The sequence below is a fragment of the Desulfurispirillum alkaliphilum genome (assembly GCF_055378285.1).
On sequence record NZ_AP042405.1, the window covers coordinates 1683187 to 1740857 of the forward strand.

General features: G+C 58.0%; 47 protein-coding genes (2 of these 47 only partly in view). 33 read left to right on the forward strand and 14 right to left on the reverse strand.

Going from position 1 to position 57671, the window contains the following annotated elements; all coding sequences use genetic code 11:
- From ACZ46I_RS07560 to dmeF, 32 genes are all read left to right on the forward strand, one after another.
- Positions 1-482, forward strand: partial view of a recombination mediator RecR gene (locus tag ACZ46I_RS07560; protein ID WP_464280413.1) — the 3' portion only. 145 nt of this gene lie to the left of the window's left edge; only the last 482 of its 627 coding nucleotides appear in the window; its start codon lies beyond the left edge, outside the window; its stop codon occupies positions 480-482.
- Between the two features lie 119 nt (positions 483-601).
- Positions 602-1582 carry a 2-oxoacid:acceptor oxidoreductase family protein gene (locus ACZ46I_RS07565; RefSeq protein WP_464280414.1) on the forward strand — a complete coding sequence of 327 codons (981 nt, stop codon included), beginning with the start codon at positions 602-604 and terminating at the stop codon, positions 1580-1582.
- A 26-nt stretch (positions 1583-1608) separates the two neighbouring features.
- Positions 1609-3819 (forward strand): thiamine pyrophosphate-dependent enzyme, encoded by a 2211-nt coding sequence (locus ACZ46I_RS07570; protein ID WP_013506543.1) that lies wholly within the window; start codon positions 1609-1611, stop codon positions 3817-3819.
- A gap of 177 nt (positions 3820-3996) precedes the next feature.
- Positions 3997-4443, forward strand: coding sequence for an Hsp20/alpha crystallin family protein (locus ACZ46I_RS07575; protein WP_013506542.1), 447 nt, complete (start codon positions 3997-3999; stop codon positions 4441-4443).
- Positions 4444-4452: 9 nt separating this feature from the next.
- Complete coding sequence (locus tag ACZ46I_RS07580; protein WP_013506541.1) at positions 4453-4875, forward strand: Hsp20/alpha crystallin family protein; 423 nt, start codon at positions 4453-4455, stop codon at positions 4873-4875.
- Positions 4876-6208: 1333 nt separating this feature from the next.
- Positions 6209-7579 carry a group II intron reverse transcriptase/maturase gene (ltrA, locus tag ACZ46I_RS07585; protein WP_464280415.1) on the forward strand — a complete coding sequence of 457 codons (1371 nt, stop codon included), beginning with the start codon at positions 6209-6211 and terminating at the stop codon, positions 7577-7579.
- A 349-nt stretch (positions 7580-7928) separates the two neighbouring features.
- On the forward strand, positions 7929-8357 hold the full coding sequence (gene umuD, locus ACZ46I_RS07590) for a translesion error-prone DNA polymerase V autoproteolytic subunit (RefSeq protein ID WP_041726036.1): 429 nt from the start codon (positions 7929-7931) through the stop codon (positions 8355-8357).
- Positions 8354-9634, forward strand: coding sequence for a Y-family DNA polymerase (locus ACZ46I_RS07595; RefSeq protein WP_464280416.1), 1281 nt, complete (start codon positions 8354-8356; stop codon positions 9632-9634). Before umuD ends, ACZ46I_RS07595 begins: the two co-directional genes overlap by 4 nt.
- Positions 9635-9782: 148 nt before the next feature.
- Positions 9783-9974 carry a Com family DNA-binding transcriptional regulator gene (locus tag ACZ46I_RS07600; protein WP_226507837.1) on the forward strand — a complete coding sequence of 64 codons (192 nt, stop codon included), beginning with the start codon at positions 9783-9785 and terminating at the stop codon, positions 9972-9974.
- A gap of 202 nt (positions 9975-10176) precedes the next feature.
- Entirely contained in the window at positions 10177-10920 is a 744-nt protein-coding gene (locus ACZ46I_RS07605; protein ID WP_226507836.1) for a DUF3450 domain-containing protein, read from the forward strand.
- Positions 10917-12284 carry a MotA/TolQ/ExbB proton channel family protein gene (locus tag ACZ46I_RS07610; protein WP_464280417.1) on the forward strand — a complete coding sequence of 456 codons (1368 nt, stop codon included), beginning with the start codon at positions 10917-10919 and terminating at the stop codon, positions 12282-12284. Before ACZ46I_RS07605 ends, ACZ46I_RS07610 begins: the two co-directional genes overlap by 4 nt.
- Entirely contained in the window at positions 12277-12903 is a 627-nt protein-coding gene (locus ACZ46I_RS07615; protein WP_013506535.1) for a MotA/TolQ/ExbB proton channel family protein, read from the forward strand. The genes ACZ46I_RS07610 and ACZ46I_RS07615 overlap by 8 nt, the downstream gene beginning before the upstream one ends.
- Positions 12900-13307 (forward strand): ExbD/TolR family protein, encoded by a 408-nt coding sequence (locus tag ACZ46I_RS07620; protein WP_013506534.1) that lies wholly within the window; start codon positions 12900-12902, stop codon positions 13305-13307. Before ACZ46I_RS07615 ends, ACZ46I_RS07620 begins: the two co-directional genes overlap by 4 nt.
- Complete coding sequence (locus tag ACZ46I_RS07625) at positions 13304-13960, forward strand: energy transducer TonB (RefSeq protein ID WP_013506533.1); 657 nt, start codon at positions 13304-13306, stop codon at positions 13958-13960. The genes ACZ46I_RS07620 and ACZ46I_RS07625 overlap by 4 nt, the downstream gene beginning before the upstream one ends.
- Positions 13961-13970: 10 nt before the next feature.
- Complete coding sequence (locus tag ACZ46I_RS07630) at positions 13971-15173, forward strand: tetratricopeptide repeat protein (protein ID WP_464280418.1); 1203 nt, start codon at positions 13971-13973, stop codon at positions 15171-15173.
- Positions 15174-15400: 227 nt separating this feature from the next.
- Entirely contained in the window at positions 15401-17740 is a 2340-nt protein-coding gene (locus ACZ46I_RS07635; RefSeq protein ID WP_464280419.1) for a TonB-dependent receptor domain-containing protein, read from the forward strand.
- Between the two features lie 64 nt (positions 17741-17804).
- Positions 17805-18443, forward strand: coding sequence for a hypothetical protein (locus ACZ46I_RS07640; protein ID WP_464280420.1), 639 nt, complete (start codon positions 17805-17807; stop codon positions 18441-18443).
- An 88-nt stretch (positions 18444-18531) separates the two neighbouring features.
- Positions 18532-20280: a PepSY-associated TM helix domain-containing protein gene (locus tag ACZ46I_RS07645; RefSeq protein WP_464280421.1), complete on the forward strand. Its 1749-nt coding sequence runs from the start codon at positions 18532-18534 to the stop codon at positions 20278-20280.
- Between the two features lie 63 nt (positions 20281-20343).
- Entirely contained in the window at positions 20344-21690 is a 1347-nt protein-coding gene (locus ACZ46I_RS07650) for an efflux RND transporter periplasmic adaptor subunit (RefSeq protein WP_013506527.1), read from the forward strand.
- Complete coding sequence (locus tag ACZ46I_RS07655) at positions 21690-23627, forward strand: MacB family efflux pump subunit (protein WP_464280422.1); 1938 nt, start codon at positions 21690-21692, stop codon at positions 23625-23627. The genes ACZ46I_RS07650 and ACZ46I_RS07655 overlap by 1 nt, the downstream gene beginning before the upstream one ends.
- A gap of 279 nt (positions 23628-23906) precedes the next feature.
- Entirely contained in the window at positions 23907-25313 is a 1407-nt protein-coding gene (locus tag ACZ46I_RS07660; RefSeq protein ID WP_464280423.1) for an efflux transporter outer membrane subunit, read from the forward strand.
- Positions 25314-25921: 608 nt separating this feature from the next.
- Positions 25922-28003: a TonB-dependent siderophore receptor gene (locus ACZ46I_RS07665; RefSeq protein WP_464280424.1), complete on the forward strand. Its 2082-nt coding sequence runs from the start codon at positions 25922-25924 to the stop codon at positions 28001-28003.
- A gap of 13 nt (positions 28004-28016) precedes the next feature.
- Complete coding sequence (locus tag ACZ46I_RS07670) at positions 28017-28781, forward strand: DUF4198 domain-containing protein (RefSeq protein WP_464280425.1); 765 nt, start codon at positions 28017-28019, stop codon at positions 28779-28781.
- A gap of 325 nt (positions 28782-29106) precedes the next feature.
- Complete coding sequence (locus ACZ46I_RS07675) at positions 29107-30108, forward strand: helix-turn-helix transcriptional regulator (RefSeq protein ID WP_013506522.1); 1002 nt, start codon at positions 29107-29109, stop codon at positions 30106-30108.
- 284 nt (positions 30109-30392) lie between these two features.
- Positions 30393-32570 (forward strand): TonB-dependent receptor, encoded by a 2178-nt coding sequence (locus ACZ46I_RS07680; protein ID WP_464280426.1) that lies wholly within the window; start codon positions 30393-30395, stop codon positions 32568-32570.
- Between the two features lie 214 nt (positions 32571-32784).
- Positions 32785-33672, forward strand: coding sequence for an ABC transporter ATP-binding protein (locus tag ACZ46I_RS07685; RefSeq protein ID WP_464280427.1), 888 nt, complete (start codon positions 32785-32787; stop codon positions 33670-33672).
- Complete coding sequence (locus ACZ46I_RS07690) at positions 33669-37049, forward strand: ABC transporter permease (protein ID WP_464280428.1); 3381 nt, start codon at positions 33669-33671, stop codon at positions 37047-37049. Before ACZ46I_RS07685 ends, ACZ46I_RS07690 begins: the two co-directional genes overlap by 4 nt.
- A 25-nt stretch (positions 37050-37074) precedes the next feature.
- On the forward strand, positions 37075-38775 hold the full coding sequence (locus ACZ46I_RS07695) for an ABC transporter ATP-binding protein (protein WP_464280429.1): 1701 nt from the start codon (positions 37075-37077) through the stop codon (positions 38773-38775).
- On the forward strand, positions 38762-40573 hold the full coding sequence (locus tag ACZ46I_RS07700) for an ABC transporter ATP-binding protein (RefSeq protein ID WP_013506517.1): 1812 nt from the start codon (positions 38762-38764) through the stop codon (positions 40571-40573). Before ACZ46I_RS07695 ends, ACZ46I_RS07700 begins: the two co-directional genes overlap by 14 nt.
- Positions 40566-41741, forward strand: coding sequence for an MFS transporter (locus ACZ46I_RS07705; protein ID WP_464280430.1), 1176 nt, complete (start codon positions 40566-40568; stop codon positions 41739-41741). Before ACZ46I_RS07700 ends, ACZ46I_RS07705 begins: the two co-directional genes overlap by 8 nt.
- Positions 41742-41777: 36 nt before the next feature.
- Entirely contained in the window at positions 41778-42419 is a 642-nt protein-coding gene (locus tag ACZ46I_RS07710; protein ID WP_464280431.1) for a DUF6796 family protein, read from the forward strand.
- A 143-nt stretch (positions 42420-42562) separates the two neighbouring features.
- Positions 42563-43582: a CDF family Co(II)/Ni(II) efflux transporter DmeF gene (gene dmeF, locus ACZ46I_RS07715; RefSeq protein ID WP_464280432.1), complete on the forward strand. Its 1020-nt coding sequence runs from the start codon at positions 42563-42565 to the stop codon at positions 43580-43582.
- Here the strand turns inward: dmeF and ACZ46I_RS07720 are convergent.
- Positions 43558-44307, reverse strand: a complete 750-nt coding sequence (locus tag ACZ46I_RS07720; RefSeq protein ID WP_464280433.1) for a YdcF family protein — start codon at positions 44305-44307, stop codon at positions 43558-43560. The two genes, dmeF and ACZ46I_RS07720, sit on opposite strands and share 25 nt — an antisense overlap.
- Positions 44301-45572, reverse strand: coding sequence for a ribosome rescue GTPase HflX (gene hflX / locus ACZ46I_RS07725; protein ID WP_464280434.1), 1272 nt, complete (start codon positions 45570-45572; stop codon positions 44301-44303). Before hflX ends, ACZ46I_RS07720 begins: the two co-directional genes overlap by 7 nt.
- A 132-nt stretch (positions 45573-45704) precedes the next feature.
- On the opposite strand from hflX, the gene ACZ46I_RS07730 reads away from it, so the two are divergent.
- Entirely contained in the window at positions 45705-46757 is a 1053-nt protein-coding gene (locus tag ACZ46I_RS07730) for a L,D-transpeptidase (protein ID WP_013506511.1), read from the forward strand.
- Positions 46758-46965: 208 nt separating this feature from the next.
- Here ACZ46I_RS07730 and ACZ46I_RS07735 read toward each other — a convergent pair whose 3' ends face one another.
- The 12 genes from ACZ46I_RS07735 to rapZ form a co-directional block, all read right to left on the reverse strand.
- On the reverse strand, positions 46966-49032 hold the full coding sequence (locus ACZ46I_RS07735) for a sodium-translocating pyrophosphatase (RefSeq protein WP_464280435.1): 2067 nt from the start codon (positions 49030-49032) through the stop codon (positions 46966-46968).
- 34 nt (positions 49033-49066) lie between these two features.
- Positions 49067-49618, reverse strand: a complete 552-nt coding sequence (gene amrA / locus ACZ46I_RS07740) for an AmmeMemoRadiSam system protein A (RefSeq protein ID WP_226507821.1) — start codon at positions 49616-49618, stop codon at positions 49067-49069.
- Between the two features lies 1 nt (position 49619).
- Positions 49620-50843, reverse strand: coding sequence for an argininosuccinate synthase (locus ACZ46I_RS07745; protein WP_013506508.1), 1224 nt, complete (start codon positions 50841-50843; stop codon positions 49620-49622).
- Positions 50844-50923: 80 nt separating this feature from the next.
- Positions 50924-51844 (reverse strand): ornithine carbamoyltransferase, encoded by a 921-nt coding sequence (gene argF, locus ACZ46I_RS07750; protein WP_013506507.1) that lies wholly within the window; start codon positions 51842-51844, stop codon positions 50924-50926.
- Positions 51841-53004, reverse strand: coding sequence for an aspartate aminotransferase family protein (locus ACZ46I_RS07755; protein WP_013506506.1), 1164 nt, complete (start codon positions 53002-53004; stop codon positions 51841-51843). The genes argF and ACZ46I_RS07755 overlap by 4 nt, the downstream gene beginning before the upstream one ends.
- The gene (gene ptsP, locus ACZ46I_RS07760) at positions 52998-54767 is read right to left on the reverse strand and encodes a phosphoenolpyruvate--protein phosphotransferase (protein WP_464280436.1); all 1770 of its coding nucleotides are present in this window, start codon (positions 54765-54767) and stop codon (positions 52998-53000) included. The genes ACZ46I_RS07755 and ptsP overlap by 7 nt, the downstream gene beginning before the upstream one ends.
- Before the next feature lie 3 nt (positions 54768-54770).
- Complete coding sequence (locus tag ACZ46I_RS07765) at positions 54771-55046, reverse strand: HPr family phosphocarrier protein (protein ID WP_013506504.1); 276 nt, start codon at positions 55044-55046, stop codon at positions 54771-54773.
- Complete coding sequence (locus tag ACZ46I_RS07770) at positions 55043-55762, reverse strand: PTS system mannose/fructose/sorbose family transporter subunit IID (protein WP_013506503.1); 720 nt, start codon at positions 55760-55762, stop codon at positions 55043-55045. The genes ACZ46I_RS07765 and ACZ46I_RS07770 overlap by 4 nt, the downstream gene beginning before the upstream one ends.
- On the reverse strand, positions 55759-56457 hold the full coding sequence (locus tag ACZ46I_RS07775) for a PTS sugar transporter subunit IIC (protein WP_083806000.1): 699 nt from the start codon (positions 56455-56457) through the stop codon (positions 55759-55761). The genes ACZ46I_RS07770 and ACZ46I_RS07775 overlap by 4 nt, the downstream gene beginning before the upstream one ends.
- Positions 56445-56894 carry a PTS sugar transporter subunit IIB gene (locus tag ACZ46I_RS07780; protein WP_013506501.1) on the reverse strand — a complete coding sequence of 150 codons (450 nt, stop codon included), beginning with the start codon at positions 56892-56894 and terminating at the stop codon, positions 56445-56447. The genes ACZ46I_RS07775 and ACZ46I_RS07780 overlap by 13 nt, the downstream gene beginning before the upstream one ends.
- A complete protein-coding gene (locus ACZ46I_RS07785) occupies positions 56881-57297 on the reverse strand; it encodes a PTS sugar transporter subunit IIA (protein ID WP_013506500.1) in 417 nt (138 codons plus the stop codon). Before ACZ46I_RS07785 ends, ACZ46I_RS07780 begins: the two co-directional genes overlap by 14 nt.
- Positions 57298-57323: 26 nt before the next feature.
- A protein-coding gene (gene rapZ / locus ACZ46I_RS07790; RefSeq protein ID WP_464280437.1) for an RNase adapter RapZ crosses the window boundary here: on the reverse strand, positions 57324-57671 show its end. Its footprint extends 504 nt past the window's final position; the window shows 348 of its 852 coding nt (coding positions 505-852); its start codon lies beyond the right edge, outside the window; the stop codon is at positions 57324-57326.

The following is a 57671-nucleotide window of genomic DNA, read 5'->3' on the forward strand; positions in this document are numbered from 1 at the left end:
AACTGGAAAACCGTCTGATGGCATGTGATGAGTGTCATACCCTGGCCGAGAGCTCGCCCTGCCCGCTCTGTCGGAACACTTCCCGCAACCGACGGCAGCTGTGTGTGGTGGAGACCTTCCACGATCTCGTGGCCATTGAGAATGCCGGCGTCTATGAAGGCCTCTACCACGTCCTGGGTGGCAAAGTGTCCCCCGTAGCCCACTGCTCTCCCCAGGACCTTTTTCTGCAGACACTTCCGCAGCGCATTCAGGAGCTGGGTGTCGCGGAAGTGATTATTGCCGCCTCCCACACCCCGGAGTCTCGCATCACCATGGAGCTTGTGAAAAGAAGTGTGCTGAGTGCAAAAACAAACACGCAGGTCACTTTTTTCTCCTCACTGTTGCCGGTAGGCGCTCCACTGAGCATTTGTGCAGTTGATATCCTGAAAAAAGCGTTTCATGCCAGAAAAAATGCCATTGACGATCAGTTGAATGCCATGTAAAAAAGGAGAGTTTTTCCGTTCAGGGGGGAAAAACGACTTGTGAAAGGGAATCCGTTTCAAAACACAATTTCTTCGTATACGATGGCATTGTGAATTTACAAAGTTAAGGAGGGCTGACCATGAGCCAAGACTTCACACTCCCTTATTCCGACGAATTGGGTTTTTGTAACATCAAGATGTCGGCAGTTGGGGGCGATGGCGCCAATATGGCCGGAAAAATGCTGTTTAAAATCGCCCTTGAGTACATGGGGCTGGACGGCGCTTTTGACGCCAAATACGGCTCCGAGAAAAAAGGAACACCCACGGATGTCAGCGTCAAGCTGTGTGAGCGTGGTGTTCCCATCCGTCAAACCGGACCAACGGACAGTCCTCACGTTCTGGTAATATTCCGTGAAGACCTCATCGGTCCTCTGAACCTGATACAGGGTGTGCAGGAAAATGCCATCGTGATCGTCAACACGGAGCGCACCCCCGCCCAGATCCGTGAAGAGCTCAAGCTGCACAGCGGAACCATCATCTGTGTCGACGCGCTGGACATCGCGTCCAAAACCCGCTCACGCCTGAACATGCCACTGCTCTCCGCACTGGTATACGCCCTGAAGCTGCCTGAAGATATTTTCGAGAAAACCATCAAGGAAACCTGGCCCAAGCCTGAGGTTCAGAAGTCCAACATCGAAGCGTTCGAGCAGACTCTGGGCAACAAGCAGGAGGCGCACTTCCCCGCTGACGGCAAATTCCCGCTGGTTCCTGGCAAGTGGACCTATGAGACCCCCATTGGCTGGCGCAACCAGAACAAGGGTGGCTACATGGAAACCCGCCTGTTCTCCCTGCACGGCAAAGACATGAAGATCACCCGTCAGGGCCTGATTCCCCTCTTCAACGCCGAGGCCTGTATCCACTGCGCCAAGTGCTTCTACACCTGTGCCGACCCCGGATCTATCATCTTTAAGGACAGCAAGATGGTTGGTTACAACTATGCTCACTGCAAAGGCTGCCTGCGCTGCGTTGAGGTATGTCCTACCCATAAGAAGGGCAAAGCCCTCAGTAAGGGTATGGAAGCTGAGCACCATGATCTCGTTACCAAGCACACCTGGTTCTGAGCGGAAATTAAGGAGGAAATGACAGCATGATAGAACAAATCTCCAAGGTAATTAACGGCAACGAAGCCGTCGCCGAAGCCATTATTCATATCGGATACGAATTCGAAGGCTACTATCCCATCACTCCTTCATCTGACGCCGGACAGGAAGTCAATACGCGCCTGGCCAATGGTGAAGCGGATCTTTCCTTTGTTGTCGGCACCTCAGAGCTTGCCGCCATCGGCATCTGCTACGGCGCGGCCCTGGCTGGCGCCCGCACCGTTGATGTCACTTCGGCCAATGGTCTTCTGCTGAAGCTTGAGCAGATTCCCGTTATCTCCGGTACGCGTACTCCCATGGTTCTGAACCTGTCCACTCGTTGTGTATCCGGCCCGCTGAACATCAAGAACGACCACACTGACCTGGCCACCATGCTGGGCATGGGCTGGCTGATCCTGATGGCCAAGAACGTTCAGGAAGTCTATGACATGAACATCATAGCCCTGAAACTGGCTGAAAAAGTCAACCTGCCTGTGTGCGTTGCCTATGACGGCTTTCACACTTCCCACGGCAACCGTCGCGTGCTGATTGCCAAGGACAAAAAGGATGTCACCAGCTTCATCGGTCCCAAGCCCAAGCGCCCCACCTGTCTGGACGTGGAAGAGCCCCGCACCTTCGGCCCTTACATGAACGACGACATCATCAACAACAAATACCAGCTGCACCTGGCCATGCAGGAAGCCTACGAAGCGCTTCCCGGCCTCTTCGCCGAGTTTGAAGCCAAGTTTGGCCGCAAGTACGGCTTCCTGGACACCATGGGCCTGGAAAAGGCCGACAGCGCCATGATGCTCCTCAACAGCGCCGCTGAGTCCACCAAGGACGCCATTGAACTGCGCAAGAAAGAGGGCAAGGAAAACATCGGTCTGATCAGCTTCAACGTTCTGCGCCCCTTCCCCGTGAAGGAAGTGGTCGGAGCCCTGAAGAACATCAAGACCCTGCTGGTTGCAGAGCGCGCCCATATGTACGGCGCCACCATGTCCTACCTGGCCACAGAAGTTGCCGCCACTGCTCAGCAGGCGGGCAATCAGGTGAAAATTCTCAACCGCGTTTTCGGATTGGGCGGCTTGAATTTCATTCACCGTGACGCCCTGGCGGTTATGGATCAGCTGGAAAAAGCCAATGCCGGTGACGCCAGCGTTCCCGTGTTTGACTACTACCAGCACTGGGATGGCGAAGCCACACCTCCTGCAGCGGAAAAGGTGAAACTGCCCGCTCTGGAGCAGTACACCCAGAATGAAAAATACGAAAAAGTTGATATCAACACCCTGAAGAAGCTGGCCTCCGATATGCCTACCCGTATCGAGAAGATGTCCAGCTGCCCTGGCTGCGGTATATTCACCAACCTGGAGATGTTCCTCAAGGGCATTGACGGCGCCGTGATCCTGACCTTTGCCACCGGCTGCGGCATGGTTGTTACCACCGGCTATCCCGGTACCTCCTTCAAGGTTCCCTATGTCCACTCTCTCTTCCACAACGCGGCATCCACGGCCACCGGTATTGTTGAGCACTACCGCTGGCTCAAGGAAAAAGGTCTGCAGGATCGTGAAATCACGGTTATCGCCGTTGGTGGTGACGGAGCTTCCGACATCGGTATGGATCAGATCCTGGGCGCGGCTCTGCGCAACACGCCCTTTATCTACATCGAGTATGATAACAAGGTATACGCCAACACCGGTGCCCAGATGTGCTACACCGGCTTCAAGGGTATGCTCTCCACCACTTCCCAGGTGGGTAAAAAGTATATTGGCAAGCAGTTTCACCACAAGGACATCGTCGAAATCATGCGCGGTACCCATATGCCTTACATGGCGACCATCGCGGAAACCAACCCCGTCGATGCCGTCCAGAAGGCCCGCAAGGCACAGCAGACAGTTCGCGATGGCGGAATGGCCTTTATCAAGGCATTCTCCGTATGCCCTCTGAACTGGGTTACTGCCGATGACAGCGGACCTGCCATTACCCAGGCCATGCTGGACAGTTGCCTCTTCCCCCTCTATGAAATTGACCATGGGATCACCAAGCTCAACTACGATCCCAAGGACAAAAAGATCCCCGTTGGCGACGCCCTCAAACTGATGGGGAAAGCCACCAGCCACCTCAATAAACCGGAGGCCAAGCCGGTTGTTGAAGAGGTTCAGAAGGAAGTTGATCGTCGCTGGGAGCGCCTGATTGCCATGAACGAGCATCCACTGCTCTGATCCTTATGGGAAATTCCCTTTTTATCCCGGTTCTGCTCTGGCAGAACCGGGATTTTTTTTGACACCAGGTGGCCCTTGAATTTCAGGGGTGGGCGCTTATACTTACCTTTGCCTGCGTGTTGTGAGGTATTTGAGCAAGCTCTTAGATCAACCATAGTGCAAGAGGAGGTGTGAACCATGTTGCCATCACCACTTGATCCCCTGCGCCCCCTGCGCGAGTTTGAGCGGCAGTTTGGCGAGCTCCTGGATCGCTTTTCGGGGAAAGCCGGTTCAGGCAGCAAAGAATCGCCATTCTTTGCCCCGTCTGTCAACACCCGTGAGGATGAGCAGGGTTACGTCGTAGAGGTAGACCTGCCGGGAGTTCCCAAAGAAGATGTCACCATCGATGTGGCGGGAAATGTGCTGCGCATCAGCGGTGAACGCCGTGAAGAGAAGCGCGAGGAATCTGAAGGGTACATCCATCAGGAAAGCTCCTTCGGGAAGTTTCAGCGCAGCTTCACCCTTCCCGGTGACATTGATGTGGAGAACGTGCAGGCCAGCTACCATGACGGAGTGCTGAATGTCACTATTCCGAAACGCGCCCTGACCGGGAGCAGTCAACCCAGACAGGTACCCATTCAGTGAGGAGTCGCCATGGGATGGATTGAAAAAGCCCGCGAACTGGAAACCCGCGTTGAGGACTTTGTTCGCAAAGGCATGCAGAAAATACGCCCGGCGGTGAGCTCTTTTCTGGGGCATACTCCGCCAGCAAATACCCGCGAAGACCAGGCAGCCTACACCATCAGTGTTGATCTGCCCGGAGTCAGGAAAGACGACATTACCCTGAGCGTCGACAGCGGAGTGCTCCTGCTCAAGGCAGAGCGCTCCATGAGCCGTGAGCATCTGGAGAAGGACTACTACCGCATGGAAAGTTACTTTGGCCAGATTCAGCGCAGCTTTGTGCTGCCACCCGAGGTGGATGAGGAGAAACTGAGCGCTTCCCTTGAGAATGGGGTTCTCAGGATCAGCATCCCGGTGGATCAGAACAAACTTCCCCGCCGTATTGATATCAGCTGACACATGTCGCTATGGTACTTTACAAGCGTATCTGGAGAGCAGGCTTTCCGGATACGCTTTGTCCGATAAGTGACTTCTGAAGTTTCGCATCCCCGAAACGGCAGGTTGTCAGCGCTGACCCTGATGTCACGCTGCAATGGCCGAAATTGTTCTACACAGACTGCGTCGCTTGACATTATCCTCACCATATATACGAGTTTCTTTTGCCACTTTTTACCCGCAAAAAGTGGCTGGGAAGCGGCCCCCAGTGCTGTCCTTTTCAGCCGTCCGCTTGCCTGGAACTGGGGACCGCAAACAACCGCCTTCCCTGGCTTTTGGTTTGCGGTTGCCGCCGTCGTGGCGGCAACCCTGCGGGTCCATAGCGTTATACAGGCAATTGAAAAGCTCTCAGGTGCAAGGCGCAAGCAAGGTGAGGAGTGAGGCGTACTTCCTGTACGTCGCAGCGACGAGCACTTGTGAGCAACGCCGCAGATGAGGCTTTTCAGCAGCCTGACAGTTGGTGCGTCCTGGCTGGGAAAGAACACGGGGGAGATGCAGAAGCAGACCGTTCCCCCCTGAGCCCGTCCGGTAAGTGCGACGCCTGGCTGGCAAGACCCGAACGGGACACCTGCAGGAAGCAGGTGGTCCGGCAGCACTGCAGGGATGCAGGGGTCAGGCAACGCAAAGAGGCCCAGGTGCAAGGCGCGGGCAAAGCGAGGAGCAAGGCGTACTCCCTGTACGTCGCAGTGACGAGCGATGACCGGCAACGCAGCAGATGGGCCTCTTTGAGCAGCCTGCTGCCGGATCTCCAGAACAGGTGAGCAAACGAGCCGGAAAAACGGGCGTTCGGGGGGCGCGTTTTTGTGTCCTTTTTGGTGCGCCAGGCTAAGTCTGGCCAATCTTGTAAGCTGAGAGGAGTTTACCAGAGTAATTGTCTGTTTGACTCTGTAGCAGCCGGGCGTGTATCGGAGTAATCTTCTGCACGAAGCCCCGTAACTGCGAAGGTGCGAGCCGCAACGCAAGTGAACTCGATTCGGCCTCGTTAGGCATAAGTGAGAGTGGTCAACCTCCCAAAAAGGGTGAAGCCTATAATCGGTGCAGAAGCAACAGACAGATGCATGCACTGGACTCTTCGGGGTGGTTGGAGGCAGCGCGTACCGACAGATTGGTCAGGAACCTGGGAGACCCGCCCAGCTGCGGATCGTAACCGCAAGGGTGCATGGAAATACATAACCCTGTATCCCTGCTGTGCGGGAGTCGGAGAGGCCCATAATAGTGTTGAAGCCGGGTAATGCTGGTGGAGCGAAGGGGCCTTACTGTTGTCACGCTGAGTTTTCAGAAAGGAGACGTTTGCTTGAGTGAATCTCATTCCACTACAAACCTGGCAGAAGCGGGAGTACCCGTAATGGAAAACCGCCACAACCTGCCAGTCAAAGTCTTTGCTCTGAAGAAGCAGCTCTACGCCAAAGCGAAACAGGAGCCTGGTTTTCGGTTCTATGCTCTGTATGACCGAATCTACCGGGCCGACGTCCTTGGGGCCGCCTGGGCCTTGGTGCGCGCTAACGCCGGAGCACCAGGGGTGGATGGTGTGAGTATAGAAGATATACTCCGCCGCCCAGAAGGCGCGGAAGGCTTTGTGGAGGAAATCCGTCAAAGCCTGATAAATCGCACCTACAAACCCCAAGCCGTGCGACGAGTGGAAATCCCCAAATCGAACGGGAAAACCCGTCCCCTTGGCATTCCCACCGTCAGAGATCGAGTTGTACAAACTGCCGCCAAACTGATTCTTGAACCCATCTTCGAAGCCGATTTTCTCGACTGCTCCCATGGATATCGTCCCGGGCGCAGCGCCCATGGAGCCATGGACCAAGTGCGCAAAGGCCTCAGCGAAGGAAAGCTGGAAGTCTACGAAGCTGATTTGCAGGGTTACTTCGACAGTATCCCCCACGACAAGCTGATGAAAGCCGTGGAACAACGCATCAGCGATGGCAGTGTGCTGCGCCTGATCCGGCAGTGGCTCAGAGCCCCTATCCAGGAGCCTGGCGACAAACACAATCCGCCGCGCAACCGCAAGCCAGACAAAGGCACCCCGCAGGGAGGAGTCATCTCCCCCCTGCTTGCCAACATCTACCTGCACTGGTTCGACCGTGCTTTCTATGGCAGCAGTGGCCCTGGCAGCTTTGCCAAGGCGACACTGGTACGGTATGCTGACGATCTTGTCATCCTTGCCCGCCATCAGGAACGCCGCCTTATCAACTGGGTAGAGCAGATGCTTGAAGGACGTTTTGGACTGACCCTCAATCGGGCAAAGACCAAAATAACTGACCTCATCAGGCCCAGTGAGAGCTTCGACTTCCTTGGCTTCACTGTCAGACGTAACCTTGATCGCTTCTTTGGCAGCGGCAAACGCTACGTCCACATTGAGCCGAGCAAGAAGTCGTGTCAGCGCATGCGTGAGAGCGTCAAGGGGAAACTAAGCAAGAAGACCTCATGGATACCCGCACCGATCCTGATAGGAGAGCTGAACCGCTCACTGCTGGGCTGGTTGAACTACTTCCGGTATGGATATCCGACAGAGAAATTCAGGAGCATGAACTGGTATGTGCAGCGTACACTCGCCAGACACTTCAGACGTCGCAGCCAGCGAGCCTACCGTCCACCGGCAGGTAAGAGCCTGTATGACCATATCTATAATGATCTGGGATTACTGCAGCTCAGACGCTGAACTGCCTGTGTGTGCTTTGATGTGAAGACAGCAGGAAAGCCGGATGCGGGAAATCCGCACGTCCGGTTTGAGGAGGGGGAGCAGGGTGAAACCTGCTCTCTACTCTACCGCGGTCAAAAAGGACAATATCCGGAGACGAAAAATGGAATACCAGATAAGTCAAGCATTCAAAATCAATACGGTTTCCGCGAGATAAACACCATTATAATAACAGCTTAACTCAAGACAACAAGATGCGAAAGTTGAGTGACTTGTATCGAAAACTGGCAGGAGTTTTCGTATGGGTGCCGGATATGGAAGAATGTGGTACGATGCTGCCTCTCTATGCCTGTTTGCAAGGAAGGAACCCATGTCAGTTACCGTGCTCGGCGCGTGCCCGGAACGAGGTGCTCCGCCTCCCATCCCTTTGTTTGTCGAAGGGGTTTCTGCCGGCTTCCCCTCCCCGGCCCGTGACTATGTGGATCGCAGCCTGGATCTCAACGAACTGTGTATTCGTCACCCTGCCGCCACCTATTTTGTACGGGCCGATGGCGATTCCATGATTGGCGCGGGGATTTTTTCCGGCGATATTCTCATTGTTGACCGATCCCTGGAAGCGGCGGATGGCGATATCATCATCGCCTGCCTGCACGGTGAGCTTCTGGTCAAGAGACTGCGCCTGCAGGGTCAGGTCCGCCTGGAAGCCATGAATCCCGATTACCCTCCCCTGGAGCTGCATGACGAGTCGGAGCTGGAGGTTTTCGGCGTGGTCATTCACTCCATCCGCTGTTTTCGATGACGGCTCCCCACACCTTTGCCCTTGTCGACTGCAATAACTTCTATGTCAGCTGCGAGCGCCTCTTTCGCCCTGATCTGCGGCAGCGACCGGTGATTGTTCTCTCCAACAATGATGGCTGTGTGGTTTCCCGCAGTGCCGAGGCCAAGGCGCTGGGCATAGGCATGGCCGTGCCTGCCTATCAGATCCGCCACATTATCGAGCGGGAAAATGTGGTGGTTTTCTCCTCGAACTACACCCTCTATGCCGATATCTCCTCACGGGTGATGGCGACACTTGAGTCCTTTGCCGATGCCATGGAGATCTACTCCATCGACGAAGCGTTTCTCGACTTTTCCTCCATGGGCGCAGGCGCCCGGGGCGAAGCGTTTGCCCGGCATATTCAGCAGACGGTTGCCAGGCATACGGGTATTCAGGTCAGTATCGGTATCGCGCCCACGAAAACCCTTGCCAAGCTGGCTAACCTTGCCGCCAAGAAGTATCCGGCGACTGGTGGAGTAGTCGACCTGCGCGATCCTGAGCGTCAACATAAACTGCTGAAACTGGTAGCGGCTTCGGATGTGTGGAATGTGGGACGGCGTACCAGCCGCAAACTGGAAGTGACGGGAATAGAGACAGCCTGGCAGCTGGCCTGTGCCGATCCCGTTCAGATGCGTAAACGCTTTTCCATTACGGTTTCCCGCGCGGTTCATGAACTCAATGGTGTCAGCTGCTACGAGCTGACCGATGTTCGCGCTACCCGCAGGCAGGTACTCTGTTCGCGATCATTTGGTTCACCGGTGACCAATCTGGAGTCGCTGGAACTGGCTGTGTCGGAATACGCCAGTCGCGCCGCAGAAAAGCTGCGGGAAGAGGGGCTGCTGGCTGGCGTTGTCAGTGTATTCGTTCGCACCAATCACCATAATTCACACGTACCCCAGTACAGTAACAGCGCTACAGGAGAGCTGCTCCATCCCACCGCTGATACCCGTCATATCCTTGAGCGTTCGCTGGCGCTGCTGCGTGCCATCTGGAAAGACAGGTACCAGTATGTGAAAGCCGGGGTGTGGCTGGCGGAACTACAACCCCAGGCAAGCTATCAGCACGGCCTCTTTGAAGATGCCGAGGCGCGCAGCAGAAGCCAGTCGCTCATGGCAGCCCTGGATCACATCAACCGTCGCGGCGAGCATATCTGGTTTGCCGCCAAGGGTGCGGGCATGGATCGGCACATGCGTCGCGAACACGTCTCTCCCGCCAGCACCACCCGCTGGGCTGACATTCCGAAAGCCCAGGCCAAGTAGCCTTCCGTGCCGACCTCCTATTGTTAACCTGTGAGATAAGAGTTAGGCTGAAGTAAGTTAATTCTTGACATCTTTGCGAAGGTACAGTAAAAATCAGGGCATTTTAAGAATCTTTATTATCGCTTACCGCATTGTCTGTGGGGTTCCCATGAGTAAAGCAGCACCAGCTGATGTTGTTCCGTCCTGTTGTCGGGAAGGGCAGGCTTTGCATGAAGTACGCTGTAAGCGTTGTAATCGCCTGCTCTTTAAAGGCAGTGTTATCTCTGTCGAGGTGAAGTGTCCGAAGTGCCGATCAGTACAGCATTTCGATTACTCCATAAACGCTGCCGACAGTAAGTAGTCCCTGGGCTCCGAGCGCTTCAAGCGCCTTTTTTTGCGAGGATTTCAAATCCCTGACCTGTAACACCGAATATCTGCGGAACCGGACTGTGCTGCCGTGAGGTGGTCACGTGAGTTCGGATTTTTCGCATTTCTGGAAGAGGAAGGGATTGAGTGTGTCATTCCAGCAAGTTGTCCGGAGTCATCAAAAAAGCATTTCCCAGATGATCAGAGTCTGTTTTCCCGTGTTGCTGCTGTCGTTGCCCCTGTTGGCTGCCGACTCCGTCGTGGAAGTCGAGGAGCGGAGCCTGCAGCAGGGCCAGGAATCCCAGGTGCGTGTTGAAGCCATGGATGACGAGGCAACCCGTCTTCTGCGGGAGTATCGCGACCTGCAGCGTCAGGCCGACAGCCTGCAGGCCTATAATGAGAACCTTGAGCAGATGATTGGCTCCCAGGAGGAGGAGATTGCCTCCCTGGAGCGTCAGATTGAAGACATACAGGTGACCCAGCGGGAGATTGTGCCCCTCATGCTGCGCATGCTTGACGCGCTTGATGGTTATGTGGAGCGCGATCTCCCCTTTCTGCTGGCGGAGCGCCGCGAGCGGGTGCTGGGGCTGCACGCCCTCATGAAGCGCGCCAATGTGGAGACTCCCTCCAAATTCCGTCAGATCATGGAAGCCTACCAGAAAGAGTCCGAGTACGGGCGTACCATTGAAAGCTATCAGGGAGAACTGGAGCTTGATGGGTCTGTGCGCAGCGTAGAATTTTTGCGTGTCGGCCGTCTGGCCCTGGTCTATCAGACCATCGACCGGCGCGAAAGCGGCTATTGGCACCCCCAGCGCCATGAATGGGTGCCGCTGGACCGCGACTACCATCGCGCCATCCGCCAGGGCATCCGTATGGCCAGCCGTCAGAGCGCTCCCCAGCTCATTGAGCTGCCAGTTCTGTTGAGCGAGGTGCAGCCATGAGGTATGGAATACTTGTGTTGATCGTGATGCTGCTGATGGGCGTATCCAGCGCTGAGGAAGCTGTTGTGCGTACCAGCATCGATGATTTTCTGCGCCAGGTGCAGCAGCAGTCCCTTTCTGAACGAGACATCAACCGCGAGCGCGAGCAGGAATTCTCCCGCGATCTGAACGCTGCCCGGCAGCAGGTGGCCCAGGCCAGGGAACGCCTGGCCCGTGAACAGCAACGACAGGAGCGCTTGGCAGGCGTGTATGACGCCAATGAAGCCCGGCTGATCACCCTGGAAGAAGCGCTGCGGGAGCAGCAGGGGAATCTGGGTGAGATCTTCGGTGTGGTGCGCCAGAATGCCGGCGATTTCCACGCTCAGTTCCTCTCGTCCCTGGCCATGGCCAATCGTCACGATGATCTGGAGTATCTGCGACGCCTGAGCAACAGCCGTACCCTGCCCTCCATCGCCCAGATAGAGCGCATGTGGCTGCTGATGCTGCAGGAGATGGCCGACTCCGGCAAAGTGGTCTCCTTTGCCAGCGAAATCGTCAGTCCCGACGGTCATCGTCAGCCCGGCGAAGTACTGCGTGTTGGTGCCTTTAACGCCATTGCCAATGGCAGGTACCTGACCCATGTGGAGGGGCGGAACCAGTTTGTGGAGCTGCCCCGTCAGCCACAGAACCGTTACCTTCGCATGGCCAGCCGCCTGGAAAACGGCCAGCCCGGCCAGACCTTCGCCTTTGCCGTTGACCCTTCCCGGGGGGCCATCCTCTCCCAGCTGGTGCAGTCACCCTCCCTGACCGAACGCGTTCGCCAGGGTCGGGCTATCGGGGTGATCATCCTGGTACTGGGCGCTTTCGGCCTGGGTATGTTCGCGCTGCGTTATACCTGGCTGCACATCATGGGACGACGCATCAGCCACCAGATGGAACACCGCGACGATATCCATCCCAACAATCCCCTGGGCCGCATCCTGGCCCTCTATGAAGAGAACCGTGAAACCGACGTGGAAACCATGGAACTGCGCCTGGACGAGGAGATTCTGCGGGAAGTACCCCGCCTGGAGTGGGGGCTGACCACCATCAAAATCCTCGCGGCCGTTGCCCCGCTTCTGGGGCTGCTGGGTACCGTGGTGGGCATGATTGAGACCTTCCAGGCCATCACCCTCTTCGGTACGGGCGATCCCCAGCTGATGGCCGGTGGTATCTCCCAGGCCCTGGTGACCACCGCCCTTGGCCTGGTGGTGGCGATACCCCTGCTCTTCCTGCATAACCTGGCCACGGCCAAAAGCCGCGCCCTGATCAACACCATGGAAGAACAGGGTGCCGGACTTCTGGCCATGCATATGGCCAGAGGTCGCGGAGAGGCCCATGCCTGAGATCCTTTACGATATCGGCAATTTCTTCCACGCCGGAGGTCAGGTGCTCTGGGCCATACTCATCGTTGCCATTGCCATGTGGGCGCTCATCATTGAGCGCTACTGGTACCACTGGCGGGTTTTCCCCCGTGAGTTCGCCACCCTGCTGCAGCGCTGGGAGCACCCGCCGGTCAGCGACCTCTGGCTGGCCAGGAAGCTTCAGCAGATGGAGATCTCGCGCCTGCGCCAGCAGTTGGGTGCCTCGCTGTTCCTCATCCGCACCTTTATTGCCATGTGCCCCTTGTTGGGGCTGCTTGGCACGGTTGTTGGCATGATTCAGGTCTTTGAAGTCCTGGAATACAGCGGCACCGGCAACCCCCGGGCCATTGCCACCGGGGTTTCCATGGCAACGCTGCCCACCATGAGTGGCTTGGTGGTGGCGCTTTCCGGGCTCTTTTTCAGCATTGACCTGGGACGCAGCAGTGAATCCCGGGCCCGCCAGGCCGCCGACGTGCTTTCACGCTGCCTCGGGCGTACCTGCGCCATGCCCGATCTTCAGCCCCACTGGATAACCACCCTCTGGAACCGATGGAAAACACGCAAGGCAGCTGCCGGGCTGCCGGAGCAGGAAACACCATGAGACGACGCCGACAGCGGATAACCGAAAACAGTTCAGCCGAAATCGATATGACTTCCATGATGGATGTGGTCTTCATCATGCTCATCTTCTTTATCGTGACCACCTCCTTTGTCAAGGAAGCCGGCATTGAGGTAAGCCGTCCCGCCGCCGCCACCGCAGAGCGCCAGGAACGGGCCAATATCATGATCGCCGTCTCTGAAAACGGAGATATCTGGATCGATCAGCGCCAGGTGGATCTGCGGGCCGTGCGCGCCAATGTGGAGCGCCTGCGGGCCGAAAATCCCGAAGGGGCCGTGGTGATTCAGGCCGATGCATCCTCCCGCACCGGTATTCTGGTGGAAGTGATGGATCAGGTTCGCCTAGCCGGAGTCCTTGACGTCGCCATAGCAGCGAGCCGTCCATGAGCCATTTTTTCATGAGTCCCGCGCTGGTACGGCATCTGGTAGCCATTGCCTGTGGTGGTGCCGTGGCCCTTGGGCTGTTCTGGCTCATGAACGCCATGATCAGTGGCAGTGCCGGTGAACTGGATGCTGCCCGTCAGCGCATGGTGATGAACTTCATCCGGATTGACGAAGCCCCGACCCCGGTGCAGCAACGGGAGCGCCGTCGCCCGCGACCGCCGGAGCCGCCGAAGCCCACCCCGCGCATGGAGTCCATGCAGGCACCATCGCCGATGCTGCGCGCACCACAGATGAAGACCCCCACCCCGGATTTTCGCCCCAATCTCTCCATGACCGGCATCCCCGTGATGGCCACCGGCATGGACGGACTGGTGGCCTACTCCCAGCCCATGACCCCCCTCTCCCAGGTGCAGCCCATGTATCCGCGCCGCGCCCTGATGGAGGGCATCTCCGGCTGGGTTCGACTGAGCTTTGTCATCAATCCCGACGGCAGTGTGCGTGATATTCAGGTGCTGGAGGCCAGCCCGCGCCGGGGCATTTTTGATCACGAAGCCCGGCGGGCCCTGAGCCGCTGGCGCTTTGCTCCCCAGACCATAGCCGGTGAAGCCGTGGCCGCCCACGCCACCATAACCATTAACTTCAGTCTCGATCAGTGAGGTGATGAGTATGTGCAGACGGAAAATCTCCCAGAGCCTTCTGGCGTGCCTGCTGCTGACACTGGCCAGTGTGTTGCCGGTGCAGGCCAGCACCATTTCTCCCATGGCCTATGAAGCCCTTACCGAAGTCCATGAGCTGCTGCAGGAGTCCCAGTGGCTGGAAGCCGGTGAGCGCCTGGATCGCATGATCCAGCGTTTTGGCCGTGAACCCTATGCCCAGGCCACCGCCTGGCAGATGCGCGGCTATGTCTTCAGTGAACTGGATCAGCATGATAAAGCCCTGCATGCCTACGAGAAGGCCCTGGACACCGAAGCCCTGGACGCCGAGAGCAGCCAGCAGGTGCTCTATAACACCGCCCAGCTGCTGCTGGTGCTGGAGCGCTCCAGCGAGGCGGTGGAACGCATTGGAAAGTGGCTCGCCGAGTATGCCGACCCCACGCCGACACAGCAGGTACAAGCCGCCTGGATCTACCTGAGTGCCGGGAACCATCGCGATGCCGCCACCCTTATGCAGGGCGCCATTTCCCGCGTGGATGAGCCACAGCAGAGCTGGTATCAGATACTGGTGGCGGCCCTGCAGGCCACCGATGACTTCCGTGCCCTGGAACAGTGGCTGCCCCGCGCCATCAAAGACTACCCCGAACAGAAGACCTTCTGGATGCAGCTGGCATCTGTCCACCTGCAGCAGGAGCGGCACCGTCGCGCCACAGCCACCCTGGCCGCTGCCTACCATAACGGACTGCTGGAGGACTCCAGCGACCTGACCTACATGGCCCAGCTCTTCCTGCACGCCGGCGTTCCCCACAAGGCGGCGCGGGTTCTGCGCGAAGCCATGCACAAGGGCACCGTGGAAGACACTGCCCGTCACTACGAAATGCTGGCGGAAATCTGGCTGCGCTCCCGGGAGATCGGGCTGGCCATTCATACCTACGAACAGGCGTTGAAAGCCGGTGCAGACCACGATGTAAGCCTGCGCCTGGGCCGCCTGCTGCTGCAGAACGAGGACCACCACGCGGCCCTGCCCCACCTCAAAACCGCCGCGAAAAGTGACAAAGGCCGCACCCGGGCGGAAGCTCTGCTGCTCCTGGGCATGGCCGCCTACTCGCATGGCGCCGTGGAGGAAGCCCAGCACGCCTTTGTCGAAGCGCGAGCCTATGAGGAAGTGCGCAGGCAGGCGGAAAACTGGCTGGAGTATCTGAAGCATCCAGGCTGACCCTGGAGTAAGACAGCTTCACTCACAACCACGGAATACGCGGAAGGACACGGAAAGGGGAAGGGAGATGAATAAGCATTTTGGGAGAAATTGTTTTGATGTTTCTGGCTTTCTTCCGTGCCTTTCCGTGTGTTCCGTGGTTGAACATCTTCTGCGTGCAACTCCATTCGGAGTTCACATACAGAGAGACCCGTGAGAGGTCCGGAAATTTTTTTTTGGAGGAAGGAATGAGGAAAGGAACTCTCACGTCGCTTGGCTTCAGCGCCATGGCCATGCTGACGGCCAGTCTGGTGGCCCAGGCAGCCGAAAACGCCCAGGAGCTTGCTCCCATGGTTGTCACCGCTGCCGGCTTTGAGCAGAAGATCACTGACGCTCCGGCCAGTATCACGGTGATTACCCGTGAAGAACTCATGCGGCGGCCTTACACCACCCTGATTGACGCGGTGCGCGATGTCGAAGGTGTGGATGTGGGTGAAACGTCGGACAAAACCGGTCAGCGTACCATCAGTATGCGGGGCATGGGTTCGGATTATACCCTGATCCTGATTAATGGCCGTCGTCAGAGTAACCACGGGGATATCTATCCCAACAACTTCGGTGGGAATCAGTTCAATCATATTCCGCCTCTGGATGCCATTGAGCGCATTGAGATTATCCGCGGCCCGGCTTCAACCCTCTATGGTGCCGACGCCATGGGTGGGGTTATCAACATCATCACCCGTAAGGGTATGGACACCTGGAGTGGCTCTATTTCCCACGGACGCACCTATCAGACCAATGATGACTTTGGCAATGATATCACCACCGATTTTAACATCATGGGCCCGTTGATTCCCGGCGTTCTGGGCATGTCTGTTCGCGGCAGCATGTATAATCGGCTGGCTTCAAATCCCGAATACGCGCCGGTAAGAGACCCTGCAGGGGAGCTTCATACCCGTGGTCTTGGTTTTGGTGGTGGTGGCAGGACGGTGAATAATGCCAATGAAAGCTTTGGCTTCAGCCTTGACTGGACTCCCGACGATCGCCAGAGAATAAGTTTTGACTATGACATCTCCAGGCAGGTTTATGACAATACCCCCACCTATAACGTAGCTACCCAGTCAGTCTCCTACCCTCTGGGAACGCTGGATGGCATTGATTCCATCTGGCGTCAGCAGGGGGGACAGGTGGCTCCCCGCGTTGGCTACTCCAGTGAGCAGGAGTTTACCCGCGACCAGTGGAGCCTGGCCCACGAAGGGCAGTGGGACTTTGGCCGCAGCATGGTGGCGCTTTCCCACATTGCCACCAATAACAAAGGTCGCAGCATGCCCTTTACGGTGGCAGAGCGACAGTTACTGCAGGAAATGTATAATGGCACCGGTGCCTATGCGGGAATGACAGAGGCAGAGCGCAGGGCATTGGCTGAAGAAACCTTCCTGCCGCGTCCGCGCCGCACCCTGGAAAGCAGCCAGTACACGCTGGACGCGCGTCTGGATATCCCCCTCTACGATATGGCCGGGAACCATATGCTGGTAGTGGGTGGACAGATGATTGACGGGGAGCTTGAAGATGGGGTTTTCGGCATGGAAGACAATAAAACCAGCGCCGTCCAGGAGCACAAAATGTACTCCCTGTTCGTCGAGGACAACTGGAGCCCCGTTGATCCACTGACCATTACTGGTGGTGTGCGTTTTGACGACCACGATATGTTCGGCAGCCAGGTTTCACCGCGCCTCTATGCGGTCTATGCCCTGGACAGCCAATGGACCTTCAAGGGTGGCGTGAGCACGGGCTATAAGACACCAAAAACCACTGATCTCTACGATGGTATTGTCGGATTTGGTGGACAGGGCACCAGCCCCTGGGCCGGAAATCCGGATCTTGAGCCCGAAACCAGTGTTAACACAGAGGTTGCGGTGTACTGGAACCACCCTGATCGACACGGTTTCAATTTCACCTACTTCCAGAACGACTTCAAAGACAAGATCGCCCGTGGTGAAGCGACCCAGACTTGTGCCGCCACCGGTGGTCAACGCCCCTGCGTCAATCTGGGCGCTTATGAGCAACTGGGCTTTGATACGTACAGTCAGAACATCAATATCGATAAGGTAGAGATCAGAGGGTATGAAATGGCTGGTCGCTACCAGATTCTGCACAATCTCTCTCTGCGCGCCAACTACACCTATACGGACTCGGAGCAGAAGAGTGGCGCTAACAAGGGTCGTCCCCTCAACAATACCGCTGAGCATATGATGAATGCCACCCTTGACTGGGGCGTCACGCAGCGCCTTAACCTCTTTCTGACCATGCAGGCGGAGTCTGATCGCTACCGGGGCTGGGATAGTGATGCGGATAAGGCTCGCTACTATAAGAGCTACGAAGTGTTGCATCTTGGGACATCCTTTAAGCTGAGCGATGCTGTCACGATTAACGCGCGCATCAATAACCTGCTGGATGAAGACTTCACCAGTTATCAGACCAGCTTTACCGACAATAATGACGGTACCTACAGTGCGACCTTTACCGACGACTACAACAACAAAGACAAAGCCCGCAACTTCTGGGTTGGCGTGAACGTTGTCTTTTAATCGCTGACCACTTCACGCCCTGCAGGTTCGTCATGAGCCTGCAGGGCTCTTTTCAGGAGATCCCATGCGTACCCTGCTGACATTGCTTTTGATCGCTGTGCTGATAAGTTCCGCCAGCGCTCACTATATCTGGCTTGAACGTGCTGATGAAACTTCCGCCAGGGCCTACTTCGGTTACTGGCATCGCGGTATTCACGAAAAGACCGGTGACAAGCTTGACGATATCAAGGCCACCGGGATTCTTCCCGCAGATATTGCGGGAGCCAGTTACCGCCGCGACGATCATATCGAGATCACCATCAAGGCTCCTGGCGATGTGGCGCTGGTGGAAGAAACCGGACTGCGCCGCGCCCGTATCGGCACGGAAGTGACCCGCGCAGTGGCGCTGGCCCGTGCCGGACGCTCCCAGGCCAACTCCCTGGTGGATCTGGATCTCGTGCCCATGGTCCCCGACGGAAACCGCTTTGCCCTGCAGTTTCAGGGCAGTCCCCTGGCCGACACCGAGATTACCGTTTACGACCCGGATCGCCAGGAGCAGAAGCTGACTACCAATGCCCTGGGGCAGGTGCAGATTCTCACTCCCAAGGCGGGGCAGTATCTGGTGCGAGCTTCCCATACCCATGAGCAGCCTGGCGAAACCGCTGAGGGTGAGCATTATGACCGAACCCGCTACGGCCTGACGCTCACGTTCAGCAATCCATGAAGTGATGGCGCTGGCTTTTTAAGGCGTCAGTTCGCCAGGAACGCACACGTTCGCGTGAGTTCGTTCTCTTCCATAAAGGAGTTTATTGATGTTTCGAAATATCTGGTTTCAGCTTCACTGGTTCTTTGGCATTACCGCCGGGGTTATCCTGATTATCGTCGGGGTTACCGGCGGTATGCTTTCGTTTCAGTCGGAGATTCTACGCCTCATGAATCCCGGTGTGCTGACGGTCACGGTTCCTGCAGGTGCTGAAAAGCTCGACCCAACGGAGCTTCTGCGCAAGCTTCAGCGGGAGTTCCCGGATCGTACCGTCAACTCCCTGACGCTCCATACCGGAGCCAATCGCTCGGCGTCGGTAAATCTGGCCAGTGCTGATCCCAGGATGCGGCGGGGTGAGACGCGTTATGTCAATCCTTACACCGGTGAACTGCTGGGAGAGGTGAAGGGGCAGAGCTTCTTCTCCGCGACCATGCGCCTGCACCGCTGGCTGCTGACCGATGAATTTTTTCATAACCGCACCCTTGGCAAACAGATCGTGGGAGCCTCCACGGTGCTGTGCATCCTGCTCAGCATTACGGGGATCTACCTGCGCTGGCCCCGCCAGGTGAGAAGCCTGAAGGTGTGGTTGACCTTTGACCTGAAGCGTCGCGGACGCGGCTTTGTCTGGGATATGCACGCGGTGCTGGGAACCTGGGTACTCATACCCTTTCTGATTATGTCACTGACCGGGCTGTACTGGTCCTATGGCTGGTATCGCAATATGCTTTTTGATATCAGCGGAGTGCCGCGCCCGGCTGCCCGGGTCATGCCTCCTCCGGCGGCACCTGAAGCGACACCGGAAGGAGTTGCACCGGCCCAGCGTGGTGGTGAAGGCTCCGAGCGGACACGGCCCGAAGGGCGATCCGGCGAGCGAGGCAGCGGCGCTGGAAGAGAATCTGCTGCGCCATCCAGCGCTGCCATCGCCCGCGAACTGGGCGTGGTATGGACGTCGTTTCAGGAAGCTTCCCAGGGCAACTTCAGCCAGGTTCAGCTGCGTATTCCCCAGGGCAATGGCCAGGAGGTCAGCGTTACCTATCAGGATGCCAGACCGCAGCATGAGCGGGCCAATAATCGTATGACCATTCACCCAGTGTCGGGTGAAGTCACCCTGCACGACCGGTACGCCGACCGGCCCCTCAATGTCCGTCTCATGGGCAGCATGCTGCCGCTGCACGCGGGAAGTTACTGGGGCCTGCCGGGCAAGATCATCTTCATGGTGGCCAGTATCCTCATGCCATTGTTCACCATTACTGGTTTCATGCTCTACTTTGAGCGCCGTCGCCATAAAAAAGCCGCCCTGGCAATCGCTTCCGAGGCCCGGCAGGCAGATGCTGACGAAAATGCCGAACCGCTGCTGATTGCCTATGCCAGCCAGACCGGCTATAGTGAAAGCCTGGCGTGGCAGAGTGCGGCGGCACTCCAGAAACACGGTTACAATATCAGTGTGAAGGAACTTGGCAGCCTGAGCGCTTCCGATCTTGGCAGTTATTCCCGCGCGCTGTTTCTGGTATCAACATTCGGTGACGGTGAGCCCCCGGTCAGCGCCCGCCCCTTTGTGCGGCTGATGGCGGAGGGAGATCTTGCCCTGAATGGTTTTGAATATGCCCTGCTGGCGGTTGGAGACCGCCAGTACGAGCTGTACTGCAAATTTGGCCATGAACTGGATGCCTGGCTGCGTGACCACGGCGCCGTGTCCCTGTACCCCATGGTAGAGGTGGATAACGGTGATCCCGAGGCCATTGCCCGCTGGCAGCAGCAGCTGGCCAGTTTTCCCGTTGCAGGTTCTGCCCTTGTTTGATGCGTAAAGGCACTTGTGTGATGTGTGTGCTGCCTTTAAGAATCTTCAGGACAGGATGGAATCATGAATCGCGAAATGCAATCACGTCGATGGCGTCCCTCAAGGCGCGCACTGTTTCTTGTGTTGCCAGGGCTTGTGCTGCTGGCCGGGGCAGGCTATTTCAGCTGGCAGCATATGTTCAGCAACCAGAAAGGCCAGCAGGCCTGGAGCATTGCCCAGGTCCAGAAAGGCAATATCGAAAACCTGGTAACGGCCACGGGTACCCTGCAGCCACGCAATTACGTGGATGTGGGAGCCCAGGTGTCGGGCCAGATGCAGAAGATCCATGTGGAGGTGGGCACCCAGGTGCAGCAGGGTGAACTGCTGGCGGAGATCGACCCGACGCTCTTTGTGGCCAAAGTGGATGCCACGCGGGCCCAGCTGCGTTACCAGCTGGCCCAGCTACGCGATCGCGAGGCGCAGCTGATCCTGGCGGAAAACCATTACCGGCGGCAGAAAAATCTGCTGGCGGAAGATGCCACCACCGAGGAAAATGTTCAGAATGCCGAAGCATCGCTGCTTTCTGCCAGGGCTCAGATCGAAATGCTCAGGGCACAGATCGACCAGACGGAATCGACCCTGCGCTCCGATGAAGCCAGCCTCAACTACGCCATGATCTATGCTCCCATGGACGGCACGGTGGTTTCCGTCAGCGTGCGCCAGGGGCAGACCATCAATGCCAGCCAGCAGGCGCCGACCATTCTGCGCATTGCCGATCTTTCCACCATGACCGTGCAGACCCAGGTTTCCGAAGCCGATGTCAGTAAACTGCGCATGGATATGGAAGCGTACTTTACCACCTTGGGCAGTCAGGGCCGGCGCTGGTACGGCAGGCTCCACCGGGTGGAACCCACACCCACCGTGGAAAACAACGTGGTGCTCTATAATGCCCTGTTCGATGTCACCAATGCCAATCGCGAACTGCTGCCCCAGATGACCGCCCAGGTCTTCTTTGTGGTGTCCTCGGCCCGCGACGCTTTGCTGGTGCCGGTGGCAGCCCTGAGCATGAGCTCCGCAACGAACACGAATACCGCGCAGCGCCGTGAACGGCCTGCGGGGGCAGAATCGGGCGATCGCGCGCGCATGCCCGGTGGTGAATCCGGTGAGCGCAGTCGCGCAGCCGCTACTGCCAGTGCCACTTCCCGCGCCACCGTTCAGGTCGTTCTGGCCGATGGCACCCTGGAACCCCGCGAAGTTGAGGTTGGAGTCAGCAACCGCATTCAGGCGCAGGTGCTTTCCGGCCTGGTGGAAGGTGAACGGGTTGCCGTGGGCGTTGCCCAGGCGGGCAATTCCGGCGCGGCGCGCACTGCGACTGCCGGCAGCCCTCTGGCTGCTGGGGGTCCGGGCACGGGCATGCCCAGGGTGCGCTGATGGCAGCATCCCAACCCCTTATTGAACTGCGGCAGGTCACCAAGACCTATTTTAATGGTGAGCTCTCCGTGGAGGTACTCCACGGTGTCGACCTGAAAATCTACCCCGGCGAATTTGTGGCCATCATGGGCGCTTCCGGTTCCGGCAAGTCGACACTCATGAATATCCTTGGTTGCCTGGATCGGCCCACTTCAGGGCAGTACCTGTTCATGGGACAGGATGTCTCGGATCTGGAGCGCGATGAACTGGCTCGCCTGCGCCGGGAAGAGTTCGGTTTTGTCTTCCAGAGCTACAACCTCATCAGTGTGGCTACGGCGGTGGAAAATGTGGAGGTGCCAGCGGTCTATGCCGGTATGATTCCTGCCATGCGACGCGAACGTGCCCATGCCCTGCTGGCTGAGCTGGGCCTGGAAGATCGCCTGACCCATCGTCCGGGGCAGCTCTCCGGTGGGCAGCAGCAGCGGGTGTCCATAGCTCGAGCCCTGATGAATGGCGGTCGTATCATTCTGGCCGACGAACCCACGGGCGCCCTGGACAGCAAGAGTGGTGCCGAAGTCATGCGGCTGCTGCGCGAACTCTCCGCCCGCGGCCACACGATCATTCTGATTACCCATGAGCGGGAGGTGGCTGAGCACGCCAGCCGCGTTATCGAGATCCGCGATGGAGATATCCTTTCCGACCCCGGACCGCAGCCAGTGTCTTCGGGAAAAGAGGGTTTTGATGCTCAGCATCAGAAGGACTCTTTCTTCGGTGAGCTGCTGGAGGCGACCCGCACGGCGGTACGCGCCCTGCGCAGCAATATTTTCCGCACGATCCTGACTCTGCTGGGGATTGTCATCGGTGTGGCATCGGTTATCACCATGCTGGCCATTGGCGATGGCGCCAAGCAGGAGGTGGTGGAGCGCATCAGCTCCCTGGGCAGTAACCTGCTGACGGTGCGGCCGGGAGCCCCCAATATGCGGGGGCGGGGTGGAATTGCCACCCTGGTGCCCGATGACGTGGTGGCCGTGCGGGAGCTCTCCAATGTGCTGGCAGCTGTGCCGGAGCAGAGCAGCTCGGTTACGGTGCGCTTTGGCAACTTTGACCATCGCACCGAAGTCAACGGCACTTCTGCCGATTTCCCCGTGGCGCGGGCCTGGCATCCGGCGGAGGGAACCTTCTTCAGCGCTGACGATGAACGCAGCTACGCCACCGTGGCCGTCGTGGGTCAAACGGTTTCCAGTGCGCTCTTTCCCTCTGGTGATGCCCTGGGACAATTTATTCTCATCAACAATATTCCCTTTCAGATAATCGGCATCATGGACGAACGGGGCGCCGGACTGGGGGGGCAGGATCAGGATGATGTGGTCCTGGTGCCCTTTACCACCAGCAGCCTGCGCCTGACCGGACAGCGCTTCCTGCGCAATATGATTATTGCCGTCGAGGACGTACGGCAGATTGACCAGACCCAGGAAGAGGTGCACACCCTGTTGCTCATGCGGCACGGCGGTGTGGAAGATTTCCAGATCCGCAATATGGCCGCCCTGATTGACAATGTGACCGAAACCCAGAACACCATGACCATCCTGCTGGGTTCCATCGCCGCCATCTCCCTGCTGGTGGGTGGCATTGGCGTCATGAACATCATGCTGGTCAGCGTCACCGAACGCACCCGTGAAATCGGCATCCGCATGGCCACTGGAGCGCGCATGCGCAATATTCTCCAGCAGTTTCTCATTGAAGCGCTGGTGGTCTCCGCCATGGGCGGGCTGATCGGTGTGGCGGTGGGCCTCAGCGTTGCCGCCATCGTCGGTTCCCTGGGAACCGCCATCCACTACTCTCTGACCCCGGTGGTGCTGGCCTTTGGCTGCGCCTTTGCCACGGGGCTGGTGTTCGGCTATCTGCCCGCCCGCAAAGCGGCGCGGCTGGACCCGGTGGTGGCGCTGGCGTCGGAATGAGGCAAAAGATATAAGGGGTAAGGCAGAAGAAAGAAACCACGGAAGGCACGGAAAACACGGAGAACACGGAACGAGAGGATATTTTTTTTCCAAAAAACTCTTTCCCACTCCTGGCTGTTTGTCCGGACTTTCCGTGTATTCCGTGGTTTATCCTCTTTACTATAAAGGCCTCCCCTCTTGGCGGCTTGATTCCCATGGTGTGAACTCGGTTTTTGTCTTGTGCAATCGCATTGCAATGCAGATTTACGGCCTTGATAAGGGCCTGAATGGAAGTGTTCTATGAAAATACCGTTTCCCATATGGCCTCTGCAGCGGCTGTTCATCGGCTGCTGCTGTATTGTCCTCAGTGGCTGTGCCAGCCAGTTTGCCCCTCCCACGCGTCCTGAACCCGTGCTGCCCGAAGCCTGGCAGGCCCAGCTGCCCACTGAAGCCCAGGTACCCGAAGGCGACTGGTGGCAGCGTTTTGGCTCCCCGCGTCTTGAGGAGCTGGTGCTCATGGGCATGGAAGGCAGTCCCGACCTTGCCGGCGCGGTGGAAAGAGTGATTCAGGCAGAAGCTCAGCTGCGCAGCACGGGCTCTTCCCTCTTTCCCGCCGTGAACCTCAGTGGCGGAACATCCGCCCAACGCCGCAGCGTTTCCGGTGGCAGCAGCACCAGCAGCGAATCCACCAACCTCTCCCTGGGAGCCAGCTACGAAGTGGATGTGTGGGGACGCATTGCGGCGGATGTGCGGGCCTCCGAAGCCAATCTCGCGGCCAGCCACTTTGACTATGAAAGTGTGCGCCTGAGCCTGATCGCCGGCGTAGCCAGCGGCTATTTTCAGCTGCTGGCCCTGGAGGAACGCCTGGCCTATTCCCGCGAAAATCTCGCCATCAGTGAACGGGTGCTGGGCATCGTCGAGGCGCGCCAGCGCCACGGCACCGCCTCTGCGCTTGACCTGGCCCGTCAGCAGTCCACTGTGCTCAGCCAGCGCTCCACCCTGCTGAGCCTGGAACAGCAGCAGCGCCAGACCCGCTCGGCCCTGGCCATTCTCCTGGGCGTTGCGCCCCAGGAATTTGCCATCAACCCTGAGCCCTTCAGCCAGTTGCGCGTTCCCACCGTCGACCCCGGAATGCCTTCAGACCTGCTCTTGCGGCGACCCGATCTGGCGCGGGCCGAAGCCCAGCTCGTTGCCGCCGACGCCAGCATTGTGGCGGCTCGTACTGCCCTCTTCCCCTCAGTCTCCCTGTCGGCTTCGGCGGGAGCCGCCAGCAGCGGGCTTCTCTCCCTCTCAAGCCCTACCAGCACCCTGAGCCTGGGTGCCTCCATCACCCAGAGCATCTTTGATGGCGGGCGCCGCCAGAGTCAGATTGCCAGTGCCGAATCCCGCCAGCGCGAGCTGTTGGAAACCTACCGCAAGGCCATTCTGACCGCCCTCAAGGAAGTGGAGGACGCCCTGAACACGGTCCACTTCAGCACACAGCAGGAACAGCTGCAGACAGACATCCTGGCGGAAACCAGAAGGAGCCTGCAGCTGGCGGAACTGCGCTACCGCGAAGGAGCCGATGACCTGCTCAGCGTGCTGGATGCCCAGCGCAGCCTCTTCAGTGCCCAGGATCAGATGGTGCAGCTGCAGCTGACCCGCCTGAATGGCGCGCTTGAGCTGTATAAAGTTCTGGGGGGTGGGTGGCAATACGCCGGGATGTGAGAAGCGTTTTGAACTGAGATGCTTGTACTGCGATAGCGGTGTGGAGTGCCTTGCCCAGTGTGGCCGAGGGAATACTGCCGCTATCGCAGTATGATTATTTACAGTAGGGAGAAAAGCACTCAGGACGTAGCCATAAATCCCGACATTTTTCCACGACTGCCACGAAACACGTCAGAGTGTCATTTCTGCATGCCATAAGGAGAAACGCCGAGAACCCGCTATTTCGGGGGTGCAAAACCTGAGTTTCCCCCTATGGCTTTCATGATGGCGACTCGGGTGGTTTCTATGTCCTCTATTGTGAGACTATCATGAACTTTCAGGTCAGCATTGATCCATCTGCTGACATATACACCGTCGAGGTACTGAAAAGCGCTTCCCCACGCCCACCTTCCTGCAGTTGAACACTTCCTCACCTCCTCGTAGATGATGATCTCGCACCGTACTTACAGCAGAGTTCCGCTCTGTCGTTGCTCATTCCAGTCAGAATTGGGTCTTGACGATCGTGTTACGAATATGTAAATTGTGCCACTTGGAGTGAGTTTCGTCGTATTTCATGAGGAGTGGTTATGTTAAGAAGGTTCTTGGAAGGTTGGAGGGCAGGCTTCGCAGTGGCATTGCTTGCCGTGACGGCGGCACAGGCGGATGATCCCAAGGTATCAGTACAGCTTGAGCCTGTGCGCGTTACCGGAACGGCGCATGAAAGTACCGGATACCGGGCCAGTGAAGTGAGTGGGGCAACCGGCATGCCCATTGATCCGACACTGGTGCCCCAGGCGGTGACTATCGTGACGCCACAGATGCTTGAACACCTGGGTGCCACGCGCATGGGCGATGCTTTGCCCTTTGTCAGCGGGGTGTCTTCTCAAAACGATTTCGGCGGAATGTGGGACAACTATTCCATCCGGGGTTTCGAAGGTGATATCAACCGGGGGCCGGTTTTTCTGCGGGATGGTGTACGGGCTAACCGCGGGTATACAGGCAAGCAGGATGCTGTCAACCTTGAGCGTATTGAAATTCTGCGGGGGTCGTCTTCGGCATTGATCGGCAGAGCTGATCCCGGTGGAGCGGTGAATATTGTGACCAAGCGCCCCAGCTTCGAACCATCCGGCGAGGTAACGCTGGCTGCCTCCAGTGACAAGCCCCATCGGGCGACCTTCGATTACACTGGGCCTCTGAGTGATTCCATCGCCGGCCGGATCAGTGTGGCGGTTGAGGATGGCGATACCTTCCGGGATCATGTCAGTGAAAATCGCTTTGTGGTGGCACCAGCTTTCTCATGGATTCTTTCCGACAACGCGCGCGTGCACTATGATGGCGAATTTTCCCAACAGAAGCGCCCCCTTGACCGTGGGGTCATGGCGGTGGATAACAGGCTCGGTGTGGTACCGGTGACGCGCTTTCTCAATGAGCCCGATGATGGCGACATCACTCTCAGGACCCAGGCAAATCGTCTGCGTTTTCAGACTGATCTCAGCGAGAACTGGTCCAGCCAACTGACTCTGGCCCATATGCACAGCACGATGAAGGGCGATTCCACTGAGGCCATGGGCCAAAGCGATGGCTACCTGATTCGCGAACGGCGTCACCGCGATTATGAGAGCGATGATCTGGTGGCTTCAGCGGAGATCCGTGGCAGTGTGGAGCTTTCCGGACTGCGCCATGACCTGCTGCTGGGGGCCGAGCTGAGCCGATACGAACAGGACTTTCTCATGCGGCGCAGTGCCCGCACGCAGGCCAACGCGTCTGATCCCTACGCGTTCAATATTTACAATCCGGTTTACGGAAGCGGGCCCATACCCTTCGACGATTCGCGGACCAATCAGCGCGAGGATGCTGAGGATACCCTTGCCTTCTACGTGCAGGATCTCATTCATGTGAACTATGCGACCCGTGTGCTGGTGGGCGGACGCTTCGACCGCTTTGAGCAGGAGACGAAAAATCTCCAGACGGGGGTGAAGGCATCCCAAAGGGACAATGCCGTCAATCCGCGAGTCGGTGTCAGTCACGATCTCACCTCCCTGGTGACGGTTTTTGCCAATGCATCACGGGCATTCAATCCCAACTCTGGTGCGGATCGTCATGGTGACCAGTTTGATCCCGAAACCTCCACTTCCTACGACATTGGCCTGAAGACCACACTGCCCGGTGGACTCTCCCTGGACGCCAGTCTCTTTCAGATTACCAAAGAGAACGTGCTTACCCGCGACCCCGTTGACGCCGCCTTCTCGGTGGCCGCCGGCGAGGTCAGAAGCAGGGGAATTGAGCTGGATGTGAACGGGAAAATCACCGAAAGCCTCAGTGCCAGCTTCAGCTACAGCTATACCGATGCCCATATAGTGGCTGACGGGGTTACCTTCAGCCAGGATACCCGCCTGAATAATGTGCCCCGCAATCAGGCCAGTCTGCTGACCAATTACGGATGGAAACTGGCCGACAGGGATGCCAGCATCGGCGGTGGTATTGTGTATGTGGATTCGCGGGTGGGCAACCAGAGCAATACCGACTTTACTCTGCCCTCGTATTCCACGGTGCACGTTCGCGCCGCCTATAAACCGCGACCTGATATGGAAGTCGCCTTTATCATCGACAACCTCCTGGACAAGGAGTATTACACGGCCTCCTACTGGGAGCACTGGGTTACCCCGGGAGCGCCGCGTAACTATACCCTCCAGCTAACCTACCAATTTTGAATAAGGAGTTCTTATGCGTCTGCTGAACACATTTACGGCACCCGTACTGCTGGCGGGCCTGCTTGCTACCGGAGTCTGTGCCCATGATCTGTGGGTCAATGCCAGCGAGTCCGGCACATCACTCACGGCGGAACTGGGCTATGGTCACGACTTCCCCGTGGCTGAGGCCATCGCGGAGGACCGGGTCCATATTTTCCCGCCCATGAAGGTTTTCGGCAGTGGGGAAAGCGTGGAGATGATTCAGGAAGGGGAAAACTATCGCTACGTGCTCCCTGAGGGTGTGGCGCCGGGAACCTACTATGTGGCTGCCACCTATCGCCCGACCTACTGGACGCGAAACCCGGCTGGATGGCGTCAGGCCACAAAACGTGATGTACTGGGCGCTCTTTACTGCTCACAGGCCCAGATGTTCGGCAAGCGACTGCTGATTGCGGGCGATGCCGTGCTGGATGAAACGCAGATGACCTCTCCCGTAGGGCACCAGCTTGAACTGATACCCCATACCGCCGTTCCGTATAGCTCTGACCAGTCCATTGAGATTGTGGTCCTCTTCAATGGCGAGCCCCTGGCGGCAGCGGAAGCCGAAATCTTCTTTCGCAAGGGTGAAGGCGAACTGGAATCCCGTAAAATCAAAGCCGATCCGTCGGGCCGGTTGGCTCTTGTCCCGGGGAGTGCCGGAGAATTTCTCATCAAAGTCAGCCATAAAGAGGATTATCCCGATAAGCGGGTCTGTGATTATCATACCTACGCCGCCACCCTTACCTTCAGTATCCACTGATTGCCATCGAATCTGAGCCCAGATGCCCCACCGACTCGTGTTGAGCGGCGGGGCATTTCTGGTTTCATGTGCGCCTGGGATTCGAGGCTTTTCAGTGTACTTGCGGTACCGGGATATTCCGGGAAGGGTGAAGTTGAACTTAGTTGCTGCTATTTTTGTGTTGCCTCTTTAGCTTTATCGCGGTAAGAGTAAAGTCGATGGTGTCATGGGGTGCTGGCAGTGCGCCACCACTTCGGGATGTTCTGTGGAGGCTGATGCTGTCAGCACCCCATGTCAGCGTGAATACGTGCGGACTTCGATGAACCCTGAGTACAGGAGGGCCGTTGTGGAAAAAGACCCGCCGGATGTGACGATTCTGGACCAATGCCGAACACTCTACGAAGATCGGGGTTTTTTTGTGGTGCAGCACGATCGACGGGAGTCTCGGGGTACCTGTCTGCGCGCTGGCGTATCGCCCCAAGTCGGGCGTGGCTGGATGGATATACGTGAGCTGCGTGATGGGATTTCCCTTGGGCGTTGTGATTGCGTCATCCACTCTCCTCATGAGTACAGCTATCCAAATTTCAGCTGCAACCTTGGTTTTAATATGCTGCTCTGTGGCGGCTTTCAGCTGGGTATCCCCGAGCTTGGGCTCTCAGAACAGGTGCAGGCTGGTGACCTGTGGCTGTGCAGTGGCCGTGTTGAGGAAGTCCGTTACCGCCACCAGCCTCACACTACCATGCGCGGGCTCTCACTGGATATACCTGTTCATGTGCTTGATCAATGGCGTGAGCAACTTCCGCAGCGTTTCAGTCGCAACCTGGACGCCTTGCTTTCCCGTGATCCTGCCGTCTGCATGCGCCTGACACACCATCGTCCGACCATCAGCCGGTTGGCCACTCGTCTGCTTGCACAATCCTGCAGTGATGTTTGTGACGAATTGCGTCTTGAGTCCCAGGCTCTGGATATCCTGGCCGTCTTTCTGGGGCTTGATATCTCTGCGGAAGAAACCCGCCGTCACTGTGGTGGCAGTCGTCGCAGTGTCGCCATTGACGAGGCGGTGGATATCCTGTGCAGCGAATGGGTTGATCCGCCAACCATCGCGGCCCTTGCCCGCCGGGTTGCCCTCAATGAATGTTACCTGAAAACCGGCTTCCGCCAGCGCCTTGGCATGACCATTGGCGAGTATGTGCGCAAGCTGCGCATGCAGAAGGCCCTGGAATTGCTGGAGACCGGTGAGCACTCGGTGCTGGAGGTGGCCCTGATGGTGGGATACTCCTGTCCGGGGCATTTCAGCGGTGCCTTCAGACAGTTCCATGGCCGGCTTCCCTCCAACTGCATCAGGTAGCGCTCTTCCCTGCTCTGTGTCTAATGAGAGTTCAGGTTCCCCCTCCCCCGTTTTCCTCTCCTGGTAATGCCTTGAGTAGATCACTCATCCATGCTCTTTCACTTCCCTGTATTCTTTTTCCGCTGTCATAGAGAGTCGGAATGGAAGGACATTGCCGTCGCAGGCTGAAAGGTTTCCCGATTGGAGCAGTCGTTTTCCCGTGTCGAGTAGCAGACTTCTATGAGCTGTGGGAAAAGAGTTAGCTGTAACGTATTTTCTTCCCGGAGACTTCATGGAGGTTGTGGATGAGACATGATGTGCAGGTGTGGTGTGCGAATCAATTGCGGAGCGGAAAATGGGGCCAGATCCCCATGGTTCTGGCACTGGTAGTGTGGTTCAGTGGAGGGGCTGCCTGGGCGAACGAAGGGGATGCTGAAGCGTCCGGGCAGGTAAGCGTCCTGCAGACTATCACGGTGACGGCCAATAAAATTGAAGAGGACATCATTGATGTCCCTCAGAGCATTACTGTTATCAACGAGATAATGCTTGAGGATAAAGGCATCAAATCCGTGGCTGACGTTATCAGGGAGATTCCGAATATGAAGGCCAGCTCAGGTCCGATGGCCAGTGCGGTAAATTTTCGGGGCCTGAATCCCTCTATATTCACGAACAACAATCCTGTGGTGATCTATATTGATGGGGTTGCTCACAGTGGGATCGAAGGGTTTGATGCGTCGCTCATGAATGCCGAGCGGGTCGAAGTGCTGCGGGGGCCTCAAGGTACTCTTTACGGTAAAGATGCCATTGGCGGGGTCATCAATATTGTGACCAAAAGACCATCAAATACCTGGCAAGGGAAGGTGGAGACCGAATACGGCAGTTTCAACTCAATGCGAAGCGCCCTGAACGCAGGGGGTGCGCTGATCGATGACAGGCTTTTTCTGGGCTTGAATGTCCAGTACCGGCAGGATGACGGATGGATCGAAAATACAGCCGCCGGCATGGACAGTGATTTCAATAAGGAAAATGATCGGCGACTGAACCTTAACCTGACCATGACTCCTACTGATCGTTTCACCGCGAGGCTTTCGTTGACGAATGAATACACGCAGCAGTATGGGATCAATGGTATCGGCATACCCGGCAGCGCTGTTATTGGCGATTTTTCCAGAGATGATGCCAAGAAACAGGAAGTGGATATGCCGACCAAACAGGTCACGGAAAGTAATGCCCAAAGCATGGGTTTGACCTATGAATTTGATGCCGTGTCCCTGAATGCGGTGACGACCAATAAAACGGTTCAGTTCAATGGTGAGTACGACTCGGATTTTGGCAATGATCCGCTATACGCAGGTCTGGTTCAGTTCAGTGATTTTGATGTGGACAGCTGGACTCAGGAATTGCGCTTGTCAAGCAACGCTGGACAGGGTTTGCGTTGGGTGGGTGGTTTCTATTTTGAAGCCGAGCGTCACAAACAAGGGCGTATGGGCATGCAATTCCCCGATTTTGACCCGGTAAGTTACGCATACCTTGGAAACTCGGAGATGAGTGCCGTCTCACGAACCGATTCAGACACTCTTGCTGCCTTTGGTCAGGTAATTATCCCTTTTGCAGAACAGTTTGAGTTGACCTTTGGTGGACGTTACCAGCGTATTACAAAAGAAATTGACCTCTCCATGTACTACTTGCCCGTGGGCGTGCCAGGTCCAGCCATGTATGAGCTGGAGGCGGAAAAGACCTGGAACGCATTTCTGCCGAAGGCAGCCATATCCTGGCAGTTTGCGGATGCATGGAACACATATGCGCTGTGGTCAAAGGGGTATATGCCTGGAGGGTTTAACTATTTCGCCATGGCAGGCAGCGCCGATGATAATCGATTTGAACCTCAGACCTCTACAAACTATGAGTTGGGCGTGAAGGGAAACTTCGGGCAGGGCTCCATTGCGGCATCGTTATTTTATATGGATATAGAAGATATCCATATATCTAAATCCATCGGCGCGATGTACGTCACGGATAATGCAAAAAAAGCCTACTCTCAGGGTGCAGAAGTCGAGGTGACCTTCCGCCCTGTGCATGGGCTGGAGATGAACTCTTCAGTGGGGCTCGTGAAGGCAAAATATCGCGATTATGACTGGGGTGGTGGCAATTTTGACGGGCAGACCATTGAGCAGACCCCTGCACACAGTGTAAGGGCAGGCGTTGCCTATACACATCCTCACGGGTTCTATGGGCGTATTGATGTGTCCAGCACAGGCAGACATTACTTCTACGATGATGCAACTGCCCTTGAGCCATTTCCGAAACAGGACGCCTATACCCTCGCAGATGCGAAGTTCGGGTATCGGGTTGCTGACTGGGACTTCTATCTTTACGGACGTAACCTTACCGATGAAAAATATATCAGCATGTACTCGGGTATGCGCGTTATTGCCTACGGCGACCCCCGCACCTTTGGCGTCGGAGCGCGCTATATTTTCTGATGGTCCTCCCACGGTCCTCATCCTGAGGCTGTGTTAGGCATACTCTTTCCTTTCTTCACTCCTTTTCCGCTCTGCCCGGCTGAGTACATCAGCCGGGCAGAGCACCCTGAAAACCATGCCGGAGGGACAATACTGTCACCCCAGGCACTGCCGGTGTCCGAAGATATCGGCTGAAAAAATATCGCGGGAAGCCTTCCCGCAGGAGCACATTACGATGCGAAAAGAGACGAGTCTGAGAGTACAGGGGCTGAAAAAAACCTACGCCAACGGTGTCTGCGCCCTTGATGGCGTGGATCTCGAAGTGGGGCCCGGCCTGTATGGACTGCTGGGCCCCAACGGGGCGGGCAAGAGCACCCTTATGCGGACACTGGCGACCCTGCAGGCCCCGGATGCGGGTGAGATTTATCTGGATGAAATAGATGTGCTGGCGCAGCCTGATCACCTGCGAAAGCGGCTCGGGTATCTGCCCCAGCATATCGGGGCCTATCCTGGTGTCAGCGGGCGTGACCTGCTGACTCGATTTGCCTGGCTTAAGGGTCGCACGGATCGCCGGGAGCGTCAGGCTGAGGTGAGTATCCTCCTGGAGCGGGTGAATCTTAACGAAGCTGCCCATCGCGCTGTCTCCACCTATTCCGGTGGCATGCTGCGCCGCTTCGGTATTGCCATGGCCCTGATCGGTTCGCCGCGCCTGCTGATAGTGGATGAACCCACTGCTGGGCTTGATCCGGCCGAGCGCAATCGCTTCCACCGGGTTCTGGCTGATGTGGCGGCCGATGCGGTGGTTCTGCTTTCAACCCATATCGTGGAGGATGTGGAGAGCCTGTGCGGTCGCCTGGCCATTCTGGCCCACGGCCGCATCCTGATGGAGGGCTCGCCTTCTGAACTGATCAGCAGTCTGGAAAATCGCCTGTGGTCACGGGTGGTGCCACGGGGCGACGAATTACCCGAAGCCCTCCATTACAGTGCGGTACCCGATGGCACTCTGGCTGTGGTGCAGGCAGAGGCTTCGCCGGGGAAGGGCTTCCGGCGTCACACCGCCTGTCTGGAAGATGTCTACCACCTGGCGCTGGCCCAGGCAGGTCTGACGGGGGCAGAGGAATGAAGTTCTTTCTGAAGGAAGCCTGGCATGAATTTCGCTTTGGCATGAGCAGCGGTGTCGTGATTCTGGTCTATCTGGTGCTGGTGGGGTATCTCCTGCTGGTGCTCAGTAACGCGGATTATCTGCGCGATATGGGGGCGGTGGACGTACCCCGCAATGCGCCGGCTCTGGTCTATCTCATGTCTTCGGGGATGTCGTTTTTCCTCTTCTTTATCTGGGCCTGGGTGTTCGCTCAGCCCATTCTGCGTGATCAGGCCGCTGGCCTGCATGAGGTGGTGCTGGCTTCTCCTGTTTCCCTGCGCCAGCTGCTGGGGGCGCGCTTTGTGGGAGCCCTGGCTGTTGCCATTGTGATTGGCAGTTCCCAGGTTGTCGGCTTTGCCATTGCACCCGTTCTGGAGTGGATGGGCGCTGTGCCGGAGAATTCCTTTGCTCCGACCCCCTGGCTTGCCTTTGGTTGGGGAATGCTGCTGTTTATTATTCCCCTGGCCCTGGGAAGCGGTTCTCTGTATTTCGTGGCCGCCCTGCGCGGCCGCAGTCTCGGCGCGCCTTTCGCGGTGGCGGCTGCCCTGATGGGTTTCTGGATGGTCTCCATGATCATCCTCAAGGACGGGTATGTGGATCCCTTTTATTTTGCGATTCTCGATCCTTCCGGCTTTGCCGAGACGGAGTATCAGGTTGTCGACAACTGGACACCCCACCAGAAAAGCACGGCTCTGCTGGCCCTGACCCCTGGCCTGATCTGGAATCGTCTGATCTGGTGCGGTCTGCCACCACTGCTGCTGGCGGTTTCCCTGCTGCGCGTCCGCCGGGAGTGGCTGGTGCTGGAGCGCGGACGCGCAGTCATGGCGGTTGCGTCGGGTAATGAGCTGGGGCCAGGGCCACAGGTGTTGCCGGGGCCTGTCGCCGGGGCGGTTTCGTGGAGCCGTGCCGCAGCCAGTGAATCCTGGTGGCAGGTGCGCCAGGTGCTCAACCGTCGCTGGATGTGGCTGACCCTGGGCATGCTGGTGCTGCTGGGGTTTGCGGCAGGGTTTGTCCATGGCGTGCAGCACGCCTACGGTCCCATGGTGCCTCGCCCCGAGCTGGTCACCCCTCTGCTCTCCAAAAATTTCTATCTCATCATCGTGTTTATGCTGGCTGGCCTGGTGGGCCTCGCCATCCGCCGGGATGGCCGGGGTGGTATTGAGCAGATGCTGGACGCGGCACCGGCGCCGAACTCTGTGCGCCTGGCCGGACTGGTTGCCGGTATGGCAGGCATTGCCCTGGTCCTGGTCATGGTTCCGGCTCTGGCCAGCCTTCTCACGGCGTTGTTCGTGGCACCGGAAAGTGTGCGCCTGGTCTTTCCCTTTGCGCACCAGTTCTTCGTGCTTCTGCCCGCGTTACTGGAAATCTGCGCGTTCACCCTGTTACTGCACATTCTGATCCGCCGTCCGGGGCCGGCCTATGCCGCCTCTATCCTGGCGGTGTTTATCATGATCGTGAACCATGAGGCCCACCTGGTGACCTATCCACCCCTGGAAATAGGATTGCAGATACCCGTGCATATTTCCGGGCTGACGGGACTTGGCCCCTGGATGGAGAAACTGCTGGTCAGCGGCGGTTTCAAACTGGCTCTGGCAGCCCTGCTGCTGGCCCTGAGTGCCATGCTGGTCGTACGGGGCACCGATGACCACTGGAAAGTGCGCTGGAAAACATTTCGCCGCTCTCTGCGTGGCCGGGCTGGTATTGGTGCCCTGGCGGCGACAATCTGCCTGGCCCTGTTCAGTGTGGTGATGTTTGAGCGCTATGTGGCGCAGGGTCATTACGAGAGCCGTGCCACGGAGCTTGCCCACGATGCCGCCTGGGAGCGTCACTGGCTTGGACAGGCCGCTCCTTTCACGGTGGCTGGCGGGCATGTGCTGCTGCAGGTATATCCGCAGCAGCGGCAGCTTGCAGGGCAGTGGCGCATGGAAGGGGTCAGCTCCGACAATGGACACCTGCACGCTGCACTGCCCGATCTGCTGCGTTTTCAGAAAGCGATGGTGGAGGGACGCGAAGTCGTTGCCGAGGTGCGTCATCACCATGTGGCTGTGCCTTTGGAGAACTGTCCTCCCACGGGTTGCCAGGTGACTCTGGAGTGGACACTGTCGGCGCGGGGCTGGGACCCTGAGCATCGGCCACCCTGGCTGGTCGCCGATGCATACTGGCTGCACGCGCCGGACCTGATGCCTCGGCTGGGCTTTGATGCCAACCATGTGCTGCGTACTCCCGCAGAACGGGAGCACTTTGGCCTGCCGAACCCCGTGGTTCTGCCTCCCTACGCCTCCACGCTGGCCGCTGGTGCCGCGGCTGCGGCGGGTGACTGGAGTTGGGAGGTGCAGGTACACCGTGGGCAGGAGATCGTTCATGTCCAGCGCGGAGCAACCCATGGCCTGCTGGATTTTGCCGATGCCTGGGTGGCTGGTCTGGAGGCGCATGATCATGGTGCGGTAACGCTGCTGCATGATCGCAGCCGCAGGGGCATGGCGGCGTCGGTGGTCGAGGATCTTGACGCCATGGGAGCCTGTATTGGTCAACGCATGGGACGCGTTCCGCCAGTTTCCCACATTCTCCAGTGGCCCCGTGAACTGGGCGAAACCCGCCTGTCGGGCGAGAGGCTGCTGCTGGCCGAAGCGCCCCACTGGGATGTCCAGGAGAGTGGCGTGGGGCGATGGCTGCGACGTTCGGCCATTGCCAGGGCCCTGGCGGAACGGGTGATTCTGGATGACGGCGATGTGCGCGAAGGTGAGGGTTCCCTGTGGCTGAATCCCGGACTCTCCGGTGCCCTTGGCCTGGCATGTGTGGCGGAAGCAGATGGCCTCAGTGCCCTGTCGGCCCTGCTCTCTCACGGCACGGATCAGGTGGCGCGTTCCCTGGCAGCCAGCACCATACCGGTGACGACGCTGCGGAGTGCTCCGACGGAATCGGGCTGGGCGGTGGACTATGCGCCGCTGACGCTTCTGAATCTGGTAGTAACTCAATCTTCCGGTGAGTTGAACGCTCTGCTGGCAGATGTACGCCAGGGCGATGCGGTCAGCGCACTGCGGGCGAAGGTGGGAGCGTCCAGCGCGGAACGGCTGCTTGGTCCCCCGCTGGCTTCGGATGTGCGCCTGGGTGGTGGCAGTGAACTTCAGATTACCGGAGAGCGCTGGATATGGCATGCGGGTGGCTGGCAGACGGAAGAGACGCCTCTGGAGCCCTGGCGCTATGTGATCCGGGACGGAAAGCTCCGGGGGGAACCGGTGAGTGGCCTGGAGAGCCATGCCACTGATGCCTGTGACGCCCTGTACCTGGATGGACGCTTCGCCTATGAGCGGGCTCCCGTTGATAATCTGTGGCGCGCATCGTCACCGGAGTGTCGCTGATGCGGCTGTTGTCCGGAGGTCTGATATGAAATCGCCTTTGGCCCATGGAATGCTGAGCAAACCCGGTATCTGGGGAGTGATGGCACCCGTCATGGGGGGAATTCGCGGTGCCATGGCCCTGGCGTCGCTGGGTTCCATGGCAACCATCGGTGCTGTCGTGGTCCTGGCGCTGGTGGTGCATGAACTGCTGCAAAGTGATCCCCAGCCGGCACGGTGGATGGTGCTGGCGCTGCTGCTGACGGTGGTGGCGCTCATCCTGCGTGGGGCGAGCTTTACCCTGTCTCACCTGGTGGCATTCCGGCTGGAGACAATGCTGCGCACTGAGCTGGCGGAACACCTGGGCCGTGTTCCACTGGGATTTCTTCTCTCCAGCGGCTCCGGTGCTTTGACCAAAGTCATTCAGGATGATGTGAAAGACCTGCATGGTTTCGTGGCAGACAGCACCCCTCTGCTGGGGCGCTCGGTTACCGCTCCCGTTGTCACCCTGGTGGTGCTGTTGGTCATCGACTGGCGGCTGGCTCTGGTGGCGCTGGGGGTGCTGCTGGCTGGTGTCCTGGTGCTGCGCCTGGCCATGCGGGACCACAGAGAGCTTTCCGAACGCTATGACGCGGAACGGGAACGCATCAACGGGGCGGTTATCGAGTTTGTGCAGGCCATGCCGGTGGTGAGGACGTTCGATGACGGCAGTACCTCGTTTCGACGCTATCATCAGGCCCTGAGCGCCTTCCATGGTGTCCTGGCGCACTGGGTGGAGGCGTCAAGCACCAGCGGACGTCTTGCCATGATCGTGCTGAGTCCGCTGCCCACACTCATAGCCCTGCTGGTGGCAGGCAGCCTGCTCTTCGCTTCCGGCAGTCTGAATTTTGCGGTCTGGGTGGGGGTGCTGCTGATCGGTACAGGTATGGCGGAGGCGCTGATTCCGTTGATGTGGCTGAGTAGCTTTATCCGCAAAGCCAATGGCAGTGCCTTGCGTATCCAGTCGCTGCGATCCGAGCCGCCTCTGCCGGAGCCGCTGTCCGCGCAGCAGCCTGTGGGCAGCGATATTGTCTTTGATTCGGTGAGCTTTGCCTATGGAGAGCGATCCGGTGATGTTCTGCACGAGGTGAGTTTTTGTGTGCCTGCCGGCACGGTGACGGCGCTGGTGGGCCCTTCGGGCTCCGGCAAGAGCACCGTGGCACGTCTTCTGCCACGCTTCTGGGATGTGCGCGCGGGTGCGATCAGGATCGGTGGTGTGGATGTGCGCCACATGAGCGCCCAGACCCTGATGTCCCATGTGGCATTTGTCTTCCAGGATACGTTCCTGTTTCACGATGTGCAGCTGCCGGAAGGCTATGAAACCAGGGCGGGAGACCGTGGTGGTCGCCTTTCCGGTGGGCAGCGTCAGCGTATCACCATTGCCCGTGCCATCTTGCAGGATCGTCCCATCGTGGTGCTCGACGAGGCTACGGCTTTTGCGGACCCCGAAAATGAAGTAGCCCTGGTCAGCGCTCTGGCACACCTGATGCGCGGACGGACGGTTATCCTTATCGCCCATCGCCTGCCCACGGTCCAGGATGCCGATCAGATTCTCGTCCTTGAGGGCGGCTGTGTCGTCGAGCGGGGCTGTCACGGAGAGCTCCTGGCTCTTAAGGGCCTCTATCGGCGGCTCTGGAATACCTATGAGCAGGCTCAGGGCTGGTCCCTGCAAAAAATCCGGCCCACAGGAGGCACCCATGACACCCACTGACGCCATGCCGCGCATTGGCATACCCACGCTCTGGCAAACCTATGGGCGCATGATCCAGATAGCCGATGAACGGGCGCCCCAGCTGCGTTCATCGTTGATCAGTTCCGCGCTCTCGGCTATTTTTCAGGGTCTGGCCCTGGCGTGCCTGTATCCGATTCTGTCAGCGGTGCTGCGTGAGCCTTTTGATGTTCATGCCCTGTGGGTTCCCGGTGGAATGATGCTGCTTTTTGCGCTGCTCGACTGGGTGTTGCGCTGGCACGGACACACCTTCGGGTACTCCCGCTGTCTGGCTGACGTTACCCATGCCATTCGGGTGCGCCTGGGGAACCAGCTGCGTCTCATGCCCCTGGAAGAACTCTATCAGAGCCGGACCGGAGAGCTTTCCGCCGTGATTGCCGGCAATGTGGACGAAGTGGTCACCCCCATGGGAATGCTGGCCGATACCTTTTTGCGCAGTGCCCTGGTTCCACTGGTAGTGGTCCTGACGACGGCTCTGATTGAATGGCGCCTGGCTCTGGCCATGCTCCTGCTGTTTCCGGTGACGGTGCCCCTCTATCGGTGGCGCAAGCGTCTCTCGGGGGGAAGCATGCGCACGCTGGCGGCTGCCCATGCCCGTACTTCGGCTGAAATTATCGAGTATACCCAGGGCCTGGCGGTGCTGCGCTCTGCCAATGCCACAGGAGTGAAGGCTCGTCGCCTGCAGGAGTCCCTGGTGCACCTGCAGGATGTCCAGGCCAGAAACCAGTGGTCCGGCCTCTGGCCGAGTCTGGTTATATGGACCCTGATTGAGGGCGGGCTTATCCTGATCCTGGCACTGGGAGTTGTCCTGGTCGCTGGTGGCAGCCTTTCCATTGCCATGCTGGCGGCGCTGCTGATTATTACGGTGCGAATTTCCGAGCCCCTGGCGATCATGACGAACCTGTCGGCGGTTTTTGACTATATGGAGGCGGGTTTTGAACAGGTGGAAAAGCTGCTGGCGGTGAAACCGCTGCCATGCCTGCAGCCCTCTTCACTGCCCACGCGTTTTGACGTGCGCTTTGAAGGGGTGAGCTTCCAGTATGCCGGTACGGAGGGCGCAGTGCTCAGTGGCCTTGATCTCCATCTGCCGGAGCGATCCCTGACCGCGCTGGTGGGACCGTCGGGTTCCGGCAAGACGACGATCACGCGCCTGCTGATGCGCTATGCTGATCCCCAGCAGGGTCGCATCATGATCGGAGGAAACGATATCCGGGCCATGGAGCCCGAAGAGCTTATGGCCTGTATTTCCGTGGTTTTCCAGGATGTGTACCTCTTTGACGATACCATTCTCGCCAACATCCGCATGGGCCGTTGCAGTGCCACGGATGCTGAAGTGGAAGCCGCTGCCCGGGCAGCCTGCTGCCATGAATTCATCAGCCGTCTGCCCCTTGGGTATCAGACCCGGGTTGGCGATATCGGTGGCAGCCTCTCGGGAGGTGAGCGGCAACGCATCAGTATTGCCCGCGCTCTCCTCAAGGATGCGCCCATTGTCATGCTGGACGAGCCAACGGCAGCGCTGGATACCGAAAGTGAGCTTTCTGTCCAGCAGGCTATTGATACGCTGGTGCAGGATCGTACCGTTATTGTCATAGCCCATCGACTTTCCACCATCGTGGGGGCTGAGCGCATCCTGGTTCTTGAAGACGGGAAACTGGTGGAGCAGGGAACCCATGAACATCTGCTGGATGCCGGTGGACGCTACCGGGCCATGTGGAATGCCCAGCAGAGCGCCAAAAGCTGGCATCTGGCCGTGGCTGCGGGAGGTGACTCCCGTGACTGAACTGCGCCCGCTGCTGATTGCCAACGCCCTGTGCGTATCGGCGATGATGGCTTTTGTCGCGGTGGTCGGCCCGCTGGTACGGGCTCTGGGATTGGCGGAGTGGCATGGCGGGCTGGCAGTTACCCTGGCTGGCGTATTGTGGATGCTGCTGGCCCGCCCCTGGGGAAGGGCCAGCGACAGGTATGGACGCAAGCCGATACTGCTGCTGAGCATGGGCGGATTTGCCCTGGCCTATCTGCTGCTGGCGGTGGTGCTGGATATCGCCCTGTACCTCTCCCTGGGCGTCGTCGTAACCGTGACCCTCCTGTCACTGAGCCGCAGCCTGATCGGAGCCTTCTATGCGGCTGTTCCCCCTGCCAGCGCGGCCTTGATCGCCGATCGTTTTCCCCGTGAAACCCGGACCTCAGCCATGGCGTCCCTGGGCGCCGCCAATGCCATCGGCATGGTGCTGGGTCCGCTCCTCGGAGGTATTCTGGCCAGCTGGAGCCTGACGTTGCCACTGTATATGGCGGCGGTGCTGCCGCTGCTGGCGGTGGTGCTGCTGTGGCGTTTTCTGCCCGCTACGGAACCTCGTAGTGCCGCTTCAGCGGCTCCGCCGCGACTTTTCGATCCGCGTCTGCGCCTGCCACTGGCGAGTGCCCTGCTTGCCATGGGTACCGTGGTGACCGCTCAGACGTGTATCGGTTTTTTTGCCCTTGACCGCCTGAATCTCGACGGAGCCGGTGCGGCCAGAGTAGCGGGCTCTGCCATGGCCTGTGTCGGGGTCATGTTGATAGCGGTTCAGGTTGCCGTCATGCGGTTTCGTTCCGTTGCACCTGAAGTATGGCTCACCGGCGGAGCTCTGGTTGCGGCTACAGGTTTTGGTGCGGTAACCCAGGTATCCGCGTCTTTGGGTCTGATCGTGAGTTACGGTATTGCTGCGGCGGGCATGGGACTGGTTTTTCCGGCGTTTCAGGCCCTGGCAGCCAATGCGGTGAGCGCCACGGAACAGGGCCATGCGGCTGGTTCGGTTTCAGCCGTCCAGGGGCTCGCCATCGTGATTGCGCCACTGGCCAGTGCGGCGCTGTACGGCATGAACCCAACACTTCCCTATGGCGTGTGTGCGGTGCTGCTGCTGGTTCTGGCCCTCTCTGGCGGGCTGGCGATGCGGCGCAGGTTTCCTGGATAAGTGGTTGATGTCAAAAATGCAAAGGAGCACTGACATATGCGAACATGGGTTTATGCACTCCTGGGGTTATTGGGGGCGGTGATTATGTATGCCGGGGATATGCTTTTTTACTACACGCCCACCCCTGTAACCAGCCTTGAAGAGGATATTTTCCGGATCATGTCCGGTGTTTCTGACTGGCGCCTTCACCTGGGAGCACTGTGTGGGCCACTGGCCACGGTTTTTTACATAGCGGGTTTCTACCACATCAAAAGGGCACTGGCAAAAACGGCTCCGCTCAGCGGAACAGTGATTTTTGTCATGCTGGCGGTCGCTATTGTTTTTGGCGCTGTATTTCACGCGATGTTTGCGCCCTTTGGTTTTGTCTCGCGTACGGATGACCATGCGGTTCTTCTGGAGCAACTCATGGTCACGGCGTTTTCCATGTTTTATTTCTATGCGTTTTTTATGGCCGCTGGATTGCTGTATCTGATGGTTCTGGTTCTGCGTGGGCGTACGCCGTTTCCAAAATGGATACTGTTTTTTCATCCCCTGGTGGTGTGGCTGTGGACTTCATTTTTTGTTTACCTGCCATCACCCCTGCTGATTCTCCTGGAAGGTGGCAGGTTCAATATCATGTTTGCCCTGTTTTTTGCTGCTTCTGCTGTGGTTCTGTACCGAAACAGGTTGTCTTCGTGAAAGGCGTTTTCAGAATCCGCTGCCAATGACGTACGCGCCCAGTTGATTTTCCGGTTAGCCGGGTCTATCATGCTTCTTCTAATGAATGGGCCTGAGCGCTCACCGGTCGTTTTGGCCGGATATTCTCTTTGGGAGCACTTTGAATGGCAACACACGCTTCTTCTGTGCCATCCATGGACACCTGTACCCTGGTGGCGCGCATAAACAGTGAACACGATTTCGGTCAGGGGACGAAGCGCAGCGCGGAACGGCGCACGCTGATCGTCACCATACTGACGCTGGTGACCATGATTGGCGAGATTGCCGGTGGCTGGCTGACGGGGTCAATGGCCCTGCTGGCGGACGGAATTCACATGGGTGGTCACACGGTGGCGCTGGGGCTGGCGACGCTGGCGTACTACCTGGCGCGGCGCCACGCCCATGATCGTCGCTTGAGTCTGGGCAGTGGCAAGATTGCGGATCTGGCGGCCTACACCAGCGCCCTTTTCCTGGGAGCTTCCATTCTCTGGCTGGTGTACGAATCGGTGAACCGTCTGCTCAATCCTCAGACGCTCTACGCCATGGAGGCTCTGATGGTGGCGGTGATCGGCCTGCTGGTCAATCTGGTTTCCGCCTGGCTGCTGGCGGGAAGTCACGATCACCATCACGGCCACGATCATGATCACGGCCATCACCATCACCATGGGGACTCCCATGAATCTCACCACCACCATCAGGATAATAATCTGCGGGCGGCCCTGGTGCATGTCATCGCCGACGCGGTGACCTCGGTGGCGGCTATTGTCGGCTTGCTGGCGGCCTGGCTCTGGGGTTGGAACTGGCTAGATCCGGTGATTGCCCTGGTGGCTTCGCTGGTGATTCTGCGCTGGTCTTATGGCTTGCTGCGCCAGACCAGTGCGGTGCTGCTGGATGCCGAGGGGCCGAAGCAGCTGCGTAACCGGATTCGCAGCCGTCTGGAGGGGGTTGCCGACAGCCGTGTGACGGATCTGCACCTGTGGTCGGTGGGCCAGGGGGCGTGGACGCTGATGGCTTCGGTGGTCAGCCACCATCCGGTTTCTCCGGAGGTGTACAAGGAGCAGTTGGCGGATATGGCGGGCATCCACCATCCGATTATCGAAGTGTACTACTGTGAGGAGTGTCAGGAGCTGCCGAGGAGGCGGTAAACGGCTTTGCCGAGCCACTCGTGGATGGCCTGGGTGCTGCGCTCGAGATGATGGGCGCGAGGTATCCAGGCGATAATGCCTCCTGGTGGCGGGCTGGCGAAGTCGGTGGGAGCGGGGATGACTTCAAGGCCCTGGCGGCGAAATTCAGGCAGGGCGCGGGGCAGGTGCCAGGCCTGGGTGACCAGCAGAATATGCGTGATGTCTGCGTTTTGGAGGATGGAGGCGCTGTAGCGAGCGTTTTCTCTGGTGGTGCGGCTGTGCTCTTCTCTCCACTGGGCTTCGAGACCAAAGGAGTGTCGCAGGGCCTGATCCATCAGCCAGGCTTCACTGTGGAGTTCGCCGTGTACGCGTCCGCCGCTGACCAGGATGGGCAGACCACTTTGTCTGGCCAGGTGTGCTCCATAGGCCAGGCGTCGCCAGGTGGCGTTGCCGGGGGCGTCTTCCGCGCCAAATTCCGGTGCGCCGTAATCGCGTCCACCGCCCAGGATGACGATCGCCTGGGCGCGGCGTATGTCTTTCCCGGTGGGTGGGGGGTGCTGCTGCAGGCCACTGTGCAGCCAGGCACTGGTGACGGGCAGGCTGAGCAGCAGCAGGCTCAGGAGGCCGATGCTCCACAGTGTTATGCCCAGACGACGGTGGCTCCTTATGCACAGCAGGCTGCCGACTGCGATGAGCAGGGCATTGATGACGGGAGGCAGTACCAGGTACTTCAGCAGATTCAGCACGGGGGATGGCTCTCCAGCAGGCGCTCGAGGTGCTCCCGGGCGAGGAAGACCTCGAGTATCCAGTTGCCGTCATCGTCGAGGGTTTCGTTGACAATGGCGTTGCGTTCGTAGAGCAGCGCGCGCAGTTTTCCCTGGGCGGGGCCAAGGACGATGTGGCTTCTTTTCAGCTGTGGTTCCAAAAGCTGGGCGACGGCCTGGCGCAGCAGGTCAAGCCCCTGTCCCCGCAGGGCGCTGATCCATACCCGCCGGGGCTTTCCTTCGTCGTCGTAGTCGATATGGGGCTCAATGCCTTCGGGGATGCGGTCAATCTTGTTCATCACCTCCAGCTGTGCCACTTCGATGGCTTCAATATCTTCCAGAACTTTCAGCACGGATTCCCGGTTGCGTTCCAGCTCTTCGTGGGAGGCGTCCATGACGTGGAGCAGCAGCGTGCTTTCACGGGTCTCCTGCAGGGTGGAGCGAAAGGCGGCCACCAGGGTGTGCGGCAGGTGGCGGATGAATCCCACGGTATCGGCCAGGAAGGCGTCGGGCATGCCGGGCAGGCTGAGGGAGCGGATAGTGGGGTCCAGGGTGGCGAAGAGCTGATCGTGGGCATAGACGGTGGAGGTGGTCAGGGCGTTGAAGAGGGTGGATTTGCCGGCGTTGGTGTAGCCGACCAGCGAGATGGTGGCCTTCTCGTGGCGGGTGCGGTGCTGCCGGACCTGCTGGCGCTGGCGGGTGACTTTTTCCAGCCGCTGCTGAATGTACTCGATGCGTTTGCGGATCAGGCGACGGTCTGTTTCCAGCTGGGTTTCACCGGGGCCACGCATGCCGATGCCGCCCTTCTGGCGTTCCAGGTGTGTCCAGCCCCGTACCAGGCGGGTGGACATATAGCGCAGCTGGGCAAGCTCCACCTGGAGTTTGCCCTCAAAGGTGCGGGCGCGCTGGGCGAAAATATCGAGGATCAGGCCAGTACGGTCGATGACCCGGCACTGAAACAGTTTCTCCAGGTTGCGCTCCTGGGTGGGGCTGAGGGTATGGTTGAAGATGGCGATTTCAACGGCCTGCTCTTCCACGTATTGGGCGATCTCCTGGGCTTTGCCGCTGCCGATGTACAGGCGCGAGTCGGGCTCGTCGCGGTTGCACTGAAACACGCTGAGTACTGAAGCGCCGGCGGATTGCGCCAGCTCCATGCACTCATTGAGATCTTCTGTGTCCATGGTCTGTCGGGAGAAATTGACATGGACGATGATGGCCTGCTCGCCACGTTGATATCGGTCAAACAAGAAGTATCCTTTCAGCTCTTCCTGGTACATTTACCGGAAAGATCTTGACAGCAGTGCAATATGCCACGTATTTCTATAAAACCCTTCACAGGAAAATGCATTTTATCATCAAAAGCGAGAAACAACACGACCATGTTCACGAAATATTCTTCCCGTATGCTGCTGTGCCTTTTCCTCCTGCTTTCTCCCCTTTCCGCTCTTTCCCAGCCCGATTCCCGTGTGGTGGTAGCTTCTGCGGGCACCAGCGCCCTGACGATTACCGCCGACGCGCCGATTTTTAACCGCCCCGATGGAGACGCCATCGGAACCTGGTACGCGGGTACGCCCTTTACGTCCAATGAGGAGTCTGGCCCGTGGCTGCGCATTACCGGATATTTCCCTGAAGGGAGCTGGAAGGCCGCGCCCGGGATCTGGTGGGTGCACAAGGAACATGTCTTCCAGGATATTCCACAGGAACGAAGCGTGGAAGCACGCACCTATGAGGCGGTGCAACTGCTCTATGTGCGTGATGAGGCCGGGGGAGAGACGGTTCTGGACACATGGGAGGTGGGCAGTCGCTTTACCTCCAACCGGCAGGCCGGCGACTGGATTCGCGTTACCGGCTATTTTCCCGGTGATGCCTGGACTCCCAACCGTGAATCCTGGTGGGTACACCGCAGCGGAGTGCGGGATATCACCCGCCCGACGGTACCGCTGGTTCCATTGAAGCCGGGGCACAGCCGGTATATTGTCATCAACAAGGAGAGCTTTCTGCTCAATGTCCATGAAGTGGACTCACGGGGACAGGAGCGCATCATCTATACCGCGCTCGTTGGGCTTGGGCGCGATGAGTGCATGCCACGGGAGCAGGGGGGCAACTGCTACTTCACCGAGCCCGGTGAGTATGCCGTTCGCTGGAAGATCTATGAGCCCGATGGCATCGAATGGTGCATTCCTCCCTCCATGGAAAAGGAGGAGCGTTATGCGGCGGATATTGCCGCTGGACAACGCTGTTTTCCCGGCGTGCTGGGCAATTTTGCCCTCAATATCGGCAAGACCTACGCAATCCACGGCACTCGCAATCTGGACAGCATCGGCCAACGCATGAGCAGCGGTTGCATCCGCACCCATAATGATGTGGCTGAGCAGCTGTACAAGCTTATGCGTGAAGGGGATCGGGTGGTGATTCAGGAGGGAGATTCCTGACGGGCAAAAGGCTGAGCATTAGCCGCAAATGAACGCCAATAAACGCGAATGGGAGAACTTGAACCTTTTCAGACAGTATCTGCGCAGGCGCAGCAACGGGTGAGAGGATCTCTTCTGCTTGACAGGGTTTTGGATTTGTACTGTACAGAAAACGCCCCGCTCACGTGTGTGAGCGGGGCGGCTGTTTATGTGCGTACTGTGCTGGCGATCAGAGGAAGGGAATCAGCAGCAGGGCCACGACGTTGATAACTTTGATGACGGGATTGATGGCGGGGCCGGCGGTGTCCTTGTAGGGGTCACCGACGGTGTCGCCGGTTACCGCAGCTTTGTGGGCTTCGGAGCCTTTGCCTCCATGGTGGCCGTCTTCAATGTACTTCTTGGCGTTATCCCAGGCGCCACCACTGTTGCACAGGGAGACCGCCACAAAGATACCAGTTACGATGCAGCCGATGAGGACGCCAGCCAGAATCTTGGGGGCAGCGTCGGGCGCGATCATTGTTCCGATAATAACCGCCAGGATAGGCACCAGCACGGGCAGCAGAGCGGGAATGATCATCTGCTTGATGGCTTCACCGGTAACGATATTCACGCACTGGTAGTAGTCGGGCTTTTCGGTGCCTTGCATGATTTTCGGATTGTTGCGGAACTGACGGCGGACTTCTTCGATAACGGCGCCGGCAGCTTTGCCAACAGCTTCCATGGCGTAAGCGCCTACGAGGAAGGGGACCATACCACCGATGAAGAGACCAGCGATGACGAAGGGATCAGAGAGCAGGAACTCCATGGTAATGCCCTTGATGCGCTCCAGGTCGACCTTGTAGGCGGAGAAAAGTACGATACTGGCCAGTCCGGCGGAGCCGATAGCGTAGCCTTTGGTTACGGCTTTGGTGGTGTTGCCCACGGCGTCCAGTTTATCGGTGACATTGCGCACGTTGGCGTCCAGCTCGCTCATTTCAGCGATACCACCGGCATTGTCGGTGATGGGGCCGTAGGCGTCGAGGGTGACGATCATGCCGGCCATGGACAGCAGACTCATGGCGGCAATGGCCACTCCGAAGACGCCAGCCAGCATGTAGGAGAAGATGATGCCCATGACGATGACCATGACCACGGGCGCTGTGGATTGCAATCCAATGGCCAGTCCGGCGATGATGTTGGTGGCGCTGCCGGATTCACTGGCGGCGGCAATTTTCTTCACGGGGCCATAGGCTGTGGAGGTATAGTATTCCGTGATGTAGAAGATCAGTCCGGTGACCGCCAGGCCGATGATGGCACAGAAGAAGACATTCAGCGGGTTCTCCACAAAGCCTTCCAGCATCATGGTGGTGGCGGGATAAAAGAGGATGGCGCTGATGATGGCGCTGATGGCCAGTGATTTATAGAGGGAGCCCATGACATTGTCATTGGTGAGCTTGGTGTAGAAGCTGCCGATGATGGAGCCCAGGATGCTGATACCACCGAGAACCAGGGGGTAGGTGACGACGCTGAAGCTGTCGCTTACCATGAAGGCGGCAATCAGCATGGCCGCGATGGCGGTTACGGCATAGGTTTCGAAGAGGTCAGCCGCCATACCGGCGCAGTCGCCCACGTTGTCGCCCACGTTGTCGGCAATGACGGCCGGGTTGCGGGGATCGTCTTCAGGAATGCCTGCTTCCACTTTTCCCACCAGGTCAGCGCCAACATCGGCAGCTTTGGTGTAAATACCACCGCCAAGGCGGGCGAACATGGAGATAAGGCTGGAACCGAAAGCCAGGCCGATCAGGGAGACGACAGCGGCTTCATGGCCGTGGCTGCTGGCAGGCATGACAAGGGTCAGGATGAAATAGTAACCGGCAACACCCAGCAGACCCAGGCCCACAACCAGCAGACCAGTAACGGCGCCACCCATGAAGGCAACCTTATGGGCGCTTTGCAGTCCCTCGCGGGCCGCGGCAGCTACGCGAACGTTGGCGCGGACGCTGACGTTCATGCCGATAAAACCAGCCAGGGCGCTGAGCACGGCACCAATGATAAAGCCGATGGCCTGGAAGGCGCCATGGGCAAAGTCTTCAACAAGTCCGATGAATACGAAAATAGCGATAGTTACAATGATGCCGACAATGGCGATTGCCTTGTACTGGCGCGTCAGGTAGGCCGATGCGCCTTCCTGAATCGCGGCAGCGATGGAGGTCATTTTCTCGTCACCAGCGGGCATGGCGGAAATTTTTCTGGTAAACACCAGTCCCATCGCAATTCCCAGGATTGAACAGACCAAGGCAAATAACACAGACGTCATGAGGGTTCTCCTTCAATGTGTATTCTGCGGGGTATCACCCCGTTACATCCTTTATAATAAAGGCTTCAAAGGCTTCAATGGTGCAGTCGGGACTGCGGTAGGCCTCCTTGGGCAGTCCGGCCTTGATGCAGGTAAAGCTGAGGAACTCCTCACGGCTCCACTGGTGCTCTATGGCGACCTGGGGCAGCAGAACCCCGCGCTGAGAGCCAAGGGACACCATGAGGCCGTGGCGACCGACAACGATGTCATCAATGCCTACGGGCTTTGGTGGAGCCAGAACCGTTACTTCAATGGCGATCATCTCAAATTCCGTAGCCTGGAGCGGCTTGAAGCGATAGTCGCCGAAAGCCGCCGCGCAGGCCATGGAGGTGAGGTTCTCCCGCAGTGGCTGCGGCAGAAAAGTACCTATGCAGCCGCGCAGCTGACCCTCCAGGGTGAGGGTCACGAAGAGACCGCTTTCCATGGCCGGGATATCATAGTGTGCCTTTGGGCTCACGAGTTTGAGCTCCTGGCCGATGGTGTCGCGCACCAGCTGCAGCATCTCCTGCTGCTGGTGGTGGGGCAGACTGCCAAGGTGTGAAGACATATTACTTCTTTTTCCCGTACAGCTTGCTGCGGATTTTCAGGCGCAGGGCGTTAAGCTTGATAAAGCCCTCTGCGTCAGCCTGATTGTAGACCTGATGGTCTTCTTCGAAGGTGGAGATGTTGGCGTCAAACAGGGAATCTGTGGCCGACTTGCGGCCGGTGACGCTGACGTTGCCCTTATAGATTTTCATGCGGACGGTGCCGTTGACGGTCTTCTGGGTCTCGTCGATGAGCGCCTGCAGCGCTTCGCGCTCTGGGGAGAACCAGTAGCCGTTATAGACCATGGCGGCATAGCGGGGGATCAGGGAGTCGCGCAGGTTCATGACTTCGCGGTCCATGGTGAGTTCTTCCATGCCGCGATGGGCTGCGTGGTAGATGGTGCCGCCGGGAGTTTCATAGACGCCACGGGACTTCATGCCCACATAGCGGTTTTCCAGCAGATCCAGCCGTCCCACACCGTTGGCGCCGCCGACTTTGTTGAGGTACTGGAATATCTCCAGGGGTGACATGGCTTTGCCGTTAATGGCCACCGCGTTGCCGTGCTGGAAGTCAATCTCCAGCCAGGTTGGCTTGTCAGGGGCTTTTTCCGGGGAGACGGTCAGGACGTAGACATCCTCGTCGGGTTCCCACCATGGATCTTCCAGATTATTACCCTCGTGGGAGATATGCATCAGGTTGCGGTCCCGCGAGTAGGGGGATTTCTTGGCTGGTGGTATTTCGATATCATTGTCTTTGGCGAATTTCACCAGGGCGTCGCGGGAGTTGAGATCCCATTCGCGCCAGGGGGCGATGACCTTGATGGACGGGTCGTAGTGGTAGGCGGCCAGCTCGAAGCGTACCTGGTCATTGCCCTTGCCGGTGGCGCCATGGCTGATGGCATCGGCGCTTTCGCGGGCGACAATATCCATCATGCCCTTGGTGATCAGGGGACGGGCGATGGATGTTCCCAGCAGATAGCGGCCTTCATAGACACAGCTGGAGCGCATCATGGGGTAGATGAAGTCGCGGGCGAACTCGTCGCGCAGGTCTTCGATGTACACCTTGGACGCGCCTGTCTTCAGGGCCTTGGGCTTGACGGAGTCCAGCTCCTCTTCCTGGCCGAGGTCGGCGGTAAAGGCGATGACCTCGCAGTCGTATTCCTTGATGAGCCATTTGAGAATGACACTGGTGTCAAGGCCGCCGCTGTATGCCAGGACAACTTTGTTCACGCTGGTTTTTTTCGACATAGGTTCCTCCAGGGAGTTAAAGGCATATCGTTAAGAAAGAACGAGCTTGGAATGGCGGTCAGCCCAGTCCGGAACGCCTGCTAGGCCATCAGGTGAACCATGATGGCTTTCTGGGCGTGGAGTCGATTTTCCGCCTGGTCATAGATAATGCTGCGGGGTCCGTCACAGACTTCGGCGCTGACTTCCTTGTCGCGATAGGCGGGCAGGCAATGGAGAAACTTGCAGTTGGGGGTGCCAAGCTGCATGAGCTTTTCCGTGACCGTGAAGCCTTCAAAGGCGCGCAGACGCTCCTGCTGTTGGTCCTCCTGTCCCATGCTGGCCCACACGTCGGTGTAGACGAAGTCAGCACCTCGGATCGCTTCAGCCGGATCGTGGGTATAGTGTATGGGCGCTCCCGTTGACCGGGCAATGGTGCTGGCTTGCTGTGCCACATGATCAGCCACTTCGTAGCCTTTTGGTGAGGCGATGCTGATACTGTAACCCAAACTGGCGGCACCGTAAATAAGAGAGTTGGCGACGTTGTTGCCGTCGCCGACATAGGCCAGTTTGATTTCCTCGAGGGGCTTGTCACTGTGTTCCAGCATGGTCATGACATCGGCCATGGCCTGGCAGGGGTGCAGGAGGTCACTGAGACCGTTTATGACGGGGACGCTCGAGTGTCTGGCCAGCTCTTCCACCGTGGAGTGGGCAAAGGTGCGGATCATGATGCCATCCACATAGCGCGAAAGCACTGCAGCGGTATCGCGGATCGGTTCGCCGCGTCCCATCTGCAGGTCATTGGAGCTCAGGAAGAGCCCAACGCCTCCCAACTGGAATATGCCGGTTTCAAAGGACACTCTGGTGCGGGTGGAGGACTTCTCAAAGATCATGGCCAAGGTTTTCCCTGCAAGCTTCGGGTGGGCAATATTCTGCTTCAGCTCGCGTTTCAGGGTGAAGGCCAGGTTGAGAATATGGGTGAGCTCATCCTTGTGGTAGTCCCGCAGTGCCAGAAAGTGCTTCATGTAAGGTTCCTTATGGTGTTTTCCAGGATTTCAAGCCCCTGGGAAAGACCTTGCCGGTCAATGGTCAGGGGGGGCAGCAGTCGGATGGTGGAGGGTGAGGTCTGGTTGATGATCAGGCCGTTTTGCAGGCATGCCTTGACCAGATCAGGCATTTCGCCGGGCAGTTCCAGGGCGTACATCAGGCCGAGGCCGCGATAGGACATAATGGTGCCGCGTCCGAGCATGGCTTCGCAAAGTTCGCGCAGGTGGGCTTCCATGTGCTGCACATGCTCCAGAATGCCGTCGGTTTCAAAGGCGTCCAGCACTCCCATGGCAGCGCTGCAGCACAGGGGATTGCCGCCGAAGGTGGAGCCGTGGGTTCCGGGAACCATGTGGGAGGCAAAGGGTTCTTTGGCAAACATGGCGCCGATGGGAAAGCCATTGCCAAGACCTTTGGCGATGGTGAAGACATCGGGTTCGATGTCGTAGTTCTGAAAAGCAAACATTTTTCCGGTACGACCGATGCCGGTCTGCACTTCGTCGAGCATCAGCAGGATATCATTGTCAGAGCAGAACTGGCGCAGCTCTCGAACATAGCCTCTGTCGAGGGGGTGGACTCCGCTTTCACCCTGCACCAGTTCCACCAGTATGGCGGCGGCACCACGGGCCGCTTTGGCCATGGCTTCCATGTCGTTGGGCTCCACGTGTTCAAAGCCGTTGAGCAGAGGGTTGAATCCCAGTTTGACCTTTTCCTGGCCCGTGGCCGAGATGCCTGCCATGGTGCGGCCGTGAAAAGAGCGCAGCAGGGTGATGATCTTGAAGTTATCAGCTCCGCGCTTGTTGAAGGAGTACAGGCGCGCCAGCTTGACGGCGGCCTCATTGGCCTCGGCGCCGGAGTTGCAGAAAAAACCCTTGCAGGGGAAGCTCAGCTCGGTGATGCGTGTGGCCAGGGCTTCCTGGAGGGGAATCCTGAATATATTGGAGGTGTGTACCAGTCGTGGAAGCTGTTCCTGGACGCTGCGTATGACGTGGGGGTTGCTGTGACCTACGTTGACAACAGCAATGCCGGCCAGCAGGTCGATATAGGACTTACCGCTGGTGTCCGTGAGGGTGTAATTGCTTCCCTGTTCAAAGGCAATGTCCATACGCTTGTAGTTGTTGATGAGATGAGTTTCTAGCATGTTTTGTTCACCATGACGTATTCGAGAAGTTCTGTTGGCAGTATATCCTGAATAAATTCAACACATTGTTCAGTGACCTGTTCCACGTTCCAGCTCTCCATGACACGGGTCGCCAGGTGCTCGCTGCGGGCGGGGTCGAGATCCGAGAGCACGACACGCACTTCGGGAATAGAGGGGGTGCGAACGCTGAAAGACCTGTACCCCATTCCGTGGAGAATAGGCAAGTAAAATATATCAGAAGCGGTTTCGCCGCAAATGTTGACGGGTATGTTGAATTTTTTTGCGGTCTGGGCAATGTGGTGCAGCACCCGCAGTATGGGGGGGTGGTAGGGATTGCACAGGTGCCCCACCCCTTTGCTGGTGCGATCGCTGGCCATGACATACTGGGTGAGGTCGTTGGTGCCGACGCTGATAAAGTCGATGTACTTGACAAAGGCACCAATGCTCATGGCGCTGGCGGGGGTCTCCACCATGATGCCGATGGGCACGGAGGCGGGCAGGGCGGGATTCTCCCGGCGCAGTTCCGCCAGCACCTGTTCTGTCAGGGCCCGTGCGCGGATGACTTCATCGGGGATGGTGACCATGGGGAACATGACTCTGAGGTCAGTCCACTGGGCCAGCGAGAGAATCGCCCTGAGGTGGGTGGCGAATTCCTCGGGCCTGCTGAGGCTGTAGCGGATACCGCGACGGCCCATGGCCGGGTTGTCTTCGTGCTCCATATGCAGGAATGAGGCGACCTTATCAGACCCTATGTCCACGGTACGCACGGTGGTGGGGAGGTAGTTGCACTTTTCCAGGATGGACTGATAAAAGGCCAGCTGCTCCTCAAAGCGGGGAAAGCGCTCCATCTGGAGGATCATGAACTCGCTGCGCAGCAGGCCGATTCCGTGGGCCTGATACTGGGCGAGGTGGATGGCTTCAGCCGGGATCTCCACGTTTCCGTAAATCTGCACGTCGGTGTCTTTACGCTGAAAGGACGAAGAGACCATGATGGTTTTGTACTGGATAATGCGCAGCTGCCGCTGGCGAAAGTCATCTTCCACCTCTGGCGTGGGATTGACGATGAACTGTCCCCGGTAGGAGTCGACGATAACGGGGCAGTCCTGCACTTCGCCGAACTCAATGCCGGTGAGCATGGGGATTTCCATGCTCTTGCAGAGAATGGCCGTATGGCTGAGGGCCGATGTCTTGGCCGTGACGGCGCCGACAATGCCCGATGAGATCAGCAGGGTGATTTCACTGGGGGTGATGTCGTTGGCGTAGACGATGGCTCCCTGGATTTCACTGCCGTAGGAGAAGTCCTCGGGCTCTTTGGGGTTGCTGTTTTGCTGCTGGGCGTATTTCACCACAAGGCGGGTGACGGTGAAAATGTCATTCATGCGCTCACGCAGATAGGTGTCTTCCACGCTGGCAAAGGAGGCTGAGACCTCCTGTCTGAATTTCTCCACGGCGTATTCCAGGGAGTAACTTTCCTGGAAGATGGACTGTCTGACCGATGTCACGAAGGAGTTGTCATCAAGCATCATGATCTGGGGCTCAATGATCAGGCGCTGAGCTTCCCCCAGCAGATCGCTGATCACTTCGGCGCTGTGCTGCAGTTCCGCCCGGGCCAGATGGCGCGCCTGTTCAAAACGCTGCCACTCGCCCTGCTGGTCAGCAGAAGCGATATAGATGGACTTGATGCGGTTGTCCGTCTCGTGCAGCCGCACCAGCCGCCCCAGGGCAATGCCGCTGCTGACGCTGTGGCCGTAGTAGGTCTCCACCAGTTACTCCTCGTCGAATCGTCTTGTAAAGAGGTCCTCCAGAGCATCCACCGCCTGGTGAGCATCGCTTCCGTCAGCTTCGATGAGCACTTCGCTGCCCAAGGGCGCCGCCAGCATAAGAAGGCCGAGGATACTTTTGGCGTTTACGCTCTTGTCCTGGTAGGTCAGATTGATGCTGCACTCATAAGCGGTTGTGACTCGCACCAGTTTGGCGGCCGCACGAGCGTGCAGACCCAGCCGGTTCTGGATTTTCAGTGTCTTTTTTGCTTGCATACTCATACGCTCTGCCTGAAAAATTCGATTATAAACATAAAAATGGAAATCAGAATAATAAAAACATTTACCCGCATGAAGTGAAAAAAAATCAGATTGCAGATAAGAAACACTATGGCAATTCCCATGTAGAAGGGTGCAAAGTGCAGAAACACCTGGTACATGATGAGCGTGAACAGGATTCCGGCAAGGATATAATGACTGTTCTTGAGTCCGTCGATACAGAGATGCAGCAGGCCTGGCTGGATTTTCTGCACCACGGACATGCCGTGGACATAGCCCAGGTAAAAACCGTAAAAGCGCGCGGTGAGTGTTACCGCCAGGTAGAGAATTATGGGAACCCACAGGCAGAGGGGGCGCAGGGGCTCAATGAAGTACATGGTGACCCCCAGGGCAAAGACGGCCGGGCGGAAGGTGGCCCAGAAAAAGGCGTCTCCAATGGCGCCGAAGAAGCTGGCCAGGGTGTTTTTGTACTCACTGCTGAGGTGTTCGCCGCGCTGGATTTCGTAGTTCAGCGCCACGCCGATGACGACCCCTGCCATGTACGGGTTGGTATTGAAGTAGCGGGCGAAGTGGCGCATGCCCTTGACGGGCATTTTCAGACGTGAAAGCTCAGGGTAGGCGGCGTAGAAAACCCCGATGCCCTGCATGTTATTGAAATTCCACGAGCTCTGGATGAAGAGCAGGCGCCAGGCAACCCGCAGCAGTGACAGCGCCTTCATGCCATCAGCCCCAGGGCGATGATGCCGCCGCCGATGAGGCAGCCGGCCAGGAAGTAGATATAGGAGCGGTAGTCGCGGAAGCTGTCATGGGCCAGGAAGAGAATGCCTATCAGTGGCAGCAGCTTCCACTGCAGGGCCAATCCGCTTTCCAGGCCATGCTTCAGGAGCAGGTGTCCCGCCATATCGTGGATCAGGGACAGGCCGATCAAAACAGTCCAGCCAATCAGAATTCCATTGAGCCAGTTCAGGGGGATTCCCACCAGGTGAAAGCGTTGGGCCATGGAGTAGTGGGCGCTGAGGATTCCCTGCTTGGCGTAGTTGGCAAAGACTCCATTGGCGCTGCGGGCCAGGTAGTCCATTTTCATGGCAACTACGGTAACGGGAATGCACAGGAGAAAGAGGATCATCAGTACCTCTGGCCGCACCTCTCCCACGGAGGCTGCAAAAGCAGCGATGGCGGCTGTCACCACGGACTCGTTGGTGTACATGCTGGCGCCCACGGGGATAAAGGTTATCCACAGGAGCTGAAAGGCGGCACCCAACAGCAGCCCGGTGGCCCAGTCGCCCATGATCCAGCCGGTAAGGGTGCAGGCGATCAGGGGCTGGCATATGCCAAACTGTCCGAAGGCATAGCGGTCTGATTCTATAAGGGCGAAGGCGCCTGTCAGCAGAAGGAGCTGGCTCAGAGTATAAATTTTTTCTCTCCTGGAACTTTCTGGAAGACAATCACCGCGCCCGTTGCCTTGAGGTTGCGCAGACGGTCGAGTTCGTCGTCCGAGATATAGATGGAGTTAAACTCCTGTTGACGGCTGCTCTTCTTCTGCATGCAGCCGATATTTATTTCCTGGACGGGGTGCTGCTGCAGCACTTCTTCCATCTGCTCCACGGAAGAGAAGAGAAAGAGGGTTTCGTCGAGGGTGTCGATGACCTCTTCGCACTGCGGCGGTGTCATGAACTGTACGTCAATGCCCCGTGGTACCGCGCTGCGGTAAATCTGCTGCCGCAGAGGATCCACCGCAACCCGGCTGTCCACGACAACAATAGTGCGGGCTTTCAGGTGCCTCAGCCAGCCGTGTACGACCTGGCCATGGACCAGCCGTTCATCAAGGCGGATAAAACTAGATTTCTTCAACTTTTTGCCTCATGACTTCCGACGCAATGACAATGCCGTCGATGGCATCGGTTTTTGCCATCTTTGCCAGGGCGGTAGGGGTGGGAGCCTCGGCGCGGGAGGTGAGAACCTTGATCAGCATGGGCAGATTCACTCCGGTCAGCACTTCAATATTGGCAGTATTCAGATACGAAAGAGATATATTGGATGGAGTGCCGCCAAACATGTCCGTGAGTATCAGGACGCCTTCACCCTGATTGACATCTTTGAGGCAATCTTCGTACTGGGTGAAAATGGTGTCTACATCGTGCTGGAAGTCAATGCTCAGGAGCTTGACATGCTCCTGGGGGCCGATGATTGACTGGGCCGTTTCCAGGAGCTCGTGGGCCAGGTTGCCGTGGGTGGCGAGAATAATACCTATCATGCGCTGTGCCTCAATGGGAGAGAGTTTCAGGGGTGAGAAATATCCCTGTGGTAAACGAAAACATGGTAATCGTCGCGCTGCTGGTAGTACTCCGACCAGTAGCGGGCCAGGGAAACACTGCGGTGTTTGCCGCCGGTACAGCCAAAGGCGATGGTGGCGTAGGACTTTCCTTCCTGGATATACCAGCGGAAAAGAGAGTCAAAGACCTGTTGCCAGAGGGTCAGGAACTCTCCGGTCAGGGGCGCCTCCATGACGTAATCGTAGACATCCTGCTGCAGGCCCGTTTTTTCTTTGAGTGCCGCCACAAAGTGCGGGTTGGGAAGAAAACGGACGTCCACCACATTATCTGCTCCTTTGTATATACCATATTTAAA

Bases quoted from the DNA above. Each gene is read 5' to 3' on its own strand.
- ACZ46I_RS07650 (WP_013506527.1), top strand. From the start codon at position 20,344: ATGAATCGCGAAATGCAATCACGTCGATGGCGTCCCTCAAGGCGCGCA.
- dmeF (WP_464280432.1), top strand. From the start codon at position 42,563: ATGGCAACACACGCTTCTTCTGTGCCATCCATGGACACCTGTACCCTG.
- ACZ46I_RS07690 (WP_464280428.1), top strand. From the start codon at position 33,669: ATGAAGTTCTTTCTGAAGGAAGCCTGGCATGAATTTCGCTTTGGCATG.
- ACZ46I_RS07600 (WP_226507837.1), top strand. From the start codon at position 9,783: ATGAGTAAAGCAGCACCAGCTGATGTTGTTCCGTCCTGTTGTCGGGAA.
- ACZ46I_RS07580 (WP_013506541.1), top strand. From the start codon at position 4,453: ATGGGATGGATTGAAAAAGCCCGCGAACTGGAAACCCGCGTTGAGGAC.
- umuD (WP_041726036.1), top strand. From the start codon at position 7,929: ATGTCAGTTACCGTGCTCGGCGCGTGCCCGGAACGAGGTGCTCCGCCT.
- ACZ46I_RS07570 (WP_013506543.1), top strand. From the start codon at position 1,609: ATGATAGAACAAATCTCCAAGGTAATTAACGGCAACGAAGCCGTCGCC.
- ACZ46I_RS07770 (WP_013506503.1), bottom strand. From the start codon at position 55,762: ATGAAGGCGCTGTCACTGCTGCGGGTTGCCTGGCGCCTGCTCTTCATC.
- ACZ46I_RS07565 (WP_464280414.1), top strand. From the start codon at position 602: ATGAGCCAAGACTTCACACTCCCTTATTCCGACGAATTGGGTTTTTGT.
- ACZ46I_RS07765 (WP_013506504.1), bottom strand. From the start codon at position 55,046: ATGAGTATGCAAGCAAAAAAGACACTGAAAATCCAGAACCGGCTGGGT.
- ACZ46I_RS07575 (WP_013506542.1), top strand. From the start codon at position 3,997: ATGTTGCCATCACCACTTGATCCCCTGCGCCCCCTGCGCGAGTTTGAG.
- ACZ46I_RS07625 (WP_013506533.1), top strand. From the start codon at position 13,304: ATGAGCCATTTTTTCATGAGTCCCGCGCTGGTACGGCATCTGGTAGCC.
- ACZ46I_RS07670 (WP_464280425.1), top strand. From the start codon at position 28,017: ATGCGTCTGCTGAACACATTTACGGCACCCGTACTGCTGGCGGGCCTG.
- ACZ46I_RS07680 (WP_464280426.1), top strand. From the start codon at position 30,393: ATGAGACATGATGTGCAGGTGTGGTGTGCGAATCAATTGCGGAGCGGA.
- ACZ46I_RS07635 (WP_464280419.1), top strand. From the start codon at position 15,401: ATGAGGAAAGGAACTCTCACGTCGCTTGGCTTCAGCGCCATGGCCATG.
- ACZ46I_RS07710 (WP_464280431.1), top strand. From the start codon at position 41,778: ATGCGAACATGGGTTTATGCACTCCTGGGGTTATTGGGGGCGGTGATT.
- ACZ46I_RS07660 (WP_464280423.1), top strand. From the start codon at position 23,907: ATGAAAATACCGTTTCCCATATGGCCTCTGCAGCGGCTGTTCATCGGC.
- ACZ46I_RS07595 (WP_464280416.1), top strand. From the start codon at position 8,354: ATGACGGCTCCCCACACCTTTGCCCTTGTCGACTGCAATAACTTCTAT.
- ACZ46I_RS07620 (WP_013506534.1), top strand. From the start codon at position 12,900: ATGAGACGACGCCGACAGCGGATAACCGAAAACAGTTCAGCCGAAATC.
- ACZ46I_RS07645 (WP_464280421.1), top strand. From the start codon at position 18,532: ATGTTTCGAAATATCTGGTTTCAGCTTCACTGGTTCTTTGGCATTACC.
- ACZ46I_RS07755 (WP_013506506.1), bottom strand. From the start codon at position 53,004: ATGCTAGAAACTCATCTCATCAACAACTACAAGCGTATGGACATTGCC.
- ACZ46I_RS07615 (WP_013506535.1), top strand. From the start codon at position 12,277: ATGCCTGAGATCCTTTACGATATCGGCAATTTCTTCCACGCCGGAGGT.
- ACZ46I_RS07730 (WP_013506511.1), top strand. From the start codon at position 45,705: ATGTTCACGAAATATTCTTCCCGTATGCTGCTGTGCCTTTTCCTCCTG.
- ACZ46I_RS07700 (WP_013506517.1), top strand. From the start codon at position 38,762: ATGACACCCACTGACGCCATGCCGCGCATTGGCATACCCACGCTCTGG.
- ACZ46I_RS07605 (WP_226507836.1), top strand. From the start codon at position 10,177: ATGATCAGAGTCTGTTTTCCCGTGTTGCTGCTGTCGTTGCCCCTGTTG.
- amrA (WP_226507821.1), bottom strand. From the start codon at position 49,618: ATGTCTTCACACCTTGGCAGTCTGCCCCACCACCAGCAGCAGGAGATG.
- ACZ46I_RS07630 (WP_464280418.1), top strand. From the start codon at position 13,971: ATGTGCAGACGGAAAATCTCCCAGAGCCTTCTGGCGTGCCTGCTGCTG.
- ACZ46I_RS07735 (WP_464280435.1), bottom strand. From the start codon at position 49,032: ATGACGTCTGTGTTATTTGCCTTGGTCTGTTCAATCCTGGGAATTGCG.
- ACZ46I_RS07695 (WP_464280429.1), top strand. From the start codon at position 37,075: ATGAAATCGCCTTTGGCCCATGGAATGCTGAGCAAACCCGGTATCTGG.
- ACZ46I_RS07655 (WP_464280422.1), top strand. From the start codon at position 21,690: ATGGCAGCATCCCAACCCCTTATTGAACTGCGGCAGGTCACCAAGACC.
- ACZ46I_RS07785 (WP_013506500.1), bottom strand. From the start codon at position 57,297: ATGATAGGTATTATTCTCGCCACCCACGGCAACCTGGCCCACGAGCTC.
- ACZ46I_RS07610 (WP_464280417.1), top strand. From the start codon at position 10,917: ATGAGGTATGGAATACTTGTGTTGATCGTGATGCTGCTGATGGGCGTA.
- ACZ46I_RS07685 (WP_464280427.1), top strand. From the start codon at position 32,785: ATGCGAAAAGAGACGAGTCTGAGAGTACAGGGGCTGAAAAAAACCTAC.
- ACZ46I_RS07640 (WP_464280420.1), top strand. From the start codon at position 17,805: ATGCGTACCCTGCTGACATTGCTTTTGATCGCTGTGCTGATAAGTTCC.
- argF (WP_013506507.1), bottom strand. From the start codon at position 51,844: ATGAAGCACTTTCTGGCACTGCGGGACTACCACAAGGATGAGCTCACC.
- ACZ46I_RS07745 (WP_013506508.1), bottom strand. From the start codon at position 50,843: ATGTCGAAAAAAACCAGCGTGAACAAAGTTGTCCTGGCATACAGCGGC.